The sequence below is a fragment of the Pseudomonas sp. NFACC51 genome, assembly GCF_900103575.1.
Classification (GTDB): Bacteria; Pseudomonadota; Gammaproteobacteria; order Pseudomonadales; family Pseudomonadaceae; genus Aquipseudomonas; species Aquipseudomonas fluorescens_Q.
In genome coordinates this window covers 1-57,510 of the sequence record NZ_FMXH01000009.1, presented here as the reverse complement: position 1 = coordinate 57,510, position 57,510 = coordinate 1, and the positions used below count along the sequence as shown (strand labels likewise).

The following is a 57,510-nucleotide window of genomic DNA, read 5'->3' as shown; positions in this document are numbered from 1 at the left end:
CTGGGCAAAGTCATCGCCCTGATGCAAAACGCCGAACGCTCCAAGCCGCCAATCACTCGCTTGCTGGAACGCTACGCCGGCAGTTACCTGGTGCTGGTGTTGCTGCTGGCGGCGGTGACCTGGTTCGTGACCAACGATGCCCAGGCGATGCTGGCGGTATTGGTCGCCGCCTGTCCTTGTGCGTTGGTGCTTTCGGCGCCGGCCACCGCCATTGCCGGGATCGCGGTGGCGGCGCGCCACGGGATCCTGATCCGCAGCTCGGCCTTCCTGGAAGAACTGGCGGACCTGACGTCGTTGGTTGTCGATAAGACCGGTACTTTGACCTACGGCGTCCTGCGCCTGCAATCTATCGAACATGTCCAGGATGCTCCCTCATCGCTGCTGTTGTCTTTGGCTGCCAGCCTCGGTTCGGCCAGCAGTCATCCGGTCAGTCGGGCGTTGGCAGGGCTGGCGGAACAGGAAGACTGCCTGGCGCTGACGGACATTCATGAGCGCCAGGGGTTGGGGGTGGTCGCGATGACCGCCCAGGGCGAAGCGGCGCTCGGGCGACCGGAGTTGTTTGCACAACTGGGCATTCAAACGTCAGCGGTCCCGGAGCATGACGGCCCGATTGCCGGCCTGGCCCTGGACGGGCAATTCCTCGCCTGGCTGTTGCTGGCCGACAGCGTCAAGCCGGAGGCGCGGGTTGCCATGGCCGAGCTGCGCGAGCTGGGCCTGGGACGTCAGTTGCTACTGACCGGCGACCGCCAGAGCGTGGCCACGACCCTGGCCCGGGATGTCGGCATCGGCGACCTGCAAGCCCAGGCCCTCCCTGAAGACAAACTCAAACGGGTCATGGCCGAAATCGACCATGGGTTCCGCCCCATGGTGGTGGGCGATGGCATCAACGATTCCCTGGCGCTCAAGGCCGGAGTGGTGGGTGTCGCAATGGGCGCAGGCGGTGCAGACATCGCACTGGCGTCGGCAGACATCGTGCTGATCGGCAGCGACTTGCGCCGCCTCGGCACCTGCGTGCGATTGAGCCGCCAATGCAGGCGCACGTTGCAGGTCAACGTGATCATTGGCTTGGGCTGGACACTGGCAATCGTCGCCTTTGCCGCCTTCGGCTGGCTCGGTGCGGCGGGGGCGATGATCGCCGCGCTGCTGCATAATCTCAGTACCCTGCTAGTGTTAGGTAATGCGGGGCGATTGCTGCGATTCCAGGAGCCGCTCCTGAAAATCCAAGCGAAGGGAGCCGTTGGATAACCCTTGGCGAACTGTGCGTCACCCTTGCAGTCTCTGTTGGAGAGGGCGTACCCATACTGGCGTTACCCGGCACAAGGAGTGAATTTGGGACAGTGATAGAGAAAGGCTATAAATTCGATAGCCTGCTATTTTTCTATGATGGTCTACCCTCATTTCAGACGTCTGAAACAAGGGGGGATTATTCATGCTCGCGCAACTTCCACCGGCCTTACAGAATCTGCATCTACCGCTTCGGTTGCGGCTCTGGGATGGCCATGAGTTTTCACTGGGCGACGACCCCAGTGTCACGATCGTGGTCAAGGACCCACAAATGGTCGCGCAATTCACCCATCCGAGCCTGGATGCGCTAGGAGCGGCATTCGTCGAAGGCAAACTGGAGCTCGAAGGTTCGATTCACGAAGTCATTCGTGTCTGCGATGAATTGAGCCAGGCCTTGGTCGAGGATGACGTCGACAATCCGCCGGTGCGATCGCTCCACGACAAGGAAACCGACGCCAAGGCGATCTCCTATCACTACGATCTTTCCAACGCGTTCTATCAGCTATGGCTCGACAGTGACATGGCCTATTCCTGTGCCTATTTCGAGACGGGCAGTGAAAGCCTCGAACAGGCCCAGCAAGCCAAATTCCGCCATTTGTGCCGCAAGCTGCGATTACAGCCGGGTGACTACCTGCTGGATGTCGGTTGTGGGTGGGGCGGCCTGGCCCGTTACGCGGCACGCGAGTTCGGTGCCAAAGTCTTCGGGATTACCCTGAGCAAGGCGCAGCTGGCACTGGCGCGGGAGCGGGTCAAGGCAGAAGGCCTGGAGGATTCGGTCGAGTTGCAATTGCTGGATTACCGCGACCTGCCTCAGGACGGTCGTTTCGACAAAGTGGTCAGCGTCGGTATGTTCGAGCATGTTGGCCACGCTAACCTCGAGCAGTACTGCAAAACGCTGTTCGGCGCGGTGCGTGAGGGTGGGTTGGTGATGAACCATGGCATCACCGCCAAGCACACCGACGGTCGTCCGGTCGGTCGTGGTGCCGGTGAATTCATCGAGAAGTATGTATTCCCCAACGGCGAGTTGCCGCACCTGTCGATGATCTCTGCCGAGATCAGCGAAGCGGGGCTGGAGATCGTCGACGTGGAAAGCCTGCGCCTGCATTACGCGCGCACCCTCGATCATTGGAGTGAACGCCTGGAGGACAATCTCGAGGCCGCCGCGAAGGAAGTGCCGGAACAGGCGTTGCGGATCTGGCGTCTGTACCTGGCCGGCTGCGCCTACGCATTCGCCAAGGGTTGGATCAATCTGCACCAGATCCTGGCGGTGAAGGCCCACGCCGACGGTAGCCATGAGTTGCCCTGGACCCGCGACGACATCTACACCCCTTAGAGAATCGGGGAAATAAGCCGGGCGATCCGCATGCCGATCTTTTGCAGGCGGTGGGTCTCCCGGCTTTCCTGTTTGTCGATTTCCACGGCTTGGGCGAAGTCCTGCTCAAGCATCTGCTCGACCTCGGTGGCGAACGGAATATCCACCGTGAGCAGCATGACTTCGAAATTCAAGCGGAACGAACGGTTGTCCAGGTTCGCACTGCCGATGGCGCTGATTTCACGGTCGATCAGCACCACTTTCTGATGCAGGAAGCCCGGCGCGTAACGGAACATCCGTACACCGGCCCGCACCGCCTCAAACGCATACAGGCTGGACGCGGCGTAGACGATCTTGTGGTCTGGCCGCGAGGGTAGCAGGATGCGCACGTCCACCCCACGCAGCACCGCCAGGCGCAAGGCCGCGAACACCGCTTCGTCGGGGATGAAGTAAGGCGTTGTGATCCAGACTCGCTCGCTGGCCGCATGGATAGCCTCGACGAAAAACAGCGAACAGGTTTCGTAGGCATCGGCCGGGCCGCTGGTCAGCAACTGGCAGAGCACTCCGTCGTCCGGGTAGGTGTCTGGCAGGATCAGCGGTGGCAGCGAACGGGCCGCCCAGAACCAGTCCTCGGCAAACGACTCTTGCATACTCCCCACCACCGGGCCGCAGACTTCGACATGGGTGTCGCGCCAAGGCGCCAGGGGCGGCTTTTCGCCCATGTATTCATCGCCCACGTTGTGCCCGCCAACGAAGCCTAGAACGCCATCCACCGCCACGATCTTGCGGTGGTTGCGAAAGTTGACCTGGAACCGATTGAGCCAGCCGCTGCGGGTGGCGAAGGCTTTCACGTGGACGCCACCGTCGCGCAACGCCTGGACGTAGCGGTGGGGCAGGGAGTGGCTGCCAATGCGGTCATAAAGCAGATACACCGCCACGCCTTCGGCGGCTTTTTTCAGAAGCAGTGTCTGCAGGCGCAGGCCGAGGTGGTCGTCGTGGATGATGAAAAATTGAATCAGCACGGCCTGCCGCGCGTTATCGATGGCCTGGAAGATTGCCTCGAACGTGGCCTGCCCATTGACGAGCAAACGCACCTGATTGTTCGCCAGGCACGGTGTGCGCCCCAGCTTGGGCATGGCCCGTAACGAATCGTAGGCCTGGGAGGCACGGGCGGTCAAAGCCTCTTCAACCCACGGCCGCCAGTTCAGCTCGGAGATCGCCTTGCGCATCTCTTCGTTGGCTTGTCGGCGCGCCTTGATGTAGCCATCAAAAGTGCTGCGCCCGAAAACCAGGTAAGGGATCAACGTCAGGTAGGGAATAAACAGCAGCGACAGGGCCCAGGCAATCGAGCCTTGGGCCGTGCGCACCGTCAATACGGCGTGGACGGCGGCAATGAAGCCCAGGGTGTGGAGCAGCGCGATCAGGTAACCGAAAACATGCGGGCCGAAATAATCCATGGGGCATTCTTGCTCCGGAAGTTTCAATGCTTAACAGACCATGTTCCATGGCGAATGTCGCTATTTAATTCACTCGTCCCGGGCCTGAACCGAAGGCTGAGGGCGGCGTCTAACGGCCACTTGTCCTCTGGAGTTTATGCAATGAATGTTCGTCTGCTGGGTGTGGCCTTGGTGATGGGGTTGTCGGTTCCGATGGCGGCTCAGGCGCAGATGCTCCAGCCGGGGTTATGGGAGCTGACTACCAGTAACATGAAGGTCGATAACCAGAACCTTCCGGACTTGCAACTGATCCTGGGCCAGGTGCAGAACCAGATGACTCCGGAGCAACGGGCGATGCTGGAAAAGCAGGGCATTACCATGGGCGGTAAAGGCATCCGCGTCTGCCTGACCCCGGCGCAGGTGCAAACCAATGACATTCCGCTGCAAGACCCGCAATCGGGTTGCAAGCAGCAGATCACCGAGCGTACCGGCAATCAGTGGAAGTTTCGCTTCAGTTGCCCGAAAGCCCAGGGGAACGGCGTCGCGACGTTCCAGAGCGATCGTGAATTCACCACCAAGGTCAACGGCACGTTCAATGCCACCGGCATCCAGCAGAACGGTAGCCTCGACACGCGTGCAGTGTGGCTGGGGCAGGATTGCGGGACGGTCAAGCCGAGGGCTTGAAGCTATTTAAAGGGATCGTTTGGTGAGCCCGTGGGAGCCAAGCTTGCTCGCGATGCAGGCAATTTCGGTGAGTCGCCAAGCGCGTCACCGTTCATCGCGGCAAAGCCTTGCACCCACGAATGCTCTCAAGGCCGACTCAGCGCCTCATACAACGTATTGAGGTTGTATTCGAAAAGACCAGTAAAGGTGCTAGCCGGTCCACTGGTCGCGAGTGCATCGGAGTACAGCGTACCACCGATGTGCGCGCCGCTCTCGTCGGCGATCTGCTTGAGCAGGCGTGCGTCCTTGATGTTTTCCATGAACACCGCTTTGACCTTCGCCTGACGGATCTGGGTAATCAGTGCCGCGACTTCTGCCGCCGACGGTTCACGCTCTGTGGATAAACCCTGGGGCGCCATGAACTCGATGCCATAGGCCTGGCCCAGGTAACCGAATGCGTCGTGGGAGGTCACGATCTTGCGATTGCCAGCAGGCAATGCACCGAGCTTGGCCTTGGCTTCGGCGAGCAGGGCATAGATTTTCTTCAGGTACGCCTGGCTGTTGCGTTCGTAGTCGGCCTTGTTGGCCGGGTCGGCTGCTTCCAATGCCTTGGTGATGTTGCTGACATACAACTCGGCATTCGCCAGGTTGTGCCACGCGTGCGGGTCGGGGATGGTCTCGCCATCCTCATCCAGTGAGCGCGGGATGACGCCGCGACTGGCGCTGACCACCGGGGCTGTGGTTTCAGTGCTGGTCACCAGGCGATCCAACCATGGCTCGAAGCCCAGTCCGTTCTTGATGATCAGTTTTGCCTTGAGCAATGCCTTGGCGTCGTCTGGCGTGGGTTCGTAGGTGTGTGCATCGGCGTCCGGCCCGACCATATTGGTGATGTGGATATGCTCACCGCCGACCTGTCGGGTCATGTCGGCGAGGATGCTGAAGCTCGTCACCACCTGAAGCTTTTCGGCGGCGGACAGGGACATGGACAGCATCAGACTGAATAGCACGAGCAGAACGCGCATTGGGAAACACCTCATTGGGATGTGAGCAAAGGCGGGCGGCGCAGCAAACCGTGCACCGGCCCGAATACCACCGACAGCAGATACAACGCGCCCGCCACCAGTACGATGGACGGCCCGCTGGGCAGTGAGTAGTAGAAGGACAACAACAGGCCAAGCCACACCGAGAGGCAACCGAGCAGCGCCGCGATCAGCATCAGCAGTGGCAGGCGACGGCTCCAGAATCGCGACGCGGCGGCCGGCAGCATCATAAGGCCTACCACCATCAGCGCACCGATGGCCTGGAAGCCGATCACCAGGTTCAACACCACCAGGGTCAGGAACACGCCATGGGCCAACGGGCCGAGACGACTGACGGTTTGCAGGAACAGCGGGTCCAGCGTATCGAGCAGCAACGGTCGATAAATCAACGCCATCGCCAACAGGCTGGCTCCAGAAACCCACAGCATGCCGGTGAGTGTCGGGCCATCTACCGCCAATGCCGAGCCGAACAGCAAGTGAAGCAAGTCCAGGCGTTTACCGGCCATGCCGAGGATTAACACGCCGGCCGCCAGGGAAATTGGATAAATCGCCGCGAGGCTGGCGTCTTCTCTTAGGCCGGTACGCCGGGTAATCCAGGCGGCGAGCCCGGCCATGCTCAGGCCCGCGCCCAGGCCGCCGATGGTCAAGGCTGGCAGGCTCAGCCCGGCGAACCAGAAACCCAGGGCGGCGCCAGGCAGAATGCCGTGCGCCACGGCATCACCAATCAAGCTCATGCGCCGAAGAATCAGGAACACACCCAACGGCGCCGTGCTGCATGCCAGCACCAGGCCGCCAAGCAAGGCCCGGCGCATGAAGACAAACTCTTGAAACGGTTGCCAGAGATGTGTGGCCGCAAGCATCAGGCCACCCACGTGTGGGGTTGTTGAGCGATCAAGTCGACGCTGCGGCCCAGCACGCAGCCGGTGTTGCTGATCAGCAGCGTATGGGGGATATGTTGGCGGACCGCTGCCAGGTCATGGCACACCACCACGACGGTTCGGCCCTGGGCATGCCAGTGATGGAGGTGTTTCCACAGCAGCGCCTGGCCCTGTTCGTCGAGGGCGGCGTGGGGTTCGTCGAGCAATAGCAGTGGCGCTTCGGCCAGGCTCAGGCGAGCGAGCAGGGCGCGTTGCAACTCGCCTCCAGACAACGCCATTAGCGGACGATGTTCGAGTCCGGTCAGCGCCCAGTCGGCCAGCACGGTCTGGAGCAATTGCCTTCGCTTCGCTGGCGTGTGTCGATTACCCCAGGAACCGGCCGCCACCAACGCTTGCAAACTGATGGGAAATTGCCGATCCAGATGTTGCTGCTGCGGCATGAACGAAACTCCACCACGGCGTGGAACATCCAAGGCGACTTTGCCGGAGAGCGGTTTTTGCATCCCCGCGAGCACTTTCAACAGGCTGCTTTTGCCCGAGCCGTTGGCTCCGATGATGGCGGTAAGACTCCCGGCCGGTCGCTGCATCGTGAGCGGCGGTGTGAGAGGTTGTCCGGGGGCGCCCCAGCGTAGCGCTTGGCAGTTGATCATGATGCCTCCCGAGTCCAGCGGCTTTGCGCCACGGCGTCATGGGCGTGCAGGCTTTCGGCATGAACAACGCGTACATTCAGAGCAACAATGTCGGGTGACCGACTCAGGGCGATGCTTAATCGCCGCGCGGCGTCTTCGCAGAACATCAGGTTTTGGCCGTTGGCCAGGGCGAAGGCCTGTTCATCGGCGCGCTTGACGGCGGTTTGCACAGCGGTGCCGAGGGCTGCTTCGGCTTCGTTGATGAAAAACTGCAGCGGCAAATCGTCGGTATTGGCGTTCAGGCGCAGACTCAGGAACGCCGTACTGCGTTGGCTATGAGGGGTGGCAACAATACCGTTCGATGAACCTAGCCAGGCCAGGATCTCGGCGTGTTCAAGTTTCTTGTTAGCGAAATCGTCGACGAATTGCTGTTGGATCAATTGCCGGGCAAGTGCGGCCGAACAAGGGCAGGTGGAGGAATAGGGAATCTGGATATTCAGTTCCACGTGGAACATTGCGTTTTTCAAGTGGGCTTCGATGCTCACGGGGTAACGTTTCCAACCCATCAGCGGGCTGATGAGTGCCGGACGCTTGAGCAGCAGATCGGTATGCACACTGAGCGACGCCGCGTGGGACAAGCCTTCGTGGCTGTCGAGAAATTGCTGAAGGATTCGGCGCAATAACGCTGGCGAAAGCGCAGTCTCTTCGAGCAGTTCCAGCGCCAGGTATAAGCGTGACATGTGAATGCCGCGCGCCTCACCGTCGTCAAGGCTGACACCTGCGTCGGCCATTGCGCTCAGCCGCTGGCCGTCAATCAACACCGGTGTTGCGATGCCACACATACCCACCCAATCAAGGGGTAGGGCTTGACGTGAAGCCTGCGCAGCGATGTCGGGCAGGGTTAACGCGTTCATGGTCAAGGTCCATCGAAGGTTCAAAATTAGATGTTATAGTATAACGTCTAATTTAAAAAAGCCTTTTCCATGAAGAGATTTTCATTTCCCCAAACGTTCACGTTCCACGTGAAACATCAGCGCGATGAATCCTGGCAGCCGTTCATACGTCCGCATACAAATGCACCCGCACTACCACCAGAGCTCGAGAAACGATTGAGCGTCGTCCAGCCCACACGCCGGCTGTATCCGACCCAACTTTCTCCATCCGATGCCAAACCAGTAAAGAAGGTGAGCTGACCGTAACGGCTGTTTGTTTGCGCCCAATAACGACGACTGGCGGCTTCAAATCCCCGCAAATAAATTGTGCTTCCCGCCGTTGCGACGCTGTAGGCATTGCCCTGAATGTCCGCGCACGCCAGCAGATTCGCACTGCGGGTGCAGTTCGCCAGGAGCGGGGTTTGTGCCGAAGCGCTTAACATCCACAGCAACAACGGGCTTGCCAATACGAATTTCAGATGACTGCGCATGGAATGATCTCCAACCAATGCGGGACGGCGGGGTGGTTGAATTGTGTTGTTATACTATAACATAAACGCGACCCCTGAACCTGGTCAGACCTGGAAACGAGCCGTAGTCGAAGCGGCCGCCCGATGAGGATATACCTGATGCCCAATCGTCTTCCCGTAACCGTGCTTTCCGGATTCCTCGGTGCCGGTAAAAGCACACTGCTCAACCACGTTTTGCGTAATCGCGACAATCTACGAGTTGCGGTGATCGTCAACGATATGAGCGAGATCAACATCGATGGCAGCGAAGTCCAGCGAGATGTCACCCTGAGTCGTTCCGAAGAAAAACTGGTGGAAATGAGCAACGGCTGCATCTGCTGCACGTTGCGCGAGGACTTGCTCAAAGAAGTCGGGCAACTCGCCAGGGAAGGGCGTTTCGATTACCTGCTGATCGAATCCACCGGTATTTCCGAACCGTTGCCAGTGGCGGAAACCTTCACGTTTCGTGATGAAGAAGGCCGAAGCCTGGCCGATGTGGCGCGACTCGACACCCTGGTCACGGTGGTCGATGGGGTGAATTTCCTGTTGGATTACCAGGCTGCCGAAAGCCTGGCGTCACGGGGCGAAACCCTGGGTGAGGAGGATGAGCGCTCAATCACAGACCTGCTGATCGAACAAATCGAGTTCGCCGACGTGATTCTGATCAGCAAGATCGACCTGATCAGTCAGCATGAGCGGGAAGAGTTGACTGCGATTCTGCAGCGTCTCAACGCCCAGGCGCAGATCATTCCGATGGTCATGGGGCAGGTGCCATTGGGCAGAATCCTCGACACAGGCCTGTTCGACTTCGAACGCGCCGCCCAGGCACCTGGCTGGCTACAGGAACTGCGTGGCGAGCACGTGCCAGAAACCGAGGAATATGGCATCGCCTCGACCGCCTACCGAGCACGCCGGCCATTTCATCCCGAGCGGTTCTTCAATTTTATCGACCGTCCGTGGCCCAATGGCAAACTCCTGCGCTCCAAGGGGTTCTTCTGGCTGGCCAGCAAACCTGAAGAAGCGGGCAGTTGGTCCCAGGCTGGCGGCTTGATGCGACATGGCTTCGCCGGGCGTTGGTGGCGGTTCGTGCCGAAAAACCAATGGCCGCAGGATGAAGAGAGCACAGCGGTGATCATGAAGAACTGGCTGGCCGCCACAGGCGATTGCCGTCAGGAGCTGGTCTTCATTGGTCAGGACATTGATTTTGGCCAACTCGCCGCTGAACTGGACGCTTGCCTGCTCACCGATGCGGAAATGGCCCTCGGGGTCGAAAACTGGCGGCTGTTGCCGGATCCGTTCGGCCCGTGGCATGACGAGGTCGCGGCGTGATGCTGGCGCCCAGTCTGAAAAAGGCTACGCAGGCACGACAGGTCCAAGGTGATACGCCAGGGGTATTCACGCAGATCCTGGACGACGGCACCAACCTGGCGGTCTGGCAGCGTCAGCTTCCTGCGCACATCAGCGATTTTGCGGTCATGGTGTTGGCGATGGACCAGTCCTTGGCCGAATCACGCGTGCTTGAGTTGCCGGAGGAAGACTCGCAGCCGGCGTTGCAGGGCCTGGCTGCAGGTTTCAGCGACCTGCAAGGCTATGAAGGCTTTATCGCCGATGTCTCCTGGCTCGTCAGTGCATTTGCCTGCCTATTGGGTGCCCAACGTGTCGGCCTGCGCCTGCGCACGTTGGACAAGGCGATGTGCCCACGCTTCCACGTTGACCACGTACCGGTGCGGCTGCTGACAACCTATGCGGGTGTCGGCAGCCAGTGGCTCAAGGAAGGTGTCATGGACCGTCGACGACTTGCCGAGCCTGAGGCTGAGCCCAGTGATCCACGCGTGATCCAGCAGTTTCGTTGCGGTGATGTGGGTTTGCTTAAAGGCGAAAAATGGCGCGGTAACGAAGGCCTTGGCCTGATTCATCGATCACCGGAGCCGGCGCCGGGAGAGCGTCGATTGATTCTAACGCTGGATTGGCTGGCTTAAGGCTTGAGCCAGGTGCCTTGGCTTTGCCCTTCGCAAAATGGCTGCAGGTACGCGGCATCGGTCGCCACGCCGTAATAGTGAATATCCTGGCGGTAAGGCATATTGGCGACCTGGGCGTTGCTGCAGATGCCGAACGCGCCGCCAGGGCATTGATCGACGTATTGCACCTCGACTTTCTGGCCGGCAAGGTTTGGCTGGCAGAAACCATCGGCAAATAGCTTCTGCGGGATGTTGCGGTTCTGCTGGCAGACCTTCACATCCAGCCGTTCCGCCTGACTGTGCACCACACAGGCCTGGGCCAGTGCCTGGTTGGAAGTCAGTGCCAGTAATAACCAGCCGATCATTCGCATATTCACCTCCATCGAAAGTCGTCGATTATGTTGCAGCACATTCCCACCCATGTCATCGCCGGTCCCTTGGGCGCCGGCAAGACCAGCCTGATCAGGCATCTGCTGGCGCGGCGCCCGGCCAATGAGCGCTGGGCGGTGCTGATCAATGAGTTTGGCCAGATCGGCCTGGATGCCGCGTTGCTGACCCAGGCTGGCGATGGTATCGCACTGGGCGAAGTGGCCGGCGGCTGCTTGTGCTGTGTCAACGGTGCGCCGTTTCAGATCGGTCTTGGGCGTTTGCTGCGCAAGGCCCGGCCGGATCGGCTATTCATCGAACCCTCGGGCCTGGGGCATCCGGCACAGTTGATGCGACAACTGAGTGAAGCGCCATGGCTCGGTGTGCTCGCGGTGCAACCCTGTGTGCTGGTGCTGGATGCCCGGGCGATGGCGGACGGCAAGCCTTTGCCCGACGCGCAGCAACAAACCCTGGCGGCTGCCGGACTGCTGGTGCTGAACAAGTCCGAGTCCCTCACACAAGCCGATCGTGAATGGCTGACGGCGCAGCTGCCAGGGCGTGCGTTGTACTGGACGCAACAGGCTGCGTTGCCGATCGATCGATTGCCAGGCCTTGCGGCTCGGGGCAGTGGGGCTGTGGATAACTTGAATCTACCAAAGCGCTTGGGCCAGATGCCGGCCATTTGGTCCGACCCGACGCTGCCGATCTGCTTGTATCAGCAGCAGGACGGTGGTTGGAGTATTGGTTGGCGCTGGCATCCCAGCCAGCAATTCGACGCAGCGGCATTGACGCGATGGCTACAAGGCCAAGACTGGAAACGGGCGAAAATGGTTATCCACAGCGTCGACGGTTGGATTTCAGCCAATGCGCTGGAAGGGGCGGTGTTGGGTTGGCAAACCAGCGAGTGGCGCCAGGATTCTCGGATCGAGCTGATTTTCGATCAGGTGCAAGACGTCGATCGCCTGCAGGCCGAGCTGGCGAACTGTCGGTGTCGCTGAGTCAACGCTGTTTCAAGGCTTCCACTTGTTGTGTTCCTGGCGCCACTGGCTCAATTCGATAACTTCAGCCCTGGGCCTGGTCTGGACCGGTTCGATGGGCGCTGGCGGTGTTTCTTCAAAGGGCATCGGGTAGGGTGCCAGCTCTATGTGTGCGCTGTGGGCACCAAATTGGGTGATGCTGCCCGAATGGCGGCTTTCGCCGGTGACGGTGAACTCGAAGGTGTAGACGCGAGCCAGGCGTCGCCGACCATTGGCGTCCTTCATGAAGCCGATTTTTTTCAGCGCCACGTTGCCGTCCAGCAGTTCGATCTTGAGGTTGGTGCAATGCTGCATGACCCTCGCCAACGCCCGTTCGCGCAAGCCATGGTTGTGCCACAGCCAGGCGCCGCCGGTAGCCAGCAGCATCAGCACGAAGATGTTTCCAAGGGTCAGCATGAACGAAGTGCTCCAACAAGTTGCTGTCAGCTTAACTGCCTCGCCGGTCTGTCGTACAGGCTGCGTTTAGTCGCATACTGCGCGGCTTGAATTTCAATCGTTTTACGGAAACTTCCCGCATGAAACGTACGCCTCATCTGCTTGCCATTCAGTCCCACGTGGTGTTCGGTCACGCTGGCAATAGCGCCGCGGTGTTTCCGATGCAGCGGGTCGGCGTGAACGTCTGGCCGCTCAATACCGTGCAGTTTTCCAATCACACCCAGTACGGCCAATGGGCCGGTGAGGTGCTGGCGCCGGAGCAGATACCGGCATTGGTAGAAGGCATTGCCGCTATCGGTGAGCTGGGGCATTGCGATGCGGTGTTGTCCGGTTACCTGGGCAGCGCGGCTCAGGGGCGGGCGATTCTGACGGGCGTGGCGCGGATCAAGGCCGCCAATCCGAAGGCGCTGTACCTGTGTGACCCGGTTATGGGGCATCCAGAGAAGGGCTGTATCGTGGCGCCCGAGGTGAGTGAATTTCTCCTGGAAGAAGCCGCTGCCGTGGCGGACCTCATGTGCCCGAACCAACTGGAGCTGGACAGTTTTTCGGGACGCAAGGCGCAGTCTTTGCTCGACTGCCTGGCCATGGCCCGGGCGTTGCTGGCCCGTGGGCCGAAGGCGGTGCTGGTCAAGCACCTGGCCTACCCTGGCAAGCCGGATAACAGCTTCGAGATGCTGTTGGTGACCGCCGATGGCAATTGGCACCTGCGCCGTCCGCTGCTGGCTTTCCCGCGCCAGCCGGTGGGTGTGGGTGACCTGACCTCGGGGTTGTTCCTGGCGCGGATATTATTGGGGGACAGCCTGGTGGCGGCACTCGAATTCACCGCGGCGGCGGTGCATGAAGTGCTGCTGGAAACCCAGGCCTGCACCAGCTATGAGCTGGAACTGGTCCGTGCCCAGGACCGGATCGCCCATCCACGGGTGCGGTTCGAGGCTGTGCCAATCAGTCTCTGATCAATGCAAGCCCCTTGTGGGAGCGAGCTTGCTCGCGATGAGGGCATCAACATAGAGGTTGGCCGTGACATCGCCATCGCGAGCAAGCTCCCACATGTCGGTTAAGGCCCGTCTGCCTTGATGTCCTGATAACGCTTTTCCAGCTCCTGGCGAATCTGCCGGCGTTGCTGGGCTTGTTCGTAGCGGCGTTTTTCTTCGCTGTTTTGCGGCTGCAAGGGCGGCACGGCTGCGGGTTTACGCAGGTCATCCACCGCAACCATGGTGAAGAAGCAACTGTTGGTGTGGCGCACCGAGCGTTCGCGAATATTTTCGGTCACGACTTTGATGCCCACTTCCATCGACGTGTTGCCGGTGTAGTTCACCGACGCCAGGAAGGTCACCAGTTCGCCGACATGAATCGGCTCACGAAAGATGACCTGGTCAACCGACAGGGTCACCACGTAGCGCCCGGCATAGCGGCTGGCGCAGGCGTAAGCGACTTCGTCGAGGTATTTGAGCAAGGTGCCGCCATGGACATTGCCAGAGAAGTTGGCCATATCGGGGGTCATCAACACCGTCATCGACAGCTGGGCGTTTCCGGGTTCCATAACGTACTCACGGTTCAAGGCAGCAATTCGGGAGTGCACCTCTGCGGGTGCTGGTGGGTGGCCTGCAACAGGTCACCAGGTTTTAAAAACCACCGATATCGGGACGCTGCGCTTGTGGTTGCCGTCACGCACCGATGGATCTGTTTCCATATATTGCACTGTCTTTTTGTCGGAAGTCGCGGTGTTACCCTTCAAAAGCCCGTTGTGAGGGCAATTCCTACAGGGGAACCGGATTTCTCCAGCTCTGCAGTGCGTCATTTGAACAGGGAGCCTCGACATGCATGCCATCAGTTTCATTCAAGACTTGGCGATCATCATGATGGCTGCGGGACTGGTGACCGTACTCTTTCATCGTTTCAAGCAACCGGTGGTACTGGGCTACATCGTGGCCGGCTTCATCATCGGCCCGCATACGCCGCCGTTCGGTTTTATCCACGACGCAGACACGATCAAGACCCTGGCCGAGCTCGGGGTGATCTTCCTGATGTTTTGCCTGGGCCTGGAGTTCAGTCTGCGCAAACTGTTCAAGGTCGGGGCCACCGCCTTCATCGCGGCGTTCCTCGAAATCGTGCTGATGATCTGGATCGGTTATGAAATCGGCCGCTGGTTCGAGTGGAGCACCATGGACTCGCTGTTCCTCGGCGCGATCCTGGCCATTTCCTCCACCACCATCATCGTCAAGGCCCTCAACGACCTGAAAATGAAGAACGAGCGCTTCGCGCAGCTGATTTTCGGGGTGTTGATCGTCGAGGACATCCTGGGCATTGGCATCATCGCCTTGCTGTCGAGCATTGCCGTCAGCGGCACCGTGAGTTCCGGCGAGGTGTTTTCCACCGTTGGCAAGTTGTCGTTGTTCATGATCGTCGCGTTGGTCATCGGCATTCTGCTGGTGCCGAGGGTGCTGGCCTACGTGGCGAAGTTCGACAGCAACGAAATGTTGCTGATTACCGTGCTGGGCCTGTGTTTCGGCTTCTGCCTGCTGGTGGTGAAGCTGGAATACAGCATGGTGCTCGGGGCGTTCCTGATCGGTGCGATCATGGCTGAGTCCCGGCAACTGCTGAAAATCGAGCGGCTGGTGGAACCGGTGCGCGATCTGTTCAGCGCGATCTTCTTCGTCGCCATCGGGCTGATGCTCGACCCGGCGATATTGCTGCAATACGCCTGGCCGATTGCGGTGATCACGGGTGCAGTGGTGCTCGGCAAGATGTTGTCCTGCGGCCTCGGTGCCTTTATCGCCGGCAACGACGGACGCACCTCGCTGCGCGTTGGGATGGGCCTTTCGCAGATCGGCGAATTCTCCTTCATCATCGCGTCGTTGGGGATGACCCTGCAGGTCACCAGCGATTTCCTCTATCCGGTTGCGGTCGCCGTCTCGGTGTTGACCACACTGCTGACGCCGTACCTGATCCGGGCCGCCGACCCGCTGTCCGTCAAGTTGGCGACGGTCATGCCGCAACGGTTGACGCGTGTGCTGGGGATGTATGGCGAATGGCTGCGCAGCATCCAGCCCCACGGCGAAGGAGCGATGATGGCGTCGATGATCAGGCGGATTTTGCTGCAGGTTGGAGTCAACCTGGCGCTGGTCATCGCGATTTTTGTCTCGAGCGGCTATTTCGCCGAGCGAATATCGGCTTACCTGCAAGCGTGGATCAGCGACCCGAGCTGGCACAAGGCATTGATCTGGGGCGGGGCATTGCTGGTGTCGCTACCGTTCCTGATCGCCGCCTATCGCAAGCTCAAGGCGCTATCGATGCTGCTGGCGGAGATGGGCGTGAAGACGGAGATGGCTGGCCGCCACACCCAGCGCGTGCGTCGGGTGATCGCCGAAGTGATCCCGATTCTCTCGTTGCTGGTGATTTTCCTGCTGTTGGCAGCCTTGTCGGCCAGCATTTTGCCGACCAACAAGTTGCTCGTACTGATCGCCGTGGTGGCGACTGCCGTGGCGGCACTGCTCTGGCGCTGGTTCATCCGCCTGCATACGCGGATGCAGGTGGCCTTGCTTGAAACCCTGGACAACCACAAGGAGTCGTCCGGGCATTGACCGGCCATGGGGCTCAGCTTTCCAGCCAGACGTCCCGCGCCCAGTGCCAGACCGATTCCCAGGTTTCTTCGGCGATCAGCTCTTCGTCGGCCTGCCACAGCACCACAGTGCCGTCTTCTTCGACGCAATAGTAATCGTCGCCGTCCTGGCATATCGGGATCAGGCTGCGGTCGACACCGGCATCCCAGGCATTGGCGGCCACATCCGGCAGGTAGGTGTGGGATTGTGGATCGGTGACGGTCACCGGCTCCAGGCTGCCATAGACGACATCGCTGACGGTCAGCAAAAACTCCCTGAAGACGAATGGAATATCGATGAACAGCTGCTCTTCGATCTCTACCAGCAAGTCTTCGTCGGGCAACTCCAGCGGGACCGGTACGGGCTCGTTGGCTTCACGCAATTGTTCGATGATTTCTTCCACGTCCGGGGATCCTCTTTCTCGATGGCGCGGTTTTATATGGAGCGGTTTATACAGTAGCTCGCTATAGATGCAACCGCGAAATAGAAAACCCCGGCCTGAGCCGGGGTTCTTTTATTTCAACATGCAAAACGGGCAAAGGTTCAACCGTTCTGGCGGATACCGGCCACCAGCCAAGGCTGGTCATCGCCCTGGGCACGTTCCATGTTCCAGCTTTCGCTGAACGCTTCGCCCTTGTCGAAGCGAGAATCCTTCGACACACCGCTGAAGGTCAGGGTGGCGATGGTCTTGTCGGCGCGATCGTCGACGCCGTCCAGCTGCACGTGCAGATTGTCGATGTAGGTGGACTGGAAGCCATCACCCAGCTCGGTCCGCTCGCGCTTGAGGAACTCCAGTAGTTGCGGAGTCACGAACTCGGAGATCTTGTCCATTTCGTTCGCGTCCCAATGCTGCTGCAGGGCCATGAAGTGGTTGCGCGCGGCTTCGATGAAGCGTTGCTCGTTGAACCAGGCCGGCGCATTGATGACCGGACGAGCGGCCGCAGGCGCTGCCGAACCGCCGAAGATCGAACCACTGGCAGCAGGCTGCTGGTTGAACACCTCACGCTGCATCGGCGCATGGCCGGCTGGAGCGAATTGCTCCTGCTGCTTGCGACGACGAGCGGCAATGAAGCGGAAGACCAGGAAGGCGATGACCGCCATGATCAGGATGTCGAAGATCTGCATGCCCTGGAAGCCGTCGCCCATGAACATGGAGGCGAGCAGGCCACCGGCGGCGATGCCGGCCAGGGGGCCGAGCCAGCGCGAAGCACCGCTTGCCTTGGTGGCAGCGCCCGCGGCACCGGCAGCACCTGCGGTGGCAGCGGTAGAGCCGGCGGCAGAGGACGGCGCCATCTGGCTGGTCTGGTGAGTCGGGGCTGCCCCCGAGCTTTTACCACCGCCAAAGCGCTTGGCGGCATTGGCGTCGATGGCCATCGTCAGGCCAATGCACAGCGCCATGGCGATGCTAAGAAAACGTTTCATATAAAGGCATTCCCATTTGTGGATAGCACGCGGGCCATGTTGCACAGGTGAAGTGTTGCTGGCTAGCGGCAGAGTGTTTCGGGCTTTTGCGTGACAGGTTAGGTTCAGCTTCAACCGCGCAAGAGGGCTTGTTCGATTTGGGCTGTAGGAAAAGTAAATAAGTTCGGTCGGAAACTAATGTGGGATGGGAGAAATACTTGTGGGAGCAAGGCTTGCCCGCGATAGCGATCGGTCTGACGCACCTGTGTTGAATGTGCCACCGCCTCGTGGGCAAGCCTTGCTCCCACAGCAAGGTGCTTCTTACGAAATCTTTAGATCGCTTCCAGCTTGGCATACCCCAGCATCAGCCACTTGCTGCCTTCGCTGAAGTTCACCTGCACCCGCGCCTGGGCGCCGGCACCCTCGAAGTTGAGGATCACGCCGTCGCCGAATACCGAATGCCGTACGGTCTGGCCGAGGCTGAAGCCGGTTTCCGGGATGTCGCTGCCGCCGAACAGGCTGCTGGTGCTTTGCTGCTGGCCGCCACCGAACGGACGGCTGACACTGTTGGACAGCCGCACTTCCTGGATCAGGCCCTTCGGTACTTCACGTACGAAGCGCGACACCTTGTTGTAGGTCTCGCTGCCATACAAACGTCGGGTTTCGGCGTAGGTCAGTACCAGATTCTGCATGGCGCGGGTGATACCGACGTAGGCCAGGCGCCGTTCCTCTTCCAGGCGTCCCGGTTCTTCCAGGCTCATCTTGTGGGGGAACAGGCCTTCTTCCATACCCACGAGGAACACGTAGGGGAATTCCAGGCCTTTGGCGCTGTGCAGGGTCATCAGCTGGATGCTGTCTTCATGTTCGTCGGCCTGGGTGTCGCCGGCTTCCAGGGAGGCGTGACCCAGGAAGGCCGACAGCGGTGTCAGGTCTTTGTCTTCTTCGGTACTTTCGAAGTTGCGCGCGGCGCTGACCAGTTCCTCAAGGTTTTCCACCCGGGCCTGGCCTTTCTCGCCTTTTTCCGCTTCGTGGTAGGCGATCAGGCCGGACTGCTCAATGACGGTCTGGGTCATCAAGTGCAGCGGCATTTCCCCGCACTTGGCGGCCAGGTCCTCGATCAGGTCCATGAAGGCCTTCAGGGCGCCAGCGGCGCGACCGGTCATGCCTTTGTTGACGACCAGTTGGTGCATGGCTTCCCACATGGACACATGGCTGTGGCGCGCGTGATCGCGAATCGCTTCAACGGTTTTTTCACCGATGCCCCGTGTTGGCACGTTGATCACCCGTTCCAGGGCCGCGTCGTTGCCGCGTCCTTCGATCAGGCGCAGGTAGGCCATGGCGTTCTTGATTTCAGCACGCTCGAAGAAGCGCTGGCCGCCGTAGATGCGGTACGGGATCCGTTCGCGCAACAAGGCTTCTTCCAATACCCGCGACTGGGCGTTGGAACGGTACAGGATGGCGATGTCGCTGCGGGCCAGGCCGGTTTTCAGCGCGCTTTCGATGGTTTCCACCACGTAGCGGGCTTCATCGTGTTCGTTGAAGGCGGCGTAGAGATTGATCGCTTCGCCTTCGCCGCCATCGGTCCACAATTCCTTGCCCAGACGCCCTGTGTTGTTGGCGATCAGGGCGTTGGCGGCCTTGAGGATGCCGGCGGTGGAGCGGTAATTCTGTTCCAGACGGATGACTTCGGCGTCCGGGAAGTCCGCCGAGTACTGGTGAATGTTTTCGATCTTGGCACCGCGCCAGCCGTAGATCGACTGGTCATCGTCACCCACCACCATCAGGCTGTCGCCGCCCTTGGCGAGCAGGCGCAACCAGGCGTATTGCACGGCGTTGGTGTCCTGGAATTCGTCCACCAGTACATGCCGGAAGCGCTTCTGGTAGTGGGCCAGCAGGCCTGGGTGGTCGCGCCACAGGTCCAGCGCCCGTAGCAGCAGCTCGGAAAAGTCGATCACCCCGGCACGCTGGCACGCCGCCTCGTAGGCCTCATAGATGCTACGCATGGTCGCCAGGAACAAGTCGCCGCTGGCCTGGATGTGCTGCGGGCGCAGGCCTTCGTCTTTCTGGCCGTTGATGAACCATTGGGCCTGGCGGGCCGGCCAGCGCTGCTCGTCCAGGCCCAGTTCGCGGATTACCCGCTTGACCAGGCGTTGCTGGTCGTCGCTGTCCAGGATCTGGAAGGTCTGGCTCAGCCCGGCCTCCTGCCAATGCGCCCGCAACAAGCGGTGTGCCAGGCCGTGAAAGGTGCCGACCCACATGCCGGCAGGGTTGATGCCCATCAGTTGTTCGATGCGATGGCGCATCTCGGCCGCGGCCTTGTTGGTGAACGTCACCGACAGGATCGAATGGGGCGAGGCGTTCTCGACCTGGATCAACCAGGCGATACGGTGCACCAGCACTCGGGTTTTACCGGAGCCGGCACCGGCCAGGACCAACTGACGACCCACGGAGGCAGCTACGGCCTGACGTTGGGCATCGTTGAGGGAGTTCAGCAGAAGGGAGAGATCATCGCGCATCGGGGCATTCTAGGGGGCGGCGTCATCCCGGGCAAACCGAGCTTTGCATCAGCCGATAAAAGACCGCTTGATGATGACCGGTGGGTCATGGGCTACAGGCGTTGGCGGGACTCGCTCGAAAGGGTCGCCACCCAATGAAACAGCGACTTTTTTCCGTTTTTTTATGAGCTGGGGCAGTGTGGGATGCCCTGTGGCTTGTGTATGCTCGGTGCTTGTTTCGGGTTCTCCACGCTCCACTGAATAAGAACAAAAACAGTGCCAATGACCCTCAAATCCGATCCGGCGGGCCCCTGTGTGGCGCCGCGGGTCATCTGCAAGCAGTACGCCATGGAGATGGCGGTCGAGCGCACACGTCTGTTGTACCAAGGCTCGCTGCTGCCTACGCTGTTCATGCTGCTCAATGGTCTGGTCTGCGCCGCGCTGTTATGGGAGCCGCGGCGCTATTTCCTGGTCAGCGTCTGGCTCGTCTGGTTGTTGTCGCTGGTGGCCTTACGGGTGATCCAGGTGGCGGCTTTCGATTCGGCGATGCCGAGCCGCCAGGCACACCCGATCTGGTTGCGTATGTTTTTGCTGGGCTCGGCGATGACCGGCCTGACGCTGGCTGGGGCCGGTATCGCGCTGGTCCCGGCTGACAGTTTCCAGCAGCAGGCCTGGGTGTTCGGCCTGATTGGCGCGGCCGCCCTGTCGGCCAGCGTGGCCTACGCGGTAAGCCTTCCCGCATTCCTGTCCTTTACCTTGCCCTGCCTATTACCGGCCATCGGCTACCTCTTCTGGGGCGGCGACGAGCAGCAACGCGGGTGGGGCTGGCTTGGGCTGATCGTGCTGGTCTCGCTGAGCGTGGTCGCCTGGCAAGTCAACCGCTTGATCCAAAGCGGCCTGTTACGGCGCTTCCAGAACCAGGCGCTGATCGAGCATCTGCAGCAAGCACAAACCCGCAGTGCCCAGCTCAACGACGCGCTGGCCCGGGAGGTCGAGCAACGCCGTTCTGCGGAGGAAAAACTGCGAGCGGCCCAGGTTGGCCTGGAGGCGCGGGTCGCGCAGCGCAGTCTTGAACTGGAAGTCGCCAGCCAGGCCCTGAGCAAGAGTGAGGCGCGTCTGGCCCTGGCGCTCAAGGCCAGTGAGCTGGGGTTGTGGGATTGGAACCTGCAGACTGACGAAGTCCATCACACTCAGCTCAAGGAGCTCTTCGGCCTGGAGCCCGAATACATCACGGCGATGCTCACTCACCTCACTCCGCGCCTGCACCCTCAGGACCTGCCGGCGCTCAAGCGGGCCTTGGTCGAACACCTCAAGGGCCGCAGCGAGGATTACCAGATCGAATACCGTGTGCGCCACGGCGATGGCCACTGGGTCTGGATCGAAGACCGCGGTCGGGCTGTGGAGCGCAGCGTCAGCGGACGGGTGCTGCGTATGGTCGGTACCCGGCGAGACATCAGCACCAGCAAGGAACTTGAGCAGCAACGGCAACTGGCGGCCACAGTGTTCGAAGCCGCCAGCGAAGGTATCGTGATTTTCGACCCCCACTACGTGCTACTCGCTGCCAATCAGGCGTTCACGCGGGTCACCGGTTTCAATATCGATGACATGCTCGGGCGCAACGTGGTGGACCTGCCGTGCAGCCGCGATGCGCGCCGGCACTACCCCGTCATTCGCCAAGCGCTCAAGCAGCACGGCACCTGGCAGGGCGAGTTGGTGGAGGCGCGGGCCAACGGCGAGTTGTATCCGCAATGGCTGCAACTGAACGTTGTGCGCAATGCGCGGGGAAATGTCAGTCATATCGTGGGCTTCTTCGCCGATCTTTCGGCGCGACGCGAATCCGAAGAGCGGATGCGCTACCTGACCCATTACGACGAATTGACCGGGCTGGCCAATCGCTCGCTGTTTCGTGAGCGCCTGCACGAAGCTCATCAGCGTGTGCGCCAGGGCGGACGGCGCAGCCTGGCGTTGCTGCATATCAACCTGGACCGTTTCAAGTTGCTCAACGACAGCCTCGGCCATGACATCGCCGACCAGTTGCTGCAGAAAATGGCACGACGCCTGATCAATGCGCTGCCCGAGGCGGATACCATCGCGCGGCTATCGGGCGATGAGTTTGCGGTGTTGTTCGATGCCTATGGCAACCTTTCGAGCCTGGCGCGGGTGGCGACTCGGCTGGCCGCCAAGCTGCGTGTGCCACTGACCATAGAGGGCCATGAACTGGTGCTCAGTGCCTCGATCGGCATCAGCCTGTTGCCCGACAACACGCGAGAAGTTGCCATGCTGGTCAGCCAGGCGAACATGGCCATGCAACATGCCAAGCATTTGGGCGGCAACAATTTCCAGTTCTACACCGACAGCCTCCAGGCCAGCACGCTGGAGCGCCTGCAACTGGAGAATCAGCTGCGCAAGGCCTTGGAAGAGCAGCAACTGAAGGTTTTTTATCAGCCAAAACTGTGCCTGGCGACCGGACGCCTGAACGCCGCCGAGGCGTTGGTGCGTTGGGATCATCCGGCCATGGGTCGGGTACCGCCGGGGGATTTCATTGGCCTGGCCGAAGAGACCGGGTTGATCGGGCCGATCGGCGAATTCGTATTGCGCCAGGCTTGTTGGCAGGCATGCGAATGGCAGCGCCAGGGGCTCGCGCCGATCAGGGTGTCGGTCAATCTGTCGGTGCATCAACTGCGCCAAGGCAAGCTGGTCAGCCTGGTGCGACAGGTACTGGAGGAAACCGGTCTGGCCCCTCAATACCTGGAACTGGAGTTGACCGAGAGCCAGTTGCTCGACAGCGTTGAACACATCATCGCTACGTTCCAGCAATTGCGTGACCTTGGGGTCAAGCTGGCGATCGACGATTTCGGCACTGGCTACTCATCCCTGAGTTATCTCAAGCGCATCCCGGTGGATTACGTGAAGATCGACCAGGCGTTCATTCGCGGGCTGGGTGAGGGCAGCGTGGATGCGGCAATTACCCGGGCAATCATTGCAATGGCTCATGGCTTGTCGCTCAAGGTAGTGGCTGAAGGCGTGGAGCGGCAGGGGCAGCTTGAGTTCCTGGAAGCCGAGCGATGCGACGAGGTCCAGGGCTATCTCATCAGCCGGCCGGTCGAGGCCGAGGGCCTGGCCCAACTGCTGCGGGAGCAACGCCAGGAGTGAAACGTCCCGTCGGAGTGGCACGCACGGTGTCGCTCCGACGGGAACATGATGAGGTATTAATGGGTAATCATGACTTCATCAATGTGATGAACGAGTTGATTGTTGAAGAAGATGCTGACTCCGGTTACGTTCGAGTCGCCAAGCACTTTGTATTCGACCTGTTTGTGCGTGATAACTTGCAGTGCAACTTCATCACTTTGTTCCAGTTGCAAATCCAGGCGTAGATCGAAGGATTTGTCTTGTGTTTCACTCAGTACCAACTTTGGTGTGATGCCACTGTTCGATACCTCTACCGATCCATAGACGCGGAACGAAGCGGCGCCGGGCATACGGTCAATTTGTGCGGTCCAATCTTTAGTAGTAATGCTCATAGTGGGTAACTCCTGTACGTTAAGTTGATTGCGTCCTGCGAGGCCAATATATCGGATTTGACTGAGAGTGGTGAGGGTTGTTGTGGTTGATATTGTAAGCGAAAGTTGGTTGTCAGGAGGGGGCTTGTTTCTACTGTTTGAATATTGTTGCTTGAGCGGAACTAAATGGTCCGTGGTTCTCTGCTGCTAATAAGTTGGTTTCGCCCGAATTAGACTTGTGAAAGAGCTCCCAGTAATTTTAAACGTGTACCTGCGGTGAGGTGCAAGGCAGTTGCATCTCACCGCAGGTAAGCCCCTTGGTTAGCGGTTTATTCTTCGAGTCGGGAGAACGCACAGGCTCCTTTCGCTTGGGTTGTGCACTCATAGATAGTTGTTCCGAAATAACCTTCTGCGGTTTTCCAGTTTTCCAGTTTTTCAAGCTTTACCACTGCAGTTTTTCCCTGTGCGTTCAGTGGGTATAGTAGATTGACCTCGTTGCCGTTTTGGGTCGTGTAGGTACACCTCGCTATATGTCCACCCGTTGGGCTGGAAGAGCCATCCTTGGGCTGGTAGATACCGCCGACAAAGCGCTGCAATGGACTATTGTCACCTGTTTGTGCTTGGCCTAACCATCCACCCTCGGCCGAATAGTATGCGCCTGTAAGATGAATATTTTGTGCTTCCGGGCAAAATTCTTGAGACACAGCAAAAGCTTGAGTGTTGAGAAAAAAAAGCCCTGCAAGGTATATGTGTTTGTATTCCATTATCAGTCTTCTGTTTGGTGTTTATTAAATTTTTGAGTAAGGTAAGGAATTTTTATGCTAGCAAGACAAAATGAAAAGCACTATCAATGCGAGGGTGAGTTTGTGTAACAGAATCTGAGGTTTAAGTAAACGCAGCTGTTTTGTGAACGAGGCAGGTGGGTTTAATGCGTTTGATAAACGGAAAAAATCAGCGGAAATAATATTATTTGGGAGGTGGGTTTTGTGTGATTGATAGGCGGCGGGCAGCATTTTAAGTTGGTCGAGCAAGTGAGACGCGCCTCGACTGGGCTCAATTGCCGTTTGCGCACCACCCTCTGGTTCATCGCAATTCAACCGTTCGGTGCGTGTGAGACAAGTGCTGCACCCAATTTGGAAGTCTTTCCAGCGTTTCCCTAACCAGTCAGCCACTTTCGGAGGCCTCTGGTTCAGGGATGAGTGAGGTTTCTCGCGCATCAGAGCCTTCCTGGGTGGCTACATGGCTCGTTCTCCGCGAAAACAAGGGGTAGCAGGCTAACCCGGTTACGTATTGGGGCAGGCAAAAAGCCAATTCTTGTAGTATAACTACAAGCTTGCTACATCCCAGCACCTGCCCATAACAAGAGTCCAGCCCCTTGAACCTGTTGCAACACATCGCCCAGTCACGCCATTTGCTGCGCAAGTCGGAGCTGAAAGTCGCCGATCACGTACTGCTTGATCCGGCGGCCGTGATGCATAGCTCCATGGCCGATCTTGCCCACAGCGTCGGCATCAGCGAACCGACCATCGTGCGTTTCTGCCGGGCCATCGGTTGCTCGGGTTTCCAGGACCTGAAACTCAAGCTGGCGCAAAGCCTCGCCGCCGGTGCGAGCTTCGGTCAGTTTGCGATCCACGAAGACGATTCAGTGGCGGACTACAGCCTGAAAATCTTCGACACGACCCTGCATACGCTGATGGAGGTTCGCGAGAAGCTCGACCCGGTGGCGTTGCAAAAAGCCGTCACGGCCATGTCCCAGGCCCAGCGTGTCGAGTTTTATGGCTTCGGCGCGTCGGGCGCGGTAGCAGCCGATGCCCAGCACAAGTTCTTCCGGTTGCTACTGACGGCTGCAGCCTATTCCGACCCGCACATGCAGGCCATGTCAGCGGTGACCTTGAAACCCACCGATGTGGCGATTTGCATTTCCCAGTCGGGGCGTTCCAAGGACTTGCTGATCACCGCGAACCTGGTGCGCGAAAGCGGCGCTTCACTGATCACCTTGTGCCCGAGCCAGACGCCATTGGCGGAACTGTCCACGGTGAACCTGGCCATCGACGTGCATGAAGACACCGAGATCTACACGCCGCTGACCTCGCGCATTGCCCACCTGGTGGTGATTGACGTATTGGCGATGGGCGTCGCCATGGCTCGTGGTCCAAGCCTGGTCAACCACCTCAAGAGTGTGAAGCGCAGCCTGCGCAGCTTGCGGCTGTCGCCCAAGTCGGTGAAGGCGTTGGATGACTGAGCCCTGGTCCTGGGGCTTCTGTGGCGAGGGAGCTTGCTCCCGCTCGGCTGCGCAGCAGTCGCAAACCTGCTGCGTCTGGATAATCGTTCGGGGTCGCTTCGCAACCCAGCGGGAGCAAGCTCCCTCGCCACAGGGTGTCATCCGACCCGAATTCATCGTTCTGTAACGCACGCGCCGCCAAACCGTCATCCCGCGCCGTCATCGTAAAGCTCCCGTATACGTCTTGGGAGTCTCGACATGACCCAGTCCTACGAAGAACGCAGCGCCGTCAAAACCCGTCGTCAGCAGGAAGACCAGCGCCGCATGGCGTTCCGTCGTGCCATCGAAGACCGCTATGAACAGCGCCAGCTCCTGGCCGAAATCAGCGAATTTCCTGACGCGGCAGAGTTCAATTACTGGCAGGCAACGCCGGCGGCTTCCCGTCGAAACGTTCAACCAGGCCGATGATCTGAGCGCGCTCACCGCGAACGAACGCCAGGAAGGCGTGAGCCACCGGTGACAGGCGTTTGGCCCGGGCCTGCACCAGGCACCAACTGCGATACAGCGGCAACTCCTCCACCGGCAGCTCGATGAGTGCGCCGGACGACAATTCCCGGCTCACGGCGTGGCGCGTCAACAGTGCCACGCCCAGCCCGGCCACCACGCACTCGCGCTGGGCCTCCGCCGACGCCACTTCCAGTGTCTGGGTGAAATGCACCCGTTTCTCCTTGAAGTACTCCTCGCAGGCCAGTCGCGTGCCGGACCCCGGTTCGCGCAACAGCAGCGTATAGGGCTCCAGGTCTTGCAAGCGCAGCGGGCCCATGTGGCACAGCGGATGATCCGGCGGTGCCACGGCCACGATCGGATTGTTGAGGAACGGTAGGAATTCCAACCCCATGTCCTGAGGCACCATGGACATGATCACCAAGTCGTCACGGTTGTCCGAGAGCCGACGAATGACCTGGCCGCGATTGACCACCGTGAGGTTCAGGTTGACCTCTGGATGCTGGCGCTTGAACGCGGCGAACAGGTGCGGGACGAAGTACTTGGCACTGGACTCCACCGCCAGCTTCAATTGGCCTTGCAGTGAGCCCTGCATGTCCGAGAGCTGCATATCGAGGTTTTCCAGGCGCCCGAAGATGTCCCGGCTGGCGCGTTGCAGTGCTTCGGCGGCCTCGGTCATGTAGAGTTTTTTGCCTACATACTCAAACAGTGGCTGGCCAATCAGCTCTTCAAGGGATCGAATCTGTAGGCTAACGGCCGGTTGTGTGAGAGACATTTCATCAGCTGCACGGCTGTAGGACCTCAGGTCGCACACCTCGTTGAAAATCTGCAATTGACGCAATGTCATACGCATCAATGACTTACGCATTTTCTAAGCACTCTCGACCGGGACGATTAGCACAACTATAAGTCTTTGCTTATGCATGACCCAATAAATATTCATTTTTGTTAATCAACAGCCAGGACTAGTGTGGTGCTGCGACCAATTGTTACATCTGGTCACGCGTCGGCCTGGACCCCAGGCCGTGGTATCACCGGCTCAAGGGAACCTCCAATTGATAACAAAGATCCTGATCGCCAACCGTGGTGAAATTGCCGTTCGAATCGTGCGCGCCTGCGCCGAGATGGGCATTCGCTCGGTCGCGGTCTACTCCGACGCGGACCGCCATGCGTTGCATGTCAAGCGTGCGGACGAGGCCCACAGCATCGGCGCCGATCCGCTGGCCGGCTATCTGAACCCGCGCAAACTGGTGAACCTGGCAGTGGAAACCGGCTGTGATGCCTTGCACCCCGGCTACGGTTTTCTCTCGGAAAACGCCGAACTGGCAGACATCTGCGCTGAACGCGGAATCAAATTCATTGGTCCGTCGGCGGAAGTGATTCGCCGCATGGGCGACAAGACCGAAGCGCGCCGCAGCATGATCAAGGCCGGTGTACCGGTCACGCCCGGCACCGAAGGCAACGTATCGGGCATTGAAGAAGCGCTGACCGAAGGTGATCGGATCGGTTACCCGGTGATGCTCAAGGCCACGTCCGGCGGCGGCGGTCGTGGTATCCGTCGCTGCAACAGCCGCGAAGAACTCGAACAGGCCTTCCCGCGGGTCATTTCCGAAGCCACCAAGGCGTTTGGTTCGGCGGAAGTGTTCCTGGAAAAATGCATCGTCAATCCCAAGCATATCGAAGCGCAGATCCTGGGGGACAGTTTCGGCAACGTGGTGCACCTGTTCGAACGTGACTGCTCGATCCAGCGCCGCAACCAGAAACTGATCGAGATCGCGCCCAGCCCGCAACTGACGCCCGAGCAACGCGCCTACATCGGCGACCTGTCGGTGCGCGCGGCCAAGGCCGTGGGCTACGAGAATGCCGGCACCGTGGAGTTCCTGCTCGCCGAAGGCGAGGTGTACTTCATGGAGATGAACACTCGGGTGCAGGTGGAACACACCATCACCGAAGAAATCACCGGTATCGACATCGTTCGCGAACAGATCCGTATCGCGTCCGGGCTGCCACTGTCGGTCAAGCAGGAAGACATCGTGCACCGGGGTTTTGCGTTGCAGTTCCGGATCAACGCCGAAGACCCGAAAAACAACTTCCTGCCCAGCTTCGGCAAGATCACCCGCTACTACGCCCCTGGCGGCCCGGGTGTGCGCACCGACACGGCGATCTACACCGGCTACACCATTCCGCCGTTCTACGATTCGATGTGCCTGAAACTGGTGGTCTGGGCATTGACCTGGGAAGAGGCGATGGACCGTGGCCTGCGAGCCCTGGATGACATGCGCCTGCAGGGGGTCAAGACCACCGCCGCGTATTACCAGGAGATCCTGCGCAACCCGGAATTCCGTAGCGGCCAGTTCAATACCAGCTTCGTGGAAAGCCATCCGGAACTGACCAACTACTCGATCAAGCGCAAACCCGAAGAGCTGGCCCTGGCCATCGCCGCCGCCATTGCCGCCCACGCAGGCCTGTAAGGAAAGTATGACCATGTCCAAGAAGATCTTTGTTACCGACACAATCCTGCGCGACGCCCACCAATCGCTGCTTGCCACCCGCATGCGCACCGAAGACATGCTGCCGATCTGCGACAAGCTCGACAAAGTCGGCTATTGGTCGCTGGAAGTCTGGGGCGGCGCGACATTCGATGCCTGCGTACGCTTCCTGAAGGAAGACCCGTGGGAACGCCTGCGCCAACTGCGCGCGGCGCTGCCCAACACCCGTCTGCAAATGCTGCTGCGCGGCCAGAACCTGCTGGGCTATCGCCACTACAGCGATGACGTGGTCAGGGCGTTCGTGGCAAAAGCGGCGGTCAACGGCATCGACGTGTTCCGTATTTTCGATGCGATGAACGACGTGCGTAACCTCAAGGTCGCCATCGAAGCGGTGAAGGCCGCCGGCAAGCATGCCCAGGGCACCATCGCCTACACCACCAGCCCGGTGCACACCATCGATGCGTTCGTGGCCCAGGCCAAACAAATGGAAGCCATGGGTTGCGACTCGGTGGCGATCAAGGACATGGCCGGCCTGCTGACCCCCTATGCCACTGGCGAGCTGGTCAAGGCGCTGAAGAGCGAGCAGTCGCTGCCAGTCTTTATCCACTCCCACGACACCGCCGGCCTGGCTGCGATGTGCCAGCTCAAGGCGATCGAAAACGGTGCCGATCACATCGACACCGCGATCTCCAGTTTCGCCTGGGGCACCAGCCATCCCGGTACCGAGTCGATGGTTGCGGCCCTTAAAGGCAGTGAGTTCGACACCGGCCTGGACCTGGAACTGTTGCAGGAAATCGGCCTGTACTTCTACGCGGTGCGCAAGAAATACCACCAGTTCGAAAGCGAGTTCACCGCGGTGGACACCCGCGTCCAGGTCAACCAGGTACCGGGCGGGATGATCTCCAACCTCGCCAACCAGTTGAAAGAGCAGGGCGCGCTGAACCGGATGAATGAAGTGCTGGCGGAAATCCCGCGGGTGCGCGAAGACCTCGGCTTCCCGCCGCTGGTGACCCCGACCTCGCAGATCGTCGGTACCCAGGCGTTCTTCAACGTGTTGGCCGGTGAGCGCTACAAGACCATCACCAACGAAGTGAAGCTCTATCTGCAGGGCGGCTACGGCAAGGCGCCAGGTTCGGTGAACGAGAAATTGCGTCGCCAGGCCATCGGCAGCGAAGACGTGATCGATGTGCGTCCGGCCGATTTGCTCAAGCCGGAAATGACCAAGCTGCGCGGTGAAATCGGTGCGCTGGCCAAGTCCGAGGAGGACGTACTGACCTACGCCATGTTCCCGGACATCGGTCGCAAGTTCCTGGAAGAGCGCGAAGCCGGCACCTTGACTCCGGAAGTGCTCTTGCCGATCCCTGAGGCGGGTAGCGTGAGCTCGGTGGGCGGTGAAGGCGTGCCGACCGAGTTCGTCATCGACGTTCACGGCGAAACCTACCGCGTCGACATCACCGGGGTGGGCGTCAAGGCCGAAGGCAAGCGTCACTTCTACCTGTCCATCGATGGCATGCCCGAAGAGGTCGTGTTCGAACCGCTCAATGAATTTGTCGGCGGCGGCAGCAGCAAGCGCAAGCAAGCCACTGCGCCGGGCCACGTCAGCACCACCATGCCCGGCAACATCGTCGATGTGCTGGTCAAGGAGGGCGATGTGGTGAAGGCCGGCCAAGCCGTCCTGATCACCGAAGCCATGAAGATGGAAACCGAAGTGCAGGCGGCCATCGCCGGCAAGGTCACCGCGATTCATGTGGTCAAGGGCGACCGGGTCAATCCGGGCGAGATCCTGATCGAGATCGAAGGCTGATTTAACAGTCTCGATACACCGTTTTAACCTCGGGGGGGCATGTGCTCCCCTTTTTTTTGCCTGTCAGAACATCATCCGCCACTGCCCCATCAGCGCACCGTTGCGGTTGTCCTGGCCGGTTTCACCCTTGTAGCTCACCCCCAATGTGTGTCGTGGCGAAACGGCCAGGTCCAGGCCGGCTTCCAGCAGCAAGCTGTCCCGGTCCAGCTCGATGCCCTCGACGGTATAGGTCATGCCGCCGTCGACCAGACGTTGACGGGAGCTGCCTCGGACGTCGCCATAGAGGTGTTTCCAGCCGACATTCAGGCGTGGCGTCAACCGCGCTCCCTGGTCCAGAACGAAGGGGCGGGCGAGGTGCAGGCCCAGCTCGCTGGTGTAGTTTTCCTGTGCCTGGCTGTTGTACCGCAACGCGGCGTCGCCACCTTTCTCCGTGAAGTGATCGCGTTGGTAGCGCTGGTAGCCCACTTGGACGTAGGGCTCGATATCGAAATGCCCAATGCCCAGGTTGTAGCCGACTTGCCCGAAGACCTGCTGCGTGTTGGCGTCGTAACGACCTTTGAGTCGATCGCTGAAACCGTTGAAAGCCACGTGGCGCTTGGTGCTGCCGTCGTGATCGCCATACACCGCGCCCAGGCGTAGCGCCAGCGGCCCATCCTGACGCAGGGCATAGGCGCCGACATGCCAACTGTCGAGCCGGCCCTCGAATCGATGACCGTCCAGCCGCGTCTCGCTCTTGGCGCCGATGATCCCCAGGCGCCAAGTCGGGTTGATCGCCCAGTCGGTTCCCAACAGCAAACCTGTTGTCGAGTGCTTTAGCGCGTAATCGTCCAGATGCCTGCCGACGCGGCCACTGTTGCCGATGGCCTGGACCCAGACCTGCCCATTGCCATGGGCGCCCTGCGGAGTGTTCTGGCCCATGGCCGCGAGCATGCCGGTGCTGATGGGCGTGACACTGCTCAGGGTAGCGTTGCCCAGGTCGGCGGTGTCGTAGCCGCTCAACTGGTCGAGGCCATCGGCGGCGGTGACCAGGTTGCTGCCGAGCAGGGCGTTGATGGCGGCGTTGGGTTTCGCGACGGGGATGTTGTGCGGCAGGCTGGTGGGTTTCGGTTCAATGCTGACGACTTGCGACGCTTGGCGGGGACGTTGTGCCGGATCATCGACTTTTGCTTGGGTTGTAGGTGCCTCAGCAGCCGCTCCATTGTCGACAGGCTTGGGCGGCAGTGGCGTGGCCGTTTGTGGTTCTTTGATACTGCCGGCGAGTCTTTCTGCATTTTCGTTCTTTGCTGCAGCGTTGAGTGGAACGCCATTGCGCGCATACGTCAGGCCAACCTCCGTCCCGCTGTAGTGCGGGGTCGCGGTCATGAAGGGGAGATTGTTGATGATCGTGCCGAACGCCCCCTCGATCTGCTTCGCACGGATCACGGTGTGCTCGCTTGTGCCCATGTCCTCAACCTGTACGGCGTCGATTCTCAGGGTCGCATCGTTCAGCGTCGCAGTGCCTGCGACATTGACCGTGGCGCTGGCGCCCGCAGCATCGATGCCGTAGATCAATTCAGCGCCTTTAAACAGTTCAAGGTTTCCGCTGATCGAGGGTGCACCGACTTCAGGACCGACCTTCAGCTGGCCTGCCACGCTCAGGAACCCTACAGATCCGTTGCCGCTGAAGCTGGCCTTCTCAAGTACATGGACTGCGCCATTCACGGCACCTGAGTTGCTCATGCCTGCGTCTTGCTCGACGATCACGTTGTTGGCGACAACGCCCTTGTTATCGAATGTACCGAGAACCCCGATTTGTCCGTCGATATGGCCGGTGTTGATCAACGTGGTTTCCGGCTCGATCACTCCCCAGCCAGTGAAATTCCCGGTGTGTTCCCATTCGCCTTTTGCGACATGCAAAGCCTCAAAGTTATGGGCTCCTTCCAATTTTCCACCTTTGCTGGCTTCCAATCGCAGCATGTTGGTTCCTCCGCCACCATCAACAGCGCCGTTGAACTTCCCGCGTCCGCCGACGAGGGCCAGATCGTTGGTGTCATCCAGTTTCTCTACGCCTTTGTGGGGCTTGGTGACTTTGGGCGATGTGGTATCCACTGCTTCGGCGAACGTTTTGAGTTGAGCTTGCAAGTCGGCTGTTGTCTTGGGGACGACGGGCGGATCAGCAGGTTGCCCTGCCATCGAAACGTCGGCGCAACCGAGCACCAGGGCAATTGTCAGGGCCAGGCGTTGGGGTGGGTATAGGTGTTGGATAGACATCGAATGCGGCCTCTCATTAAAGGAGTCCGCACTTTAAAAATTCAGCCGGGAGGGCGATGCCAGCCATCTCCTGGCCGTCGGCAAGACACGACAGATCGAATCTGTAGGCTGTGGGTCGGGGGGGCAGCGTATCGTCGTGCTGGCTTCCATGACAGAGAGCTTTGCCCTACAGCATCCTCGGAAATGTCGATTTGACCAGCCGTGGTTTCTCAGATGCGCTTGAGATACGCCTTCCCATAATGCCGCTCCATCCGCGCTTGGATCAGCTCCAACGCAATGGACATCAACCAGTAAATGATCGCCGCCGTCGTCAGCATCTCGATATAGCGATAGCTGGAACGACCATAGGACTGCGCCAGGAACATCACTTCCCAGACCCCCATCACCGAGATCAGGGAGGAGTCCTTGAGCATCGAGATGAACTGGTTGGTGGTCGGCGGGATGATGGTGCGCATGGCCTGGGGCAGGGTGACGCGCCAGAAGATTACGGTTTCGCTCAGGCCCAGGGCGAGGGAGGCTTCGCGTTGGCCGTGGGGGACGCCGAGGATGCCGGCGCGGAAGATTTCGCTCAGGTAGGCGCCGTAGTTCAGCGACAGCGCGATGATCCCGGCGGCGATGGCGCCCGGGACCACGCCCAGTTGGGGCAGGCCCAGGTAGATCAGCAGGATCTGGATCAGCAGCGGCGTGCCGCGAAAGAATGACGCGTAGAAACTGGCAATGCCGAACGCCACCGCGCTGCTGGACAGCCGCGCCAGAGCGGTGATGAAGCCCAGCAGTGACGAGGCGACGATCGAGCACAGGCACAGGAACAACGTCAGCACCGCGCCCTGCAAAAAGCCATTGGGCGCCAGGTGCACGCCCAGCAGGTTCGGCAGTTTGTCGAGGATGATGGAGAACTTCAGGTCGAAGCTCAGGAAGAAACTCGCGAACAGCACCAGCATCGTCGCCCAGGTCAGGTACAACCGGGTGCGAAAACCGAAGATTTTTTGCAGGCGAGACTCAGCCACCGTTGGCGGTGGCTGAGGGGGTGGAAAAGAAGTCATTGGGTGATGTCGGCGCCGATCCATTTTTGCGAGAGTTTGCTCAAGGTGCCGTCTTGTTTCAACTGGGCGAAGACTTCACGCACCTTGTTGTCCCACTGGGCATCGCCTTTTTCGATGGCCACCGAGTTCGGTTCGGAATAGAGCGGTTCGCCGGCCAGCTTGAAGCGCTTGTCTTCGGTCAGGCGCGGCTGTGCGGTCACCAGGTTGGTCAACACCGCGTCCAGGCGCACCCCGGCGCCCAGGCCGAGGTCTTGGAACGCCACGTTATCGGTATCGTACGGGGCGACCTGCACGTCCTCGAAGGGATAGCTCAGTTGGGTATCCTCGGCGCCTTCGATCACCAGGTTCTTGTTCAGGTAACTTTCATAGCTGGAGGCGCTGGTGAGGCCGACTTTCTTGCCGCTCAAGTCCTTGGCGCCGTGGATACGGTCATCCTTGGCGTTGACCACGATGACGGCTGGGGAGGCGTAGTACTGCACCGGGAAATCGAAGACTTCGGCGCGGGCCTTGCTCGGGGTCATGGAGCAGATGCAGATGTCATAGCGCCCGCTCCAGTGCCCGGCCGCGATTACGTCCCAGGAAGGGGTTTCCAGGCGCAGCTTCACGCCCAGTTTCTGCGCCACGGCCTTGGCCACGTCGACGTCGAAACCGTCGAGCTGGTTCTGATCGTTGAGGAACGAGAAGGGCGGATAGCTTTCCATCAACACGCCGACCAGTTCTTTTTTCTGTTCGATGCGATCGAGCGTGGCGCCGGCGAACGCCTGCGACGAGGCGGCCAGTAGAGTCAGGCCCAGGGCCAGCAATGGTTGTAATTTCACGTGAGATCCCTGGGGTAGAAAAATAAGTTGTAGTGAACTGAATGGTGCGTATTAAATAGTTATAAGAACAACTCCGGTAGTGAGTATTTTTCATAAGCTTATGAGTGAATCGCATATGGGCGCAGCAACGACAGTCATTCTCGATGGCGGCATGGGCCGCGAACTGCAACGCCGTGGCGCGCCGTTCCGGCAACCCGAGTGGTCGGCCCTGGCCTTGAGCGAAGCGCCCCAGGCGGTAGAGGCGGTGCACGCGGCTTACATCGCCAGCGGCGCCAGCGTGATCACCAGCAACAGTTATGCCGTGGTGCCGTTCCATATTGGCGAGGCGCGTTTCGCTGCGGAAGGCCAGGCGCTGGCCGCCCTGGCGGGAGAGCTGGCGCGGCGGGCGGTGCAGGCTTCGGGCAAGGCGGTACGGGTGGCCGGGTCGCTGCCGCCGTTGTTCGGTTCCTATCGCCCCGATCTGTTCGACGCTTCCCGCGCCAGTGAACTGTTGGCTCCCCTGGTGACCGGCCTGGCGCCCCATGTTGACTTGTGGTTGGCCGAGACTCAAAGCTCTACCGTCGAAGCGCGGGCGATTCACGCCGGGCTGCCGCAGGACGGCAAGCCGTTCTGGCTCTCGTTCACGCTGAAAGATGAAGACACCGACGAAGTGCCGCGCCTGCGCTCCGGCGAACCGGTGGCGGACGCGGCGGTGGTCGCGGCCGAGCTGGGTGTCGAGACGCTGCTGTTCAACTGCAGCCAGCCGGAAGTGATCGGCGCGGCAATCGACGCAGCGCGGGAAACCTTCGAGCGGCTGGGGGTGAAGATCCACATCGGTGCCTACGCCAACGCCTTCCCGCCGCAGCCGAAGGAAGCCACGGCCAACGACGGGCTGGATCCGCTGCGCGAAGACCTCGATCCACCGGGGTACCTGCAGTGGGCGGCTGACTGGCAGAAGCGCGGGGCGAGCCATTTGGGCGGCTGCTGCGGGATCGGGCCGGAGCATATTGCGGTGTTGGCGCAACAGCTACCCTGATTGGCTGGAATCTTTTCGGGTCGTGGGACCCCTGTGGCGAGGGAGCTTGCTCCCGCTGGGCTGCGCAGCAGCCCCAAGATTTTTGCGGTCGCTGCGCAACCGAGCGGGAGTAAGCTCCCTCGCCACGAATGAATCTCTGCAAGCAGCACCCCAAAGGTGCTGGCTGAGTGCAGGGCTTGGAGGACATCCCGCCTTACGCTTTTCTCCGAGCCCGCCAGCCACTCCTATACATATGTATGTCATTTCCGGTCGAACGGCGCGATAGGGTCCCAGTCCTCATCACAACCGGGACACTTCAATGCCTGTCTTCTCCGAACATGAACCTAGCGCGCCGTCGCCTCTTCCTGCCGCGCGCTTGAAACCCATCAGCCTGTTAGCCAACGGGGTTCGCTTTCAACCGCATGTATTCGCCGATCAATGGCTAGGTCAATGGGGCCTGACCGGCGATACACAAGTCAACGTCACGTATCAAGAAGTCGAGACTATCGACTCGGCCGCCGTCACCCAGAGCACCTCGGTGCCTTTGCGTGACGCCGTGACCCAAGGCTTTCTGATCGCTCATCAAAGCCGCGGATCTTCCTCTGGTCACTCCCCCCGCGAGGGCTGGATTTATCCCCACATCAGTCACATGTCCCTGGACTTCTCGGCACTGCGGGTCAACGGCAAGGCCCTTGCGCCAGACGTCCTGCAGCAATTGCGCGCCGGCATTGCACCCGGCTACCAGGGCATCGGCCAGCCCGTCATGACTGAGGTGGATGCCCAGGGCAATCTGCTCGGTGCCCGTGAAAAGGAACAGGCCAGGCAATTGGCGTTGCTGGACACCAATCAGGTGAAACTGGCGCGCTTGTTTGCCGCTCTTCCAACGTTCGACTCGGTGCTCAAGAGCCTGCTGACCAGCCGGATCAAGGCGAAGATCCCGCAGAAAAAATTCCGTGGATCGCCGCTTCAAGACATCGACCCGGATCATTGGTACGTGAACCACTTTACTGTTGACGCGACGGGCAGCCGTTCATTGACCTCGTCGCAGCGTTTTTCCGACGTGATGCTGGACTGCCTGGTGTCGGATACACCGCCCACTTATACGGTCGGCGCCGTAGGGTTCTTCAGCCGCCCAGACTCGGTGGAAGAGGCCGACAGCGTCTTCGCCAGCCCATTGGACACGAAAACGGCAGCGACCCTGGAGGCCGTGTTCTATATCGCCCAGCCCACCGGCAATGAAGAATTGAAACAGCAATGGCGCGACGATCTCACGCGCTTCCGTAACAGCAGCGGCGCAGACGTTCTCGATACGCCAACCCCGGCGTCCACCACGCACGCGGCACTCGCTCATCTGCTGTCCCGACGTTTCTTGCATCTCTTCGACCTGTACAAAATCGATCGCGATCCAGGCACCCAATCGAGCCCGGACGCACGAACCCGGCAGGCTGAGGAAGATCGCCTGTTGGACCTCATCACCACCCATCCTTCCATGGCCGACAGAAACCGCTTGCTGCGGGCCCCGATTCCCCATGTGTACGCCGTCATGCTCGATATGGGCACTGCAGCGCCGAAAAAATGGCCGGCGGCGATGGTGATCAAGCGGACCGATCAACCCTATCTGTTCCTGTACTCCCTGGAAGGCGGAATAAAGCGATTCAGTTCTGTCCAAGACCTGATCAATAAAGTGAGCCCCATCTACGAAGGGCAGAAACGTGCGATCCGGGATATTGCCTCTGAATTGTCCGGGTCTGTGTTTGAAGTGGCGGCAGATGACCTGTTGCAGATTCAAAGCACCGCCCTGGAAAGGTATTTGAATGCTCCGGGAAACGAGACGGTCGCTTTGACGGCTTTTGCCCTGAACGTTGAGGATGCGCTGGACTTGCCCATGTTGTCGCTGGCCGGGCCGCTGGCGGTCCGTCAGGAAATCCTGGTTGAAAACAGCCGTGGCGATTTCTACAAGACCGCCACGCGTACGGAGAAATCGACCTATCGCAGCCTGGAAACCCAGGTCTTGGAGGCGGCCTATCAGTTGGGCAGTAGCGATATCCAGACCTTGTTGCAGTTCACCCGCCAGAAGGTCAAGGAGTACCTGCAAAAAACCGTGCACCCCGGCATCGATCCCGACCCTGACCAGAGCCTGGTCACGTTTTTCTATGGCCAACGCGCCAATCCAAGGCAGTCGCGCAGCACCAGCCTGACCCAACTGTTGCTCGACAACCTGCGCCCGGCTCAATACCCGAACGGCATGCGCGAAGTGTTGAGCGTTTACCTGGTCGATGGGGACGGCCAACGCATCCGGAATCCGGCCAACGGCTATTTCATCACGTTGACCGGGCGCGAACTCGCGCGGATGGTGACGAGCATCGATGCCGGTGGCAGTTATCAAGCCATGCTCAAGGAGGAGATGAATAAACCGGACTATAAAAAGACTTGGCAGACCGCGTACCTCGCCAATTTGAAATTCAAAGGCTACGAGGCCTCGCTCAAGGGCGACGAGGTGTTCAAGGCCAGCCTGATCGATAAGGCTTTCAATCCTCCGAAACCGGCAAAGAAGCTCGCCCTCTGGCTCGACGCCGTCCTGCGCTCGCCATCAGCCAGGCACCGCGCGCCGGTCATGGGGCGCGCGGTTCATGTCTACGGTCTTTTGCTGGGTGGCAGCATGGCGGCGGGCGGGCAGCAGGCCAGGCAGAGCAATGCGACCAGCATCGATGGCGCGCTGATCTTTTCCGATCAGGCGGGGCCGGATATCAAGGGCACCGTTGGCGTTTATTTCCCGGATGCGCCCGAGGGGGAAGACTTCCATGAGTTTGCCGATCTGAGCGATGGCATTGCGCAGCTGTTGCCCCGTGAGGACTGGCAGGAATATTTCCGGGCGCGCATTTCCACCAGCAACCCGGCGGAAATCAAGCGGACACTGGGGCAGCAGGGTGGTCGTCCGTTGATTCGCGGCGCGTTGATCACTGGCGATCTGCTTGAGGACCTCCATCGGGCACACGTGTACTTTCACAGCGCCCATGCCGATCACCGCTCCAACAGCAACCGGGATGTTCGCCATCAAACCTATGGCCGGTTCGGACAGATGGTGATCGAGATTGTCCTGGAGCTGGCCGGGCTGTTCCTGGCGCCCGGTATCCACATGCTCAAGAGCGCCATCAAGACCGGTTTGCTGATATTCAGGACCGGGGCCATTCCGCTGAACTTGAGAACCCTGGCGCTGGTGCACACCATAGCGAACCACGGCGGATGGCGCCTGTCCGCAGGCGTGGCGGTGCCCACGCGAAGCCAGTCGTTTTTCCGCGCGGTGACGGCACGCCAGAGTCCGGAGGAGGCGCTGACCGGATTGCCGTTGGATAGCGCGATCTACGGCCGTTATGCCGTGGCGGATACCTCGGTGATACAAGGTCTGGCAGCGGACGCCCGGGGCTTCTATCGTGCGACGGTCAGCGACGTGGCGACAGGTCGCGTGATAGCCCGCCCCGTGTACGTACGCCAACCCGATGGCACGGTGTTCCGGGTCCACGACCAGACGAAGCTGAACGCCACCGAGGCCGTGCTCGTCGATCCGCTGACAGGGTTGAACATCCGCTCCAGCGGCGTCATGAGAAGTACGGTGGCGCGAATGTCGGACGGAGAATGGCGCACCGTGGGATTTGGTCGGGGAGGCGGTAAACGACCGGCGGACTCATCGCCTCAGCCCGGACCATCCAAGCCCAAGATCCCGGCCATGGCGCTCTCTACCGTTGCCGCATCGATTCGGACCCCGGGTACCTGGAACACCCAGGTCATGGACCTGGTCCCGTCGATCATGACGCGTCTGGCGAGTTGGCCACAGAACCGTAGCCTGTTGATCATCGATGAGTTGACGCCTGAGCGTGTCTGGTCGGTGCGCTATAGCCCTGGGCAGGACGAAACCATTTTTCCAATGGATGGCCATCCGGATCGAGCAGACACCGATGTGGTGTTGCGTCGAACGGCGCAGAATCATTACAGCGTGGTGCTGGGCGAAGAGATCGTCGAGATTCCTGCCGACGGCGATTGTTTCTTCAATGCTATGACGCGTGGCTTGAATGAAGGGCAAGCGCAGGAAACGTTTTCGATGCAAGGTTTGCGAAACGAAGTGGCCGATTATGTCGATCAGCATCCGCAGCTAGGCCATTACCTGCCGCCGCAAGCCACCCGGATCCAGGAAGCGCTTTTTGAAAATGCGCCTTCGCTGGTCAACCTGATGGGGCAGGCGGCGATGCTCGATCTCACTCGGATTGTTTATGGCGCGCCCAATCCGCTTCGCCTGTTTCAACCGGTCCTGCGTTATCTGGACTTGTATGCGAACAGTTCGGTGCGCACGGCGATCACTGCACACCCTGGAACCAGGTTGCCGCCAGAAATCCTCGAGCAAGTCGGGCGTATATTGTCTGATCGGCCTCCGGCCAGATTGGTGCCAAGCATCAACGCTCCCTTCACAGGGCAGGAAAGACAATCCATGGACCAACTGTTCCAGGACATCCTGGAGCGGCCCGTTGAGCCTGAACTGATCCAGGCCCTGCTTGATGACCAGTTCCTCCTGATCACTCCTGACGTGGCCCATATCCTGCTGGAGTACGGCGTGACCGCAAGGCAACTGGTCAATCACCATCCCAATAACAGTTCGGCTTATATCCTGTATGACGAAGCGCTGCACGGTCATCTGGACGAAGACCAGCTTGAAGCCCTGCTCGATGGGGCCTACCTGGTCAATAGCGACGATCTGGATGATGCCAAGAGTCTGTTGGTGGCCGATGCCGGCAAGTACGTCGATGATACTTCGGAGCTGTTCGATCATTTCATTTACACGGACAGGGCCGATAGGACTGTCAACTTGTTCAAGACCGCTCTCGGGCGTTTTCCCGTCTTGCTGAGACGGGCGAATTTTCTGTTCAGGTCGCCGATCATCGCGCATAACCTGGGCGGTTTGTTGCGGGTCGGCGAAGTGGCCCGGTGGCTACGTAACCCGGCCTTGTCCGATAGACGTTTCCAGCTTCTTGCGGAGTATGCGAGCACCCGCTACAGCGAATTGCAGCGCACCGAAAGCATCGATGTCGACTGGATGCAGTTGTTTGACGACCGGAACCTGCACAACATCGTCACGCATCAAGAGGAGCTGGCGGATTTCCTGGAATTTCTGGGAGGCGCGTGGGGGAACATCATGGACAACGACATCCCCGCGGTCGCAAAACTGTTCAGCTTTGCGGGACAGCCGCCGTCCAACGCCAGGGTTGCCCTGTTGTTCGAGACCCCGAATCTGTGGAGCTCTCTGCAGAAACTCCGAAAGGATTACGCCAGCCAGATCTGGGCCGACCTGATCGGGCCGCACTTCAGCGACGCCACCATCCGAAAGACACTGGCCGAACCCCGGGCGCTGAATTCCGAGTTGCATCTTGCCTTGGCCTTGAGAGGCAGCCTTGCGCCGGAAGAGTTCCGCGCGAATCAGATTATCCAGCGGCTGCTGTCCATCGGCCAACGGCGGGCCCAGCAGTATCTGTACAACTTCGATTTCCCGACCGATCGCCTGGGCCATAGCCGCCTGGATTTTGCCGTGTACGTGGAAAGCCACCTGGCCATTCCGGACTGGGCCTGGCAGTACGCAAGGCGGGGCGTGACCCCAGAGTCACTCAAGAAGATTGGTGAGGTGAAGCCTAAACCTGAGTGACGGTGAGGTGCTCGTGATGGTCGGGCGGTGATGTTGATTGTGCCGCCGCCATCGCGAGCAAGCTCCCACAGGGGGGCTTCAGTGTCCACAGATCCAGCGTTCACCGCAGATCCCTTGTGGGCGCGAGCTTGCTCGCGATAGCGGACCCTCAGTCCCCCACAACCGACGACCGACACTCCACCAACCCCAGCACCTGCCCACCCTCGCGCTGGTTCTCCTCACTCAGCCACCGCTCGAATCCCGCCCCAATCGCCGGCCATTCCGAGTCGAGCATCGAGTACCACGCGGTGTCGCGGTTCTGCCCCTTGACCACCATGTGCTGGCGGAAAACACCTTCAAAGGTGAACCCCAACCGTTCGGCGGCGTATTTGGAGCGGGCGTTGCCGTTGTTGCACTTCCATTCCAGGCGGCGATAACCCAGGGCGAAAGACTCCTTGGCCAACAAGTACACCGCCTCGGTGCTCTTCGGCGAACGCTGCATCGGCGCGCCGAAGGTCACGTGGCCGATCTCGATGCGACCCTGGGCCGGGACGATGGACATCAGGCTGAGAATGCCCTGCACGTCGCCACTGGCGCGGTCGATCACGCTGAAGAAGTACGGGTCGGTATTAGCCGCATGATTGTCCAGCCAGGCATCGAAAGCGCCGCGGTCCTTGAACGGGCCGTAAGGCAAGTAATCCCAGAGCTTCGGGTCGGCCCCGGGACCTTCAAGGGCTTGCCACAGGCCGTCGGCATGGCGGGCCGGGTCGAGTTTTTCCAGGCGGATGAAACGCCCTTCGATCAGTTGCGTAGACGGCGCCGGGACACCTTTCCAATCGGCGAGTGAAGTCGACATGCTGCGCTCCTTACAGGGCTTTGCGAAATTGAATGAAGCCAGGACGTTCGGCGATGCGCTCGTAGAGCTGGATCGCGGTGGCGTTGGTTTCGTGGGTCAACCAGTGGACCTTGCAGCAACCATCGGCCTTGGCCGTGCGGTAGACGAACTCGATGAGCTGGCGGCCAATACCGGTGCCGCGGCTCTGTTGCGTCACCAGCAAATCTTGCAGGTAGCAGGAGTTTTCGATGCTCCAGTTCGAGCGATGGTAGATGAAATGCACCAGGCCCACCGCCGTGTCGCCATTCCAGGCCAGGGCGCCGTGGGTTGGCTCGCGGTCGTCGAGTAAACGTTTCCAGGTGCTTTGGCTGACCGCGTCCGGCAATTCGGTGTTGTAGAAACGCAAGTAGGCCTGCCACAACGGCAGCCAGGCGGCGTGATCGTCAGCGCTGACGAGGCGGATTTCGGTCTGGCTCATATTCACTCCTTGGACGATGGATCAGGCATCAGCCGCGCGAGCGTCTGGTCCTGCGGGTCGGGGCTGGCGGCGAGGCCGTTGCGCACGCCGGCGACATCCGCCGGGCTGCGGTTCTGGCTGAGCTTGCGCTTGCCCTCCAGGCGCTGGATCGGCAGGGCGAAGCCGACGATGGCCTTGAGCATGCTGTCGATGTACTCGGCCGGTGCATCGTCGATTCTCCACGGCTGGGCGCGACCGCTTTCGTGGTGATCGGTGAGGGCGCCGACCAGGTTGCGCAGACGATGAGGGTCGCTGAACACCTCGGCCGCGCCGTAGGCGTGTACCGCCACGTAGTTCCAGGTCGGCACGACTTTGCCGTGTTCGGCCTTGCTGGGGTAGAAACCCGGGCTCACATAGGCATCGGCCCCGGCGAAGATCACCAAGGCTTCGGCGCCGGCTTGCAGGTCGCGCCATTGTGGATTGGCCCGGGCCATGTGCCCGTAAAGGCTGCCATTGGGGCCCTGTTGCGTGTCCAGCAACAGCGGCAAGTGGCTGGCCTGCAAGCCGTGTTCACCGTGCGTGATCAATACGGCCAGACGGCAATCATTCATCATGCCATGCAGTTGGGGCAGGTCTTCGACGGCAAAGGCTTTTGGGGTGTACATGACGATTTTCCTTGGCGAATGCGAGCATCCTAGGCAGGCTATTGGTCTGTTGTAAGAGCCACTTATGGCCAATTCGATAGGTCCATTTGCGAGGATCATCATGAACACCGCCGTGCCACCCCTGTCGTTCAACCCCGCCGGAATCGAGCTGGACCGCCGTCAGGGGCTCAGTCGTCAGCTGTATCAGGCGTTACGCGCGCGAGTATTGGACGGGCGCCTGGCCAGTGGCACGCGTCTGCCCGCCAGCCGTGACCTGGCGGCGGCCTTGGCGATTTCCCGCAACAGCGTGGTGCGGGCTTACGACCAGCTCTATGCCGAGGGCTTCATCGAAGGGCGCGTGGGCGACGGGACTTATGTGGCAAAACTGTCTTCGACGACACTGCCGCTGAAAAACATATCCACAAAAGTATCCACAGGGTTTTCAACAGGCTTACCCACAGCCTTATCCACAGATTGGCTCGACTTGCCTGTGGGCCCATCCAGTAAAGTTATCCACAGCGATGCCTTGAACCGCGTCGAAAAACACCATTTGCCCCAGCCGCCCAGTGGCCCACCCAAGGCGTTCAGGGTCGGCGTTCCGGCGTTCGATTTGTTCCCATTCGACGTCTGGGCCAAGCTGAATGCGGCTTTCTGGCGCAAGCCGGATCTGCAGCAACTGTGTTATGGCGACGCGCAAGGTGACGCACGCTTGCGCGGCCTGATCGCGGCCTACCTGCGCAGCTCCCGTGGCCTGCACTGCACCGCTGAACAAATTGTGATCACCAGCGGCGCGCAGCAGGGCATCAGCCTTTGTGCACAGCTGTTGGTGGACCCCGGCGACGTCGTGGCTGTGGAAAACCCGGGCTACCGTGCGGCCGGGCATGCGTTCGCCGTGGCCGGTGCCGAGGTGAAAGGCGTGCCGGTCGACAGCGAAGGCCTCGATTGCTCGGCGCTCGATACGTTGAGCCATTGTCGGTTGGCCTACGTCACGCCGTCCCATCAATACCCGACCGGGGTGGTCATGAGCCTCGCACGGCGGTTGGAGCTGCTGGCCTGGGCTGAACGCAACGATGGTTGGATCGTCGAGGACGACTATGACGGTGAATATCGCTACAGCGGTGCGCCGCTGGCACCCTTGGCGGCGCTGGATCGCCAGGGGCGCGTGCTGTACGTCGGCACGTTCGGCAAAGTCGCGTTCCCGGCCTTGCGCCTGGGCTACCTGGTGTTGCCGCCGGGCCTGGTCAATGCGTTCGCCCGCCGCCGCGCGGTGGATGTGCGCCATTCGGAAGTCAGCACCCAAGCGGTGATGGCCGAGTTCATGGCCGCCGGACATTTCCAGCGGCACATCCGGCGCATGCGCCGCGCTGCGCTGGCCCGGCGTGATGCGCTGTTGGCCGGTTGGCCGAAATCGTTGAACGGCGTCGGCGCCATGCCCACGGTCGTCGCCGGGTTGCACGTCACGGTGCCGGTGGACAACATCGAGCGCGAGCGCGAGCTGATCGCCCGGGCCACCGAAGCCGGCGTCGAGGTCAATGGCTTGAGCAGCTACTGGTTGCCTGCCACTGCCCCGACGCAGGTACGGGCGGGGCTGGTGCTGGGGTTCGCGGCGGTCCCGCCAGCGACGATCGATGCCGCGCTGGCGCGTCTGGCGAAGGCCTGGCCGACATGAGTGCCGGGCGTCGACAGACGCCTGGCTTTGTCCGTCACGACAGTCGTTTTGGAAAGAACACCTCCTTGGCCTGGTCCACGGCGATTTCGCTGCGGTAAAGATCGATCAGTTGCCGCTGGGTCAACTCCTTGGTCGAGTCGGCGGCCCGGCCCAGGCTGACTTGTTCCGGTGTTTTCAAACGCGCCGACAGATAAGCATGGGCAGGCGCCCAGTCAGTGGAATAACGGAAGTCGGCGAACCACAGCGTTTTGTTCTCTTTCAGGTCCTTGATCTCGTACCGGTCCAGATAACCGTAAACAGGACCTCTGAGGCGTTGCCGGTTCTTTTGCCGAGTGATGGAAATCTGGTTCCGGCTTTTAAGCCATATCAAGCCACTCATGGTCGGTGGCCGTTGTTTGATGACCTTGAGGATGCCTTCGAACCCTTCCTCATAAAGGGTCTTGGACGCCTGCTTGAGTGCTTTGCGGGTGGACTCGGCCAACTGCCGCTCTTGGGCCGACACACCCACCGTTTCGTTAGAGGCATTGTCCAGCGCCTTGGTGATCGCCACGGCGACTTTCTCCATGCGGCCTGCGTGTGCATTCAGAATCATCCCGATGCCGGTGGGTGATCGACTGGGTTTGTTGGCGTATTCCTGGATTTGCGTCTTGAACGCTGCCAGCCCGTCAATCAGGGCCTTGCCCTTGGTGATGCTGGTTGTCAACGCAGGAACGGGCGCCGGCGCTTCGGCGATGACGTGAGGCACCCACTCACCAGTTTCCTTGCGATGAAACGTGGCAATGATTTTTTCTGAAAGCGGGTTTTTCACATCGACCCAGCCCGTCTCTTCCTTGGTTTTCGAGAGCCGGGGTTCGCCACTGACCAGACCCCAGAAACGCGCCCTGATGAACTTTTTCCGAGGCCGGGGGCGCTGCTCGTACGGGTTGCCGAGGCTGCGCCGGTTGCTTCGCTCATCGAGGGCCCAGGCCAGGTGACGGACTGCGCGTTTCTTGGTCTGGCCAATCTGCTTTATCAGTCGATTGAGTTCTGCCGGGCGCACACTGGCCTTATATTCATCGCCCAGGTATTCGAGATGTTCTTCGATGGCGGTGAACTGTTCCGTCAGGCTGCCAAATGCATCGATCTGTTCGTCCAGCCTGATCACACTTCGCTCCTCGATGGCGTCGTGCAGGCTTTGGAACGCAACCGTGATGTTATCGACCACTTGGTTGAGATCTGCCCACCCCTCAGGCACGGTGTGGATGCTGTCGAGCGACAGGCAGAGGTGGCGATACATGTCCAACTGGATCAGGCGGATCGCATCGCTTTTGTAGGCCGGCATTTTCCCGCGGTGCTGGCGCAGGAATTCAAAGCCTTCGCGCCCCTGCTTCTTGAGTCGGTAGAAGCGGGTTTCCATGTAATCCAGGCGCTCGATCATGTCGTCACCGACCCGGATCATGGCATCGGCAGCATCGACGTGCTGCTGCTCGATTTCCTCGATCGTCGAAGTGGCCATGTCCAGGGCTTCTCTCAGGGCGGGGGTGAAGCGAGCCTTCAGCGCGTCTATTTCCTCGAACGTAAAATTGATCTGCGCGTTCAAGTAGCCGAGTCGGACTTGAGGCGCGTCGGGCCTTGATTGAAAGACCGGCCATTCGGTCAGGATCTTCAACGCTTCTTCGTAGCTTTCCCGTTGCGTCTTCAACGTACTCAAATAGATGATGCGTTTGAGCTCCTTGGCAGAGCCGGAGGCCTTACCCAGCTCCTTGGCATCCATGGTCAGCAACTTCTGGCCTTCGATTTTCTTTTCTTCGAAGCGAGTCAACTGCGCCAGCAGCTGAGTGCCACGGCGCCTGGCATCGGCGATGACCTCCTGCCGGGCACCTTTCGATCCGCTACCGCGCAGACGCAGGCGCGTGTCGACATGCCATTCGCCGTGGGCATGGCGCATCAGCGCCGGCCCTGGGTGGGAGGGGTCTTTTTCGTCGACGATGGACACATGGTCCCCTTCCACTTTTACCTTGAACCACTTGTCGGCCATTTTGGCGAACCAGTCATCGCCCTGTTGGTAGAGGCCCTTGAGCGGGCCTTCGCTCTTGAGCTGTTCGGCGTGCTCGGGCTTGTTGACGCTCAAGGGCCTGAGCAGCTTGGCATGCTCGCCGGACTTGCCCGCCAAGGCGCCACTGGAATGAATGGTGTCGTAGTGCTCGGCGGGCAGCCTGGTGTCCTTGGGCGGTATGAATTGCTCGATGATGGGCGCAGGCTTGGCCAGTTTTTCCAGCTCGGGCACGACCTGGGGGGCTTCTGTCAGGCGGCTGCCAGTATTCTCCCGGGCGCGCTCGATGGCGTGTGCGGTAATCGCCATGGCCATGTTCAGCAACAGGTCGACAAACGCTTCCCACGTGGCCTGGCTGTCGGTTTCTTCGTCGCCTTGTGTCATCGTTTCAACGTCGTCGAGGATTTGCCAAAGCCAGATGGCGGTGCCTGCCGCAGCCCCGAGGTAGGGCAGGGCCAGGTTGAAAATCAACCAACTGGCCTGTTTGAAGGTTTCCCAGCGGTTCTCGCTATTGGACACAGACTGACGATCAGCGAGGGCGGTCAGGGCCTCGGCATTGGACCTGAACAACCGCGGCAGGAAATCCGCCCCCAGAGTCTGGTTGCTCAAGCTGACGGGGGCGCTGTTGGTCCACGAAGAGAAGGGGTCGGTGGCGAATTCGACGATCATCCAGGGCGAGGGGATCGGCCCGGAAAAGAGGTATCGGCTGTAGTTCTCGCGTACTCCGTCGGGCAGCCAGGCCAGCACCGATTGACGCAAGGAGGGTGTCTGCCGGATGGCGTAGATCAGATTGCTCGGCGTCGGATACTGGCACAGCTGCGGTTCCAGCAGCGGGCGATAGAGCACGCAGGGACCTGCATCGAAATCCTGCGGACCGATCACGAACATGTTGGTCACGACGTCCCCCGCAGTGCCCTGGGACTGGCCGGAGACGAAAGCCAGCTCGCGCATGACGATCGTCTGCCCGTCGACCTTGCGCTCGGCTTCGTCGGTCTCCATCACGGCGGCGATGTAACGGTAGCCGCGCTCGTCGATGTTGCAATCGCCGCGAATCTTGCTCTCCAGCGCCAGCATGGGTAACTGGATGCGTAGCTGAGCCGTGTAGAGATTTTCCCGGCGGGTCGATTCGACGGTATCGCCCAGTAGCTTGCTCTTGACCAGTTCGGGATAAACGCGACCGATATCGACCTTGGTCACCAGATTTTCGACGTAATCGACCGTCATCCATCCGGGCAGCTTGTCGCCGTCGAGAGACCGGACCACCTTGTCGCCAAGGGGCAGCGCAATCAGGTTCTGTAGCGCCAGGTCGACGAGGTTGAGCCGCGTGATCTCGATTTTGCCGGGAACAACGAAGGTGCCCCAGACGACGGGGCTGCGGATTTGCAGTTCGATCCGTTGCGGGTCGAGCGTCGCGGCGTCGGCATGCTCCGATTGCATCTGTTGTTTCAACGCGTTCAGCGCATAGTGTTTGATGGGGGGAATATCGTCCAGGTAGGTCTTGCCGGCATGGGAGCTGCTCAGCGCGGACAGGTTCTTCATGTGTTGGGCGAACAGGATCTGGTCGGACGTCGATGCTTGCTGGAGCCAGTCAGGCATCTGCTTCTCGTACCAGGCCGCATCAGGACCGGTGTCGGTCTGTGTGCCTCTGAGCGCGGGCTGCTCGCTGTCGTCGGTCATGAACCCTTTCAGGATCTCGGGAGAGCCCAGGATCTGTACCTGGGTGGCAATCAAGCCGCAGGCCTTGTGATCGAAAATGTTGCCTTCGGGCTCAAAGAAGCGCCACTGGATCCTCTTGCCCTCCACGTTGCCCAGATGATCAGGCAGGGTCTGCCCGAATGCTTGCAGCGAGTCGAACTTCTCGTAGCTGCGACGCAGCGAGTAGGCGAGGATGGTCTGTTTTTTTTCGACGGTTCCGATCAGCACCACCAGGGAGTTGTCGACCATGCGTGTCAACTTGTCGCCATCCACCTCATCGATGTCGATCAGGTACGCATGGGTGTCATAAGGGTCGTTGGCCTTGCGGTCCTGCAGGTCGGGGTACTGGAACAGTTGCCTGGCCATGGCACAGTCGGAGTCCGTCCAGCCCTTGACCTGCTTAACGTCCCAGAGTCTGTGCAGCAGGCTGGAGAGCTCATGCCAGCGCGGCGGCGCGGTGCCGATCGTGGCGTTCCAGTACGCCAGTTGCTGTTCCTGGCAGGCGGACACCATGACGGGCGCGAGTTCATTGATCAGGCTGCCGATCTGAGCGATGCGCACCGGCAGGTGCACCTCGGGGGTCGTCAGTGGCAGGTGGGTCAGAAAGTGAAAGCCCTCGATCAGCAGCGTCGCATAGTCCTCATTCATCCGTGCCGCCAGCATGTTGCTGAGTGTCTGGTAACGCGTGGGCCGCTCAACGATCTGGCCGTCGACGATTTCCCAGTCCGGTTCACCGATCACAGTATTGTTCGGGTCCAGATGCAAATGGGGATAGAGCTTCTTGAGCGCACTGCGCAGAAGGGCGGCGGCTACCTCCGGCGAGGTCGGGCCGGCGAGTAACTGGTTGAGCACCGCGTCGCCAAGGCTGGCGTCGGGCGCGGCGGGTGTAGGGGTTAAGGGTTGGGTCATCTGAGTCTCCCTGTCTCGCGATACATGGCATGCCCAAAGCCGAACGCTTCGGGAACGCCATGCTAGGGCGCGGCAAAACAGGGAGGGTGGTAACTATGTATAGGGCGCAGTGTCAGCCCGGGTAAGAGGCCACCCTATCCCCGGGCCAGACAAACCTTGCTACAGGCAGAGCTACTGGCCGGACTTGATCCGCGTCCAGGCCCGTGTCCGTGCCCGCTCGGCGTCCCTTGGCAACGGCTGCAAGGTATAGAGCGTGGTCATCGCCGCCTCGGTCGGGTACAGGTTGGGGTTGTTGCGGATCGCCGGGTCGACCATGTCGGTCGCATCTTTGTTCGGGTTCGGATAGCCGACAAAATCACTGACCGGCGCGATCACCTGCGGTTGCAGCAAATAGTTGATGAAGGCGTAGGCGTCCCCTGGGTTGGCGGCGCCCTTGGGAATGGCGAGCATGTCGAACCAGATCGGCGCGCCTTCCTTGGGCAGGCGCATGTCCACCGTCACGCCGTTCTTGGCCTCCTTGGCGCGGTTGGCCGCCTGGGAAAAGCTGCCGGAGTAACCCACCGCCACGCAAATGTCGCCGTTGGCGATGTCGGCCATGTACTTGGAGGAGTGGAAATAGGTGATGTGCGGGCGAATCTTCATCATCAGCGCTTCGGCCTTGGCGTAGTCCGCCGGCTTCTTGCTGTTGGGGTCCAGGCCCAAGTGCTGCAAGGCCAGGGGCAGGATCTCCGACGGCGAATCGAGCAGCGCCACGCCGCACTGCTTGAGCTTGCTGATGTTCTCTTCCTTGAAGATCAGGTCCCAACTGTCCACCGGCGCGTTGTCGCCCAGGGCGGCCTTGATCTTGTCCGGGTTGAAGCCGATCAGGATGGTGCCGTACATGTAGGGCACGGCGAACTTGTTGCCCGGGTCGTTGGCTTCGATCAGCTTCATCAGCTTCGGATCGAGGTGGTTCCAGTTCGGCAGCTTGCTGCGGTCCAGGGGCTGGAACACCCCGGCCTCGATCTGCTTGGCCAGGAACACGTTGGACGGCACCACCACGTCATAGCCGGAGTTACCCGTCAGCAACTTGGCCTCCAGGGCCTCGTTGGTGTCGAAGATGTCGTAGACCAGCTTGACCTGGCTGTTCTGCGCCTTGAAATCCTCCAGGGCCTTGGGCGTGATGTAGTCGAACCAGTTGTAGACGCGCAGGGTGCGCTCCTCGGCCTGGACAGCGCCGCAAAGCAGCGCGGCGCACACGGCTGGAGCCATAAAACGCTTGAGTCTATTCATGCTGTGATTCCTCATGGGGCGCTTTGGAAACCTTCAAGAACGTTCACGGCATTGATGCCGATTTCTGCCACCGCGTAGCCGCCTTCCATCACGAACAGCGTCGGCTTGCCGAGCGCCGCGATGCGCTTGCCCATCGCCAGGTAATCCGGGCTGTCGAGCTTGAACTGGGAGATGGGGTCGTCCTTGAACGTGTCGACACCCAGGGACACGACGATGACATCGGCGTCGTAACCCCGGATTTGCCCGCAGGCCTGCTCCAGCGCCGCGCTCCAGGTGTCCCAGGCGGAGCCGGCTGGCAAAGGGTAGTTGAAATTGAAGCCCTCGCCGTCGCCCTCGCCATGCTCGTCGGCATACCCGAGGAAGAACGGAAACTCCGCCTCGGGGTGACCGTGGATCGAGGCGAACAACACGTCGCTGCGCTCATAGAAAATCGATTGGGTGCCGTTGCCGTGGTGGTAATCCACATCCAGGATCGCGACCTTCTGATGGCCCTGGTCGAGAAAGGCCTGGGCGGCGATGGCGGCGTTGTTCAAGTAGCAATAACCACCCATCAAATCGCCAGCGGCGTGGTGCCCTGGCGGCCGGCACAACGCAAAGGCACTGCGCGCACCGCGCTGGATGTCCGCCTGGGCGGTGAGGGCCACTTGCGCGGCGCTGTAGGCCGCCTGCCAAGTACCGGCGGTAATCGGCGCACCGCCGTCGAAGCTGTAATAACCCAACTGGCCGTGCAGGCTCGTGGGAATGACCGAACGCAGCGTTCGCGCCGGCCAGGTGAAGGGCAACAAATCGCCGTCGCGGTTGTACTTGGCCCAACGGTCCCAGGCGCCTTTGAAGAATTCCAGATACGCCGCGCTGTGAATGCGCTGGATCGGCCCCAGGCCAAAATCCTGCGGCGCCTCCACCGGCCCCAGCCCCCGCGCCTTGACCCGCTCCAACACATGATCGGCCCGGGACGGCATCTCGAAGCAGGGCATCAATTGCCCATCCATCAACTCGCAGCGCCCGTGGTGCAGGTGGTGATCGTCTGAGTAGATCGTCAGCATGTTTTTGTTCTCCGCAAGGCTGATTCGGTTGAACACAGTCTTGCGGCGCGCGACGTTTCAGAGAACGGCAGGAGAGGCCAAAAGGGGATCGAAATGGCCAAAAGGTTTGACCGTAAATCGCCCCTTGTTGGCGCGGGTGTGCGCGGGGTTGGGGCATGGGGCAGCTTCGATGGCGACGCGATGATTTTGTGGCGAGGGAGCTTGCTCCCGCTCGGCGGCGTAGCCGTCGCAGGTCGGTGAATGCGGTTTGCCCGGAAGAGGCTGGCTTAGGACGTTTGGAAAAAGTAGCAGCTATCAGAGTACCCAGGGGGGAAGGGCGGGAGAGTAAATAAATGACCGGTCCCCCCGGTTAGCGGCCGTCGCTCTGATTAGCCATCCTTGTCTTTCCACACGTGGAGGACTTGTCATGAACATCATCGCTACCCGCAGCTGTCAGCCCTGGAACAAAGGAAAACTAGTCGGGCAGAAAGCCCCACTCCGACTGAGAGATATCTGGGCCATCCGAGTAAGACTTCAAATTGCGAAAAGAACCCGGGATCTGGCCCTCTTCGATCTGGCCATCGACAGTAAGCTTCGAGCCTGCGACTTAACCAAGCTACGCGTGCGCGATGTCGCCCATGGCGAGCACGTATCATCACGAGCCATGGTGATGCAGCAGAAAACGCAGCGGCCAGTGCAGTTTGAGATCACTGAGCAAACACGGTCAGCTCTCGTGGCCTGGATACATCAGGCACAACTACGCAGCGAGGACTGCCTTTTTCCTAGCCGGCTGCATACCTCAGACCATCTATCCACTCGTCAATACGCTCGTATCGTCAAAGGCTGGGTGAAAGCCGTAGGCCTTGATTCAACCATGTATGGCACTCACACAATGAGACGTACGAAGGCATCACTAATCTATCGCAGAACGAAGAACCTACGGGCGGTTCAGTTGCTACTCGGCCATACGAAGCTGGAGAGCACTGTTCGATATCTGGGGATTGAGGTTGATGACGCACTGGAGATAGCGGAACAGACTGAGGTTTGATCATGCATAGCGACGGTCGAAGTCAGGCCGTCGCTAGCCGGCCAGAAGCGGACCTCGGCAAGCGACCGCTGTCGGCCAGAAGCAGACATTCCCGGACTAAAGCGCCTAGCTCATTACTGGCCATAGACACGCTACCGATGACTTTGTAACCTCAGGAGAAATCTTGATCTTCACTTTTTGCCCATGTCGCGCTTCTAGTGCTCGATTCATTTGGCTCAAAGGGGGACGCATAGATAAGATGCGTTATGCGGCACAAATGACGACAAAAATTACGGTCACATGTGCCGCCTACTTATAGATAGAGGGAAACCCAATGCTCGCGGAATCGCCAGTAAAAAAATTGAAAATCTCGAAGGAGCTTGTTTTTGAATTTTTAGCTGTGTTTTCACGATTTGAGTTCTCATTAAAAGAGTCTGGGTACTTTCGGAAAGGTCGGCATGACATAGCAGAGGCTGACTGGTCAAAGTTCACCGAAAGCATGAATTCGCACTTTGAACAAGTTGACTCGAAAAATTTATCAAGCGCCATTGAGTATTTGATAAAGGAACCACCGCAGCAGCAAATAGTCGAAGACGGCAGCTTAAAGTGGCGCCCACTTACTTTCGGGCCGGAACAAACGTTAGCAGCCAAGACGCTTATAGCAGTCCGCATGACACGCAACAACCTCTTTCATGGCGGAAAACATTTTCCGCACTCAGCAGATGGTCGTGACGAAAAGTTAATAAAGTCCAGCTTAACTGTCTTGGGTTTCTGCCTAAACAAGCACGACGATGTTAAATTTGATTATGAGACCTATGCCTTCTAACAATTGGCTCAGGTCGTTCGCTTTGATCACTCAGGCGTCCGCAAGCATAGCCTGGACAAAAAGGGGACCGACAAAAAGGGGAAAGATTTCTCTTCGGGCGAAAAAGGGGCGAAAAATAGGCTTATGGCCTATGCTTCAACTCTTGCACCACATGCAGCTAGCTATTATCGCAGTCAAGCCCAGCATTACCGGCACTTAACCAGAGAGCCTCCTAGGGTAAACTGCGATAAGCCTTGTCAGTACATTAATTAAGGGGGATTTATGGTCTGTATCACGGAGAAGTATCCTCCGCTCGAACTTAACGAGATTGTTAATATTGCGAATGGCTTCAAGCAACTATCTTTAAAAGAGAAGCTGTCGACAGTTGCAAGGGTGATTGCCAGGCATCCGATGTTAAACTTCCCTACTCAAAACGATACGCGTGAGTTTTATCGGGTTCGTGTTTCTAAAGATAGATCATTCCCATTTAACTATACAGGGGTGTTATGGAATCACTCGGCGCCTGCTCAGCAAGCGAGACTGAATGCTCCAGGCGATGCGGTGCTGTATGTAGCAAATCAAGCTAATGCTGCCTTTGCAGAGACTGGAGTGAGCGATGATTTTGTAATCATGAGTGTTCTAAAAATTCAGGACGGAAAGAACGTAACTTTCCTGCCGCTTGGAACATTCGCAAATATCATGAGATCCAATGCGGCCCACCTTGATGTTACTGAACAGATTGTAAAAGATGTCCGAAGAAAAATTCTAGCGTGCCCAATTCATGAAATGCAGGCTTTGCTGATTTCTGACGAATTTCTCTATAACTGCATAATGGAGGAGGACGAAGGTTATGCAGTGTCTTCTTATACGGCAAATCTAATATTCAAAAAATATCCGAGCGTCGATGTCATCACTTACCCTAGTAAAAAGCTACGATCTGCGAGCAATTATGCAATCAAAGTATCAAGCTTTTGGGACAAGTGGGCGATAGGCTCCGTATGCACCCTGGAAGCGAAGCATCTTGCCCTTGGGCACTTCCTGCATAGCAACGTTAGATGTGTAGATAAAATCGACAACACCGGGTTTATGAGTTGGGAAAGATCTTATCCGGTGCACCAGAATTCACTGGTTGTGCTGAACTGGGTTAAGCCGCAGATCGATGGTTAGTGTAGGTACTCAGCGGGAAGCTCTGACGCGCTGCGCTTGTCCGCCGCACCTGCGCGCGGGGTTGGCTGATCAATACCAGACCGTCGCTATCCGACCCAACGGGGACACCAGTTGCCGGAAGAAATCGGCGCAAAAGCAGCTTCCGATCAGCAATGGAATCTCAGCTTCTGTGATTCACACCTATAAGCCGCATAGGAGTTCGCGCCTCACCTGAAGAGCAATTGCTGCGAAGCCCTTTCCAGTACCGCGCTTGTTGGGCGCGTAGTCCTGATTAGCAGAAACATCCTCCCATTGACTCACCGATTCCACGTACCTATGAGTGTCATCGGTATCAATTTCAAACTCTATGAACCGCTCTGCGTGAGTGAGCAAAAGACCATAAAGGCTGGGCATACCGGGAAAGTCGACTTCAAGATCTAGTACGACGGTTTCTGACCATCTAATGCCTTTCGACTCGCCATAGTTTTTTAAGGCTAGGGGAATTCCTCTGGCCAACCAAGCTTTGGCGGTTACCATGAGTCTGTGGGCCACAAGAGCATTTTGCTCTTGCACGTTCAGTTGCCGCTTTTTTAACAGACGGTCAATGTCCACTTCAATCTCCTCAAAAATCGTCGCTTCCAGAATGACGATGACCTGTCAAACGCGCAACGACTCAGGCGATTCCCATCTCCACGCTGCTACCCGGTCCGCGCGGGGCGTAGCGACGTTCCAATGTCTTTACCAAAAGACGTCTTTCGACCCAAAGCCGTCAGTCGACCTGAGGGCATAGGTTAGATGATTTGAACCAGAGGACTGCGGAGTCGACATGAACATGCTTCTGCTTTTGAGGCAGGAAGGGCGTATCAAGCGTGCCCAACGCTATCGAGACCCAGTCGGCAAACTTACCTTCAGATCGTGACCAGAACAGAGTCGAACCGCAGTCCATGCAGAACTCGCGTAATACCGTCTCTGACGAAGCATAGGTTTTGATGCTGGTGGAACCGCGAAGTATTCGAAGCGCGCTACGCGGAATGCTGCCGTACGAAGCGAATGCTGCCCCGTGACCTTTGCGACACTGGCTGCAATGACAATGACTCACTGCTTTTGGTGAGACGAGTAGCTCGTAACTGACGGCAGCGCATAAGCAGCTTCCTTGGTATACCTGTGTCATAGGCTGTTCCGTGCAGGTGAGAAGCGCCAGCGTAACCGTCCCAGTCCAATCAGTCGACCGACCGCTATTGGCCGACTGCTGCCCTTACCCTAAGGCCGCTATCGGCCGATAGCAGTTATCCTGGGGTAAAGGTGACAAACTTAATTTCTCGCAAAGTAACTATTAACTGCCCCCCCTTTAGGCACCGTATTAGTGTCTAAGTATCACACCATGCACATGTAAGTTTTTGCAGTCCCCGCCGGCGCGCCTGAATCATAAACGTCCACTTGGTAGCTACATCCAACAGTACTCAATGCCTTTCCGGCTCCGACTTCGTATACGGTTGCCCCTGAAGAGTCGGCGTGGATCACGTAGCCTCCCCTTTTTGCAGCAACCGCCGCAGGATTCACTTCAATACTGGCAGATATCAATACATGGAAATCCAAGCCACCGCCTGAAAACATAAGCGCAGGTTTGCAAGCATGCTCAGCGCATATTTCCAACCCCAGCCTCAAACCTTCCTTGAGCGGAATTGGCGCGCTGGTTCCCGGAACGAAAATAAGGTCGGTCCAATCGGACTGATTATCCGGTTCTTCCAGACCATAGAGCCCGATGTTTTCAAAGCGTTTATGCTGGGTTACGACCTGATCCCCCATACAAACAAATGCAGTGTTGCGCGCCATATGCCGTTCTGGAGAAGGGTCCTCTAAGGTCCATTGGTCAATGGCATTGAACACCTGATTTCGGTACTTCTGGTACTGCCGCTGTGCTGATTGCGGAGCAAACCTCAGCCCAAAATCTGTTGGCTCACGGTGCTTTGAGAAATCCCGCGGAGTGGTCTTCTCCTCCTCAGTACCGCGTCTAAACTTACGACCTTCGGGTCTAATCATGGACTTTGCCCACAGCACAGTGCCAGGGATCAAAATCAATTTGCTGTTGGAGCTCGCCAAAGCGGTACTACAGGCTCGGACTATTTCCTTGTCCATCTCATTGATGTAGGGGCGTGGAGCCGATTTAGCGAACAAATACTCGGGCGCAACAAAGAGGTGTAGATCGAAATCTGCAGGAGACAGACCAGCTTGGTTTGGTAAGGATTCAAGCCAACTATGGTATGACGGCCATGTCTTCTCGGCCTGACCAATCATTCCTTCAATACAGGCCATCCGATTTTGAATTTTTACCTGCAGCGTCTGGTCATCAGAAAGCCGACACTGCGTTTCTTTCGTATTGCGCTCCCAAATTGTCACCAAGACGTTTTTCGCCATCACCGATTCCCCCCATACGCCGTTAACGATCGAATGCGCCGCCATACAGGTGTAGTGTCCGTGCGGATATTGCGAGTGGAATGGCGATGCATACGTGCAGAGATCAGCGTAGATCAATACGCTGCCAACTCAAGAAATTCTGCGGGCCTTTTATTGAGTTCTGTTCGTCTGGTAACGATGCTTTGGAGGAGAGTGCAATCTGAACTGTCCATTTCTTTTTGAAGCCCAATCAGCAATGCGCCGCATTAGGTCTTTACTCAACCAACTCGAAAAAGGCGACGTATTTATTTAAAGGCCAGACCGTCCGCTTCTGGCCG

At 59.3% G+C, this 57,510-nt stretch carries 47 protein-coding genes (1 of these 47 only partly in view); 19 read left to right on the top strand and 28 right to left on the bottom strand.

Annotated elements, in window-relative coordinates; all coding sequences use genetic code 11:
- Window positions 1-1,245, top strand: the 3' portion of a protein-coding gene (locus BLT00_RS18695) for a heavy metal translocating P-type ATPase (RefSeq protein WP_092147605.1). 675 nt of this gene lie to the left of the window's left edge; 1,245 of the gene's 1,920 nt are visible here — the last part of the coding sequence; its start codon lies beyond the left edge, outside the window; it ends in the stop codon at window positions 1,243-1,245.
- Between the two features lie 184 nt (window positions 1,246-1,429).
- Entirely contained in the window at window positions 1,430-2,617 is a 1,188-nt protein-coding gene (gene cfaB, locus BLT00_RS18690; protein WP_092147608.1) for a C17 cyclopropane fatty acid synthase CfaB, read from the top strand.
- On the opposite strand, the gene cls is transcribed toward cfaB, so the two are convergent.
- Entirely contained in the window at window positions 2,614-4,053 is a 1,440-nt protein-coding gene (cls, locus tag BLT00_RS18685) for a cardiolipin synthase (protein ID WP_092147611.1), read from the bottom strand. The two genes, cfaB and cls, sit on opposite strands and share 4 nt — an antisense overlap.
- Window positions 4,054-4,194: 141 nt before the next feature.
- Here cls and BLT00_RS18680 point away from each other — a divergent pair, with 141 nt between their 5' ends.
- Complete coding sequence (locus BLT00_RS18680) at window positions 4,195-4,716, top strand: DUF3617 domain-containing protein (protein ID WP_092147614.1); 522 nt, start codon at window positions 4,195-4,197, stop codon at window positions 4,714-4,716.
- 125 nt (window positions 4,717-4,841) lie between these two features.
- Here BLT00_RS18680 and BLT00_RS18675 read toward each other — a convergent pair whose 3' ends face one another.
- The 5 genes from BLT00_RS18675 to BLT00_RS18655 all read right to left on the bottom strand — a co-directional run bounded on the left by BLT00_RS18675 (window position 4,842) and on the right by BLT00_RS18655 (window position 8,665).
- On the bottom strand, window positions 4,842-5,717 hold the full coding sequence (locus tag BLT00_RS18675) for a metal ABC transporter substrate-binding protein (RefSeq protein WP_092147617.1): 876 nt from the start codon (window positions 5,715-5,717) through the stop codon (window positions 4,842-4,844).
- An 11-nt stretch (window positions 5,718-5,728) separates the two neighbouring features.
- A complete protein-coding gene (locus BLT00_RS18670; protein WP_003207012.1) occupies window positions 5,729-6,595 on the bottom strand; it encodes a metal ABC transporter permease in 867 nt (288 codons plus the stop codon).
- Window positions 6,595-7,263, bottom strand: coding sequence for a metal ABC transporter ATP-binding protein (locus BLT00_RS18665; RefSeq protein WP_092147620.1), 669 nt, complete (start codon window positions 7,261-7,263; stop codon window positions 6,595-6,597). The genes BLT00_RS18670 and BLT00_RS18665 overlap by 1 nt, the downstream gene beginning before the upstream one ends.
- Window positions 7,260-8,156 carry a GTP cyclohydrolase FolE2 gene (gene folE2, locus BLT00_RS18660; RefSeq protein ID WP_092147623.1) on the bottom strand — a complete coding sequence of 299 codons (897 nt, stop codon included), beginning with the start codon at window positions 8,154-8,156 and terminating at the stop codon, window positions 7,260-7,262. Before folE2 ends, BLT00_RS18665 begins: the two co-directional genes overlap by 4 nt.
- A gap of 116 nt (window positions 8,157-8,272) precedes the next feature.
- Entirely contained in the window at window positions 8,273-8,665 is a 393-nt protein-coding gene (locus BLT00_RS18655; RefSeq protein WP_092147626.1) for a glutamine synthetase, read from the bottom strand.
- A gap of 138 nt (window positions 8,666-8,803) precedes the next feature.
- Between BLT00_RS18655 and zigA the strand changes: the two genes are divergently transcribed.
- Both zigA and BLT00_RS18645 read left to right on the top strand, forming a co-directional pair.
- A complete protein-coding gene (gene zigA, locus BLT00_RS18650; protein WP_092147629.1) occupies window positions 8,804-10,012 on the top strand; it encodes a zinc metallochaperone GTPase ZigA in 1,209 nt (402 codons plus the stop codon).
- The gene (locus tag BLT00_RS18645; protein WP_092147632.1) at window positions 10,012-10,662 is read left to right on the top strand and encodes a DUF1826 domain-containing protein; all 651 of its coding nucleotides are present in this window, start codon (window positions 10,012-10,014) and stop codon (window positions 10,660-10,662) included. The genes zigA and BLT00_RS18645 overlap by 1 nt, the downstream gene beginning before the upstream one ends.
- Here BLT00_RS18645 and BLT00_RS18640 read toward each other — a convergent pair.
- Window positions 10,659-11,012, bottom strand: coding sequence for a hypothetical protein (locus tag BLT00_RS18640; protein ID WP_063323710.1), 354 nt, complete (start codon window positions 11,010-11,012; stop codon window positions 10,659-10,661). The two genes, BLT00_RS18645 and BLT00_RS18640, sit on opposite strands and share 4 nt — an antisense overlap.
- A 27-nt stretch (window positions 11,013-11,039) precedes the next feature.
- On the opposite strand from BLT00_RS18640, the gene BLT00_RS18635 reads away from it, so the two are divergent.
- A complete protein-coding gene (locus BLT00_RS18635; protein ID WP_092147635.1) occupies window positions 11,040-12,005 on the top strand; it encodes a CobW family GTP-binding protein in 966 nt (321 codons plus the stop codon).
- A 12-nt stretch (window positions 12,006-12,017) separates the two neighbouring features.
- On the opposite strand, the gene BLT00_RS18630 is transcribed toward BLT00_RS18635, so the two are convergent.
- The gene (locus tag BLT00_RS18630) at window positions 12,018-12,440 is read right to left on the bottom strand and encodes a DUF3301 domain-containing protein (RefSeq protein ID WP_092147638.1); all 423 of its coding nucleotides are present in this window, start codon (window positions 12,438-12,440) and stop codon (window positions 12,018-12,020) included.
- Window positions 12,441-12,559: 119 nt separating this feature from the next.
- Between BLT00_RS18630 and pdxY the strand changes: the two genes are divergently transcribed.
- Window positions 12,560-13,432 (top strand): pyridoxal kinase PdxY, encoded by an 873-nt coding sequence (pdxY, locus tag BLT00_RS18625; protein WP_092147641.1) that lies wholly within the window; start codon window positions 12,560-12,562, stop codon window positions 13,430-13,432.
- A gap of 101 nt (window positions 13,433-13,533) precedes the next feature.
- On the opposite strand, the gene BLT00_RS18620 is transcribed toward pdxY, so the two are convergent.
- Window positions 13,534-14,019, bottom strand: a complete 486-nt coding sequence (locus BLT00_RS18620) for an acyl-CoA thioesterase (protein WP_003206993.1) — start codon at window positions 14,017-14,019, stop codon at window positions 13,534-13,536.
- Window positions 14,020-14,296: 277 nt separating this feature from the next.
- Between BLT00_RS18620 and BLT00_RS18615 the strand changes: the two genes are divergently transcribed.
- Entirely contained in the window at window positions 14,297-16,060 is a 1,764-nt protein-coding gene (locus BLT00_RS18615; RefSeq protein ID WP_092147644.1) for a cation:proton antiporter, read from the top strand.
- A 13-nt stretch (window positions 16,061-16,073) separates the two neighbouring features.
- On the opposite strand, the gene BLT00_RS18610 is transcribed toward BLT00_RS18615, so the two are convergent.
- The 3 genes from BLT00_RS18610 to uvrD all read right to left on the bottom strand — a co-directional run bounded on the left by BLT00_RS18610 (window position 16,074) and on the right by uvrD (window position 19,995).
- Window positions 16,074-16,481, bottom strand: a complete 408-nt coding sequence (locus BLT00_RS18610) for an SMI1/KNR4 family protein (protein ID WP_030139083.1) — start codon at window positions 16,479-16,481, stop codon at window positions 16,074-16,076.
- Window positions 16,482-16,621: 140 nt separating this feature from the next.
- Window positions 16,622-17,500: a Tim44 domain-containing protein gene (locus tag BLT00_RS18605; protein ID WP_092147647.1), complete on the bottom strand. Its 879-nt coding sequence runs from the start codon at window positions 17,498-17,500 to the stop codon at window positions 16,622-16,624.
- 311 nt (window positions 17,501-17,811) lie between these two features.
- Window positions 17,812-19,995, bottom strand: coding sequence for a DNA helicase II (gene uvrD / locus BLT00_RS18600; RefSeq protein WP_063323716.1), 2,184 nt, complete (start codon window positions 19,993-19,995; stop codon window positions 17,812-17,814).
- A 261-nt stretch (window positions 19,996-20,256) separates the two neighbouring features.
- On the opposite strand from uvrD, the gene BLT00_RS18595 reads away from it, so the two are divergent.
- The gene (locus BLT00_RS18595; protein ID WP_092147650.1) at window positions 20,257-23,127 is read left to right on the top strand and encodes an EAL domain-containing protein; all 2,871 of its coding nucleotides are present in this window, start codon (window positions 20,257-20,259) and stop codon (window positions 23,125-23,127) included.
- A 56-nt stretch (window positions 23,128-23,183) separates the two neighbouring features.
- On the opposite strand, the gene BLT00_RS18590 is transcribed toward BLT00_RS18595, so the two are convergent.
- From BLT00_RS18590 to BLT00_RS31910, 3 genes are all read right to left on the bottom strand, one after another.
- Complete coding sequence (locus BLT00_RS18590) at window positions 23,184-23,498, bottom strand: hypothetical protein (protein WP_092147653.1); 315 nt, start codon at window positions 23,496-23,498, stop codon at window positions 23,184-23,186.
- A gap of 308 nt (window positions 23,499-23,806) precedes the next feature.
- Window positions 23,807-24,241, bottom strand: a complete 435-nt coding sequence (locus tag BLT00_RS18585; protein ID WP_092147656.1) for a DUF3757 domain-containing protein — start codon at window positions 24,239-24,241, stop codon at window positions 23,807-23,809.
- A 57-nt stretch (window positions 24,242-24,298) separates the two neighbouring features.
- On the bottom strand, window positions 24,299-24,694 hold the full coding sequence (locus tag BLT00_RS31910) for a hypothetical protein (RefSeq protein ID WP_175483406.1): 396 nt from the start codon (window positions 24,692-24,694) through the stop codon (window positions 24,299-24,301).
- Window positions 24,695-24,852: 158 nt separating this feature from the next.
- Here BLT00_RS31910 and hexR point away from each other — a divergent pair, with 158 nt between their 5' ends.
- Together hexR and BLT00_RS18575 are read left to right on the top strand one after the other, a co-directional pair.
- Window positions 24,853-25,719 (top strand): transcriptional regulator HexR, encoded by an 867-nt coding sequence (gene hexR / locus BLT00_RS18580; protein ID WP_003187110.1) that lies wholly within the window; start codon window positions 24,853-24,855, stop codon window positions 25,717-25,719.
- A gap of 237 nt (window positions 25,720-25,956) precedes the next feature.
- Entirely contained in the window at window positions 25,957-26,166 is a 210-nt protein-coding gene (locus BLT00_RS18575) for a PA3496 family putative envelope integrity protein (protein WP_092147658.1), read from the top strand.
- On the opposite strand, the gene BLT00_RS18570 is transcribed toward BLT00_RS18575, so the two are convergent.
- Complete coding sequence (locus BLT00_RS18570) at window positions 26,108-27,070, bottom strand: LysR family transcriptional regulator (protein WP_013694598.1); 963 nt, start codon at window positions 27,068-27,070, stop codon at window positions 26,108-26,110. The genes BLT00_RS18575 and BLT00_RS18570 overlap by 59 nt on opposite strands.
- A gap of 187 nt (window positions 27,071-27,257) precedes the next feature.
- Between BLT00_RS18570 and BLT00_RS18565 the strand changes: the two genes are divergently transcribed.
- Both BLT00_RS18565 and oadA read left to right on the top strand, forming a co-directional pair.
- Complete coding sequence (locus BLT00_RS18565; protein WP_063323719.1) at window positions 27,258-28,673, top strand: acetyl-CoA carboxylase biotin carboxylase subunit; 1,416 nt, start codon at window positions 27,258-27,260, stop codon at window positions 28,671-28,673.
- Between the two features lie 13 nt (window positions 28,674-28,686).
- Window positions 28,687-30,495, top strand: a complete 1,809-nt coding sequence (gene oadA, locus BLT00_RS18560; RefSeq protein ID WP_092147661.1) for a sodium-extruding oxaloacetate decarboxylase subunit alpha — start codon at window positions 28,687-28,689, stop codon at window positions 30,493-30,495.
- Window positions 30,496-30,558: 63 nt separating this feature from the next.
- On the opposite strand, the gene BLT00_RS18555 is transcribed toward oadA, so the two are convergent.
- The 3 genes from BLT00_RS18555 to BLT00_RS18545 form a co-directional block, all read right to left on the bottom strand.
- A complete protein-coding gene (locus BLT00_RS18555; RefSeq protein ID WP_092147664.1) occupies window positions 30,559-32,745 on the bottom strand; it encodes an autotransporter outer membrane beta-barrel domain-containing protein in 2,187 nt (728 codons plus the stop codon).
- A 209-nt stretch (window positions 32,746-32,954) separates the two neighbouring features.
- A complete protein-coding gene (locus BLT00_RS18550; RefSeq protein WP_092147667.1) occupies window positions 32,955-33,788 on the bottom strand; it encodes an amino acid ABC transporter permease in 834 nt (277 codons plus the stop codon).
- The gene (locus BLT00_RS18545) at window positions 33,785-34,606 is read right to left on the bottom strand and encodes an ABC transporter substrate-binding protein (protein WP_063323723.1); all 822 of its coding nucleotides are present in this window, start codon (window positions 34,604-34,606) and stop codon (window positions 33,785-33,787) included. Before BLT00_RS18545 ends, BLT00_RS18550 begins: the two co-directional genes overlap by 4 nt.
- Window positions 34,607-34,721: 115 nt before the next feature.
- On the opposite strand from BLT00_RS18545, the gene BLT00_RS18540 reads away from it, so the two are divergent.
- A complete protein-coding gene (locus tag BLT00_RS18540; RefSeq protein WP_092147670.1) occupies window positions 34,722-35,621 on the top strand; it encodes a homocysteine S-methyltransferase family protein in 900 nt (299 codons plus the stop codon).
- Between the two features lie 298 nt (window positions 35,622-35,919).
- A complete protein-coding gene (locus BLT00_RS18535; RefSeq protein WP_092147672.1) occupies window positions 35,920-41,286 on the top strand; it encodes an OTU domain-containing protein in 5,367 nt (1,788 codons plus the stop codon).
- A 148-nt stretch (window positions 41,287-41,434) separates the two neighbouring features.
- Here BLT00_RS18535 and BLT00_RS18530 read toward each other — a convergent pair whose 3' ends face one another.
- From BLT00_RS18530 to BLT00_RS18520, 3 genes are read right to left on the bottom strand one after another with little or no spacing between them, the layout of a single operon-like run.
- Window positions 41,435-42,121, bottom strand: a complete 687-nt coding sequence (locus BLT00_RS18530) for a GNAT family N-acetyltransferase (RefSeq protein ID WP_063323726.1) — start codon at window positions 42,119-42,121, stop codon at window positions 41,435-41,437.
- 10 nt (window positions 42,122-42,131) lie between these two features.
- Complete coding sequence (locus BLT00_RS18525; RefSeq protein ID WP_092147675.1) at window positions 42,132-42,578, bottom strand: GNAT family N-acetyltransferase; 447 nt, start codon at window positions 42,576-42,578, stop codon at window positions 42,132-42,134.
- A 2-nt stretch (window positions 42,579-42,580) separates the two neighbouring features.
- Window positions 42,581-43,222: an FMN-binding negative transcriptional regulator gene (locus tag BLT00_RS18520; RefSeq protein WP_092147678.1), complete on the bottom strand. Its 642-nt coding sequence runs from the start codon at window positions 43,220-43,222 to the stop codon at window positions 42,581-42,583.
- 100 nt (window positions 43,223-43,322) lie between these two features.
- Here BLT00_RS18520 and BLT00_RS18515 point away from each other — a divergent pair, with 100 nt between their 5' ends.
- Window positions 43,323-44,870 carry a MocR-like pyridoxine biosynthesis transcription factor PdxR gene (locus tag BLT00_RS18515; protein WP_092147681.1) on the top strand — a complete coding sequence of 516 codons (1,548 nt, stop codon included), beginning with the start codon at window positions 43,323-43,325 and terminating at the stop codon, window positions 44,868-44,870.
- Between the two features lie 34 nt (window positions 44,871-44,904).
- Here BLT00_RS18515 and BLT00_RS18510 read toward each other — a convergent pair whose 3' ends face one another.
- From BLT00_RS18510 to BLT00_RS18500, 3 genes are all read right to left on the bottom strand, one after another.
- Window positions 44,905-49,506, bottom strand: coding sequence for a dermonecrotic toxin domain-containing protein (locus tag BLT00_RS18510; protein WP_092147684.1), 4,602 nt, complete (start codon window positions 49,504-49,506; stop codon window positions 44,905-44,907).
- A gap of 171 nt (window positions 49,507-49,677) precedes the next feature.
- Window positions 49,678-50,778, bottom strand: a complete 1,101-nt coding sequence (locus tag BLT00_RS18505; RefSeq protein WP_092147687.1) for a polyamine ABC transporter substrate-binding protein — start codon at window positions 50,776-50,778, stop codon at window positions 49,678-49,680.
- Window positions 50,779-50,789: 11 nt separating this feature from the next.
- Window positions 50,790-51,821 carry a histone deacetylase family protein gene (locus BLT00_RS18500; RefSeq protein ID WP_092147690.1) on the bottom strand — a complete coding sequence of 344 codons (1,032 nt, stop codon included), beginning with the start codon at window positions 51,819-51,821 and terminating at the stop codon, window positions 50,790-50,792.
- Window positions 51,822-52,227: 406 nt separating this feature from the next.
- Between BLT00_RS18500 and BLT00_RS18495 the strand changes: the two genes are divergently transcribed.
- From BLT00_RS18495 to BLT00_RS18485, 3 genes are all read left to right on the top strand, one after another.
- A complete protein-coding gene (locus tag BLT00_RS18495; protein ID WP_092147692.1) occupies window positions 52,228-52,848 on the top strand; it encodes a tyrosine-type recombinase/integrase in 621 nt (206 codons plus the stop codon).
- 313 nt (window positions 52,849-53,161) lie between these two features.
- A complete protein-coding gene (locus BLT00_RS18490; protein WP_092147695.1) occupies window positions 53,162-53,653 on the top strand; it encodes a hypothetical protein in 492 nt (163 codons plus the stop codon).
- A gap of 261 nt (window positions 53,654-53,914) precedes the next feature.
- Window positions 53,915-54,799 (top strand): RES family NAD+ phosphorylase, encoded by an 885-nt coding sequence (locus BLT00_RS18485; protein ID WP_092147698.1) that lies wholly within the window; start codon window positions 53,915-53,917, stop codon window positions 54,797-54,799.
- Window positions 54,800-54,979: 180 nt separating this feature from the next.
- Here BLT00_RS18485 and BLT00_RS18480 read toward each other — a convergent pair whose 3' ends face one another.
- From BLT00_RS18480 to BLT00_RS18470, 3 genes are all read right to left on the bottom strand, one after another.
- Window positions 54,980-55,390 (bottom strand): hypothetical protein, encoded by a 411-nt coding sequence (locus BLT00_RS18480; protein ID WP_092147701.1) that lies wholly within the window; start codon window positions 55,388-55,390, stop codon window positions 54,980-54,982.
- A gap of 157 nt (window positions 55,391-55,547) precedes the next feature.
- Complete coding sequence (locus tag BLT00_RS18475; protein WP_092147704.1) at window positions 55,548-55,949, bottom strand: GFA family protein; 402 nt, start codon at window positions 55,947-55,949, stop codon at window positions 55,548-55,550.
- Between the two features lie 203 nt (window positions 55,950-56,152).
- Entirely contained in the window at window positions 56,153-57,238 is a 1,086-nt protein-coding gene (locus BLT00_RS18470; protein ID WP_092151251.1) for a hypothetical protein, read from the bottom strand.
- Window positions 57,239-57,510: the final 272 nt, after the last annotated feature.

Bases quoted from the DNA above. Each gene is read 5' to 3' on its own strand.
- BLT00_RS18505 (WP_092147687.1), bottom strand. From the start codon at position 50,778: ATGAATAGACTCAAGCGTTTTATGGCTCCAGCCGTGTGCGCCGCGCTG.
- BLT00_RS18525 (WP_092147675.1), bottom strand. From the start codon at position 42,578: ATGAGCCAGACCGAAATCCGCCTCGTCAGCGCTGACGATCACGCCGCC.
- uvrD (WP_063323716.1), bottom strand. From the start codon at position 19,995: ATGCGCGATGATCTCTCCCTTCTGCTGAACTCCCTCAACGATGCCCAA.
- BLT00_RS18515 (WP_092147681.1), top strand. From the start codon at position 43,323: ATGAACACCGCCGTGCCACCCCTGTCGTTCAACCCCGCCGGAATCGAG.
- BLT00_RS18645 (WP_092147632.1), top strand. From the start codon at position 10,012: ATGCTGGCGCCCAGTCTGAAAAAGGCTACGCAGGCACGACAGGTCCAA.
- BLT00_RS18510 (WP_092147684.1), bottom strand. From the start codon at position 49,506: ATGACCCAACCCTTAACCCCTACACCCGCCGCGCCCGACGCCAGCCTT.
- BLT00_RS18640 (WP_063323710.1), bottom strand. From the start codon at position 11,012: ATGCGAATGATCGGCTGGTTATTACTGGCACTGACTTCCAACCAGGCA.
- BLT00_RS18665 (WP_092147620.1), bottom strand. From the start codon at position 7,263: ATGATCAACTGCCAAGCGCTACGCTGGGGCGCCCCCGGACAACCTCTC.
- BLT00_RS18585 (WP_092147656.1), bottom strand. From the start codon at position 24,241: ATGGAATACAAACACATATACCTTGCAGGGCTTTTTTTTCTCAACACT.
- BLT00_RS18540 (WP_092147670.1), top strand. From the start codon at position 34,722: ATGGGCGCAGCAACGACAGTCATTCTCGATGGCGGCATGGGCCGCGAA.
- BLT00_RS18655 (WP_092147626.1), bottom strand. From the start codon at position 8,665: ATGCGCAGTCATCTGAAATTCGTATTGGCAAGCCCGTTGTTGCTGTGG.
- BLT00_RS18555 (WP_092147664.1), bottom strand. From the start codon at position 32,745: ATGTCTATCCAACACCTATACCCACCCCAACGCCTGGCCCTGACAATT.
- BLT00_RS18535 (WP_092147672.1), top strand. From the start codon at position 35,920: ATGCCTGTCTTCTCCGAACATGAACCTAGCGCGCCGTCGCCTCTTCCT.
- BLT00_RS18630 (WP_092147638.1), bottom strand. From the start codon at position 12,440: ATGCTGACCCTTGGAAACATCTTCGTGCTGATGCTGCTGGCTACCGGC.
- BLT00_RS18615 (WP_092147644.1), top strand. From the start codon at position 14,297: ATGCATGCCATCAGTTTCATTCAAGACTTGGCGATCATCATGATGGCT.
- BLT00_RS18475 (WP_092147704.1), bottom strand. From the start codon at position 55,949: ATGACACAGGTATACCAAGGAAGCTGCTTATGCGCTGCCGTCAGTTAC.
- folE2 (WP_092147623.1), bottom strand. From the start codon at position 8,156: ATGAACGCGTTAACCCTGCCCGACATCGCTGCGCAGGCTTCACGTCAA.
- BLT00_RS31910 (WP_175483406.1), bottom strand. From the start codon at position 24,694: ATGCGCGAGAAACCTCACTCATCCCTGAACCAGAGGCCTCCGAAAGTG.
- BLT00_RS18520 (WP_092147678.1), bottom strand. From the start codon at position 43,222: ATGTACACCCCAAAAGCCTTTGCCGTCGAAGACCTGCCCCAACTGCAT.
- cfaB (WP_092147608.1), top strand. From the start codon at position 1,430: ATGCTCGCGCAACTTCCACCGGCCTTACAGAATCTGCATCTACCGCTT.
- oadA (WP_092147661.1), top strand. From the start codon at position 28,687: ATGTCCAAGAAGATCTTTGTTACCGACACAATCCTGCGCGACGCCCAC.
- BLT00_RS18570 (WP_013694598.1), bottom strand. From the start codon at position 27,070: ATGCGTAAGTCATTGATGCGTATGACATTGCGTCAATTGCAGATTTTC.
- BLT00_RS18595 (WP_092147650.1), top strand. From the start codon at position 20,257: ATGACCCTCAAATCCGATCCGGCGGGCCCCTGTGTGGCGCCGCGGGTC.
- BLT00_RS18620 (WP_003206993.1), bottom strand. From the start codon at position 14,019: ATGGAACCCGGAAACGCCCAGCTGTCGATGACGGTGTTGATGACCCCC.
- BLT00_RS18590 (WP_092147653.1), bottom strand. From the start codon at position 23,498: ATGAGCATTACTACTAAAGATTGGACCGCACAAATTGACCGTATGCCC.
- BLT00_RS18530 (WP_063323726.1), bottom strand. From the start codon at position 42,121: ATGTCGACTTCACTCGCCGATTGGAAAGGTGTCCCGGCGCCGTCTACG.
- BLT00_RS18490 (WP_092147695.1), top strand. From the start codon at position 53,162: ATGCTCGCGGAATCGCCAGTAAAAAAATTGAAAATCTCGAAGGAGCTT.
- BLT00_RS18605 (WP_092147647.1), bottom strand. From the start codon at position 17,500: ATGAAACGTTTTCTTAGCATCGCCATGGCGCTGTGCATTGGCCTGACG.
- BLT00_RS18550 (WP_092147667.1), bottom strand. From the start codon at position 33,788: ATGACTTCTTTTCCACCCCCTCAGCCACCGCCAACGGTGGCTGAGTCT.
- BLT00_RS18635 (WP_092147635.1), top strand. From the start codon at position 11,040: ATGTTGCAGCACATTCCCACCCATGTCATCGCCGGTCCCTTGGGCGCC.
- cls (WP_092147611.1), bottom strand. From the start codon at position 4,053: ATGGATTATTTCGGCCCGCATGTTTTCGGTTACCTGATCGCGCTGCTC.
- BLT00_RS18470 (WP_092151251.1), bottom strand. From the start codon at position 57,238: ATGGCGGCGCATTCGATCGTTAACGGCGTATGGGGGGAATCGGTGATG.
- BLT00_RS18680 (WP_092147614.1), top strand. From the start codon at position 4,195: ATGAATGTTCGTCTGCTGGGTGTGGCCTTGGTGATGGGGTTGTCGGTT.
- BLT00_RS18670 (WP_003207012.1), bottom strand. From the start codon at position 6,595: ATGCTTGCGGCCACACATCTCTGGCAACCGTTTCAAGAGTTTGTCTTC.
- BLT00_RS18575 (WP_092147658.1), top strand. From the start codon at position 25,957: ATGACCCAGTCCTACGAAGAACGCAGCGCCGTCAAAACCCGTCGTCAG.
- BLT00_RS18485 (WP_092147698.1), top strand. From the start codon at position 53,915: ATGGTCTGTATCACGGAGAAGTATCCTCCGCTCGAACTTAACGAGATT.
- BLT00_RS18675 (WP_092147617.1), bottom strand. From the start codon at position 5,717: ATGCGCGTTCTGCTCGTGCTATTCAGTCTGATGCTGTCCATGTCCCTG.
- zigA (WP_092147629.1), top strand. From the start codon at position 8,804: ATGCCCAATCGTCTTCCCGTAACCGTGCTTTCCGGATTCCTCGGTGCC.
- pdxY (WP_092147641.1), top strand. From the start codon at position 12,560: ATGAAACGTACGCCTCATCTGCTTGCCATTCAGTCCCACGTGGTGTTC.
- BLT00_RS18495 (WP_092147692.1), top strand. From the start codon at position 52,228: ATGAACATCATCGCTACCCGCAGCTGTCAGCCCTGGAACAAAGGAAAA.
- BLT00_RS18500 (WP_092147690.1), bottom strand. From the start codon at position 51,821: ATGCTGACGATCTACTCAGACGATCACCACCTGCACCACGGGCGCTGC.